Source organism: Lentilactobacillus sp., assembly GCF_040773105.1.
Classification (GTDB): domain Bacteria; phylum Bacillota; class Bacilli; order Lactobacillales; family Lactobacillaceae; genus Lentilactobacillus; species Lentilactobacillus parabuchneri.
This window is the reverse complement of the sequence record NZ_JAXGWW010000001.1, coordinates 1-48,936: the sequence shown is the minus strand read 5'-3', so window position 1 is coordinate 48,936 and position 48,936 is coordinate 1. Positions and strand designations below refer to the sequence as shown.

Below are 48,936 nucleotides of genomic sequence, written 5' to 3'. Positions count from 1 at the left end.
TGAAGATGATGACGAATTTCCCGAGTATCAACATCATAGATGCCAGGAATTTTATGTTGTTTTAAATAACGGTCTAACGATATGCGTTTAAAATGATCGGTCGCAAGATTTTCATATTCCCGGACAATGACCCCTTTTGCAGTCGGCAAAATGGACTCGTACGCATTTTGGTCGAGTCCGGTATTTCCTATAGATGACTGGGTGAAAACAATGATTTGGTTATGATAAATTTGATTGGAGATAATTTCTTGATACCCATTCATCGTTGAGTTGGCCACAATTTCACCCGTTGTGGTGGCAAGCGATCCAAATGCCTTTCCAGCATATGCGGATCCATCTTCTAAAATTAAATATCTTTCCGTCATGCTGACTCCTCGTTAATAAGCGCTATTTGATGAGTTCAACAGCATCCTTATCATCAATCTCTGATACGTACACTTTAATTTTTTCTTTTTGCGAACTTGGAATGTTTTTACCAACAAAGTCTGCCCGAATTGGTAATTCTCGGTGGCCACGATCAACCAACACAGCTAAATTGATACTCTTGGGTCTGCCAAGATCCATAACAGCTGACAAAGCAGCCCGAACCGTTCTTCCGGTATATAAAACATCGTCGACTAAAATAACCCGCTTTCCTTCAATGGAAAAGTTGATTTTGTTGTTCGACATTTTAACGTCGCTGCTCATCGCATCGTGTTCAATATCGTCACGATAGTTGGTAATATCCAACTCACCGACGGGAATTGAGACATTTTCCAACTGTTGAAGCCGATCAGCAATTCGATTTGCCAAGAAAATGCCGCGGGTTTTAATCCCGATCAAAACTAAATCTTCAACACCCTTATTTTTTTCAACGATTTCATACGTAATCCGTGTCAAGGCGCGTTGCATCGCCATATTGTCTAGTATTATCTTTCCCATTAGTAAAAGCTCCTTAATTGAGTCACATTTGTACTTTAACCCGTATAAAAATGTTACACCACTTCAGAATATGAAAACACCGCCGGATTGTCAAGATCCTAAAGCGTTGTTTACTCGTAAATTATTTAATGTATCTTCAAATATCTTTGGTAATGGTGTCGAAAAAATCATCAATTCATGTGTTTTGGGGTGCTCAAATCCCAGTTCTTGGGCATGCAGAAATTGTCCGTGCCCAGAAATGGTCTTGCGCGGACCATAGAGCGGGTCGCCTACAATTGGATGATGAATATATTTCATATGGACCCGGATTTGGTGTGTTCGGCCCGTTTCCAAGCGACAACTAACCAAGGTATAATCGGCAAATCGTTCGAGAACTTCAAAATGTGTGACCGCCGGACGCCCGTCAGCAACAATCGCTTGCTTCTTACGATCTTTTGGCGAACGGCCAATCGGTGCATTAATCACACCTGAATCTTCCCCAATTCTACCATGAACCAGTGCGACATACTTTCGTAAGCTTTTCTGTTCTTTGAGTTGCTGTGATAGAAATTGGTGGGCCGTATCATTTTTAGCCACCATCAATAGCCCGGATGTATCCTTATCGATCCGATGGACGATTCCAGGGCGAAATTCGCCATTAATCGTCGAAAGTGGGCTGTGAAATAGCAAGGCGTTGACAAGCGTGTGGTCAGGATGCCCCGGTGATGGGTGGACCACCATTCCCTGGGGTTTATTGACAACGATCACATCGTTGTCTTCATAAACGATATCCAACGGAATATCCTCAGGAGTTAAACTGATGGGCTGCGGCAAAACGTCGTCCACCACAATTTTATCTCCCGATTGAACATGGTACTTTGGCTTGGCAGGCTCGTCGTTTACACGAATCCGGCCATCATCAATTAAAGATTTGGCACGGGAGCGACTGATGGCGGTATCCAGCTCGGAAATCACTTTATCCAGCCGCCCGGTTTGATCGGTGACGGTATATTCTTTCACAAGTAATCGCCTCCTACTTTTCGCGAATGATCGCGATCGCCAAAATTAAAATGCCAAAGGTCAGGTACATATCGGCACAATTAAAGATTGGAAAATTAATAAAATCCAGTTGGAACATATCGACAACGTGATTGTTAAAGATCCGATCAATCACGTTGCCCAATGTTCCCGCCAACAGCAGGCCTAATCCAATTCGGTAAGGCACATTGGACCAGTACGTCACAATAAAGTACGTGACCAAAATTGCAGCCAGAATTGCAATAATCACGAAAACAAATTGATGGCCGGAAAGAATACTCCACGCTGCACCCGTATTGTTAATTCGTGTAATTGATAAGATCCCGTCAACGACTGAAAAGGATTGCCCCAAAGCAAGCGAGGCGACAACCCAATGTTTAACCAACTGATCCAGTCCGATCAGCAAAATGATTCCGATTACGTACAATACTGGCATTCAAATATCCCCTTTTAGAACAAGCCGGTAATTCGTCCTTGTTCGTCGATGTCCATGTCCAATGCAGCCGGATGAGTTGGCAGGCCGGGCATGGTTAGAATCTTTCCTGTAAGTGCGACGATAAAACCAGCACCTAATTTTAACTGTAAATCTGAAACGTGAATATTGAAGTCCTCAGGAGCACCGAGTTGCTTAGCATCGTCAGTGAATGAATATTGAGTCTTAGCCATGCAGACCGGCAAATTACCATAGCCCATCTTTTCAATCCGCTTCAGAGCATTCTTAGCCTTGTTAGACAGTTCAATATCATTGCCACCGTAGATTTGGGTGACAATCTTCTTCATTTTATCCGTTAATGAATCTTCATTTGAGTATAATGAATGAAATTCGCTAGGGTGATCACAAGCGGAAATCACTTCCTTGGCAAGTTCGATGGCCCCTTTACCGCCTTCAGCCCAACTATTGATAATGGTCCCCGTTACTTGAAGATCATTCGTAACGTAGTTTTGCAAATAAGTTAATTCGTCGTCGGTATCACTTGCAAATTTATTAATTGCAACAACCACTGGTTTACCATAACGTTGCATGCCTTCAACATGTCGTTTCAGGTTAACAACGCCCGCTTTGAGTGCAGCCAGGTTTTCTTCGTTCAGCGTTTTTTTGTCGGCACCGCCATTTAACTTCAGTGCCCGCACTGTCGCCACCACAACGACACAATCTGGAGACTGGTTCAAGCGTGGCGTCACGATGTCCATGAACTTTTCAGCACCGAGATCGGAACCAAATCCGGCCTCAGTAATCGCATAATCGCCAAAGTGAAGCGCTGCTTGGGTTGCCAAAATACTGTTACAGCCATGGGCAATATTGGCAAATGGGCCACCGTGGATAAAGGCCGGCGTATGTTCGATGGTTTGAACCAGATTCGGCTTAATGGCATCTTTAAGCAGCAGTGTTAAAGCACCCTCTACGTGCAGATCGGAAACCAGAACCGGCTTTCTATCGTAAGTATAGCCAATGAGCATTTTACCAATTCGTTTTTTGAGATCCTGTAAGCTGGTTGCCAGACACAAGATGGCCATCAGTTCACTGGCAACGGTAATATCAAAGCCATCCTGACGGGGAACGCCTGATGTTCGGCCACCCAAGCCAACGACCACTTGCCGTACTTCGCGGTCGTTAACATCCATTACCCGTTTCCAAGTAATTTGGCGTGGATCGATATTAAGTGAGTTACCATGTTGAATATGATTATCAATCAACGCAGCCAATGTGTTATTGGCCTCCGTCAGGGCATCAAAGTCACCGGTGAAATGCAGATTGATATCGTCCATCGGAACAACCTGAGCGTAGCCGCCGCCGGTCGCCCCACCTTTCATTCCCATAACAGGTCCGAGTGAAGGCTCACGAAGCGCCAACACCACTTTTTTATGTAATTCGTTTAATGCATCACCTAATCCAACCGTAACGGTGGTCTTCCCTTCACCGGCAGCCGTTGGGTTAATTGATGTCACTAAAATCAACTTTCCGTTTGGCTTTTCAGTCGTTGGATCAAAGTTGACTTTGGCCTTGTAATGCCCGTATTGTTCGATCTGATCTTCGCTAATTCCGAGTTTGCCGGCAATTTTGGTAATTGGTTCCATAACAGTTTCTTGAGAAATTTCAACATCGCTCTTCATAATGATTATGATCCTCCTAAAATAACAATCGACAGACAACAGGACAAAATTATTTGTTGGTAATCAATTCCTTTATTTCAATTACGGAATTTGCAGGTAAAATGAAACTATAGATCTTGGTGTTTGCAACAAATGCCAGTTGGTACTTTGCGGTGGTCACGTTTGAAATTTGGTCTAAATCAACGGTTAACCAATGAGGATTGGTAATCCGGCTGACGACTAATTGATGATCATGGACGATGATGCTTCGAAAATGAATCTCTGCCCAAGTGACGACCGCAAACAGCACGAAGAAAAATAACGTAATCCACTGAAAATGCGTAATCTCAAGCCAAATGATGACGCCGACAAAAAAGATGACCAGCGTCCAGCTCCAACAAATAATGCTACTTAACGGACTTGGCTGATAAAAAAAGTGACGTTTTTGAGTTACCATAATAAACTCCTTAAAGAAAGTGTGTTTGAATTGATTAAATTATACAGTGACGCAGCAGTAAATCAACATACCGGCCACACAGCAATCGGATTGTTAATTGTTCATGACGGAAAACAAATCCAATTAAAGAAAGTCATTGAACCGATGAACAACCATCGTGCCGAATTTAAAGCAGCGATTATTGGATTTCAACAACTCATCAAACTGCAGATCAATCCGGCCGAACTGATCTTTTTTTATACTGACAGTAAAATTGTCGTTGACAGTCTAAACAAGCAATACGCCAAACACTTCGAAGACGATGTTGACACGCTTTTGGCACTTCAATCGAAATTCACCACCGTTGTGAACACATGGATTCCCGATTCCCAAAACATGGGCGCTCACACTTTAGCATTGCAGGCCCTCCACGGAGCTAACTGATATAAGTGCCAATCGGTTTGGTGTAGTGATTCCAGTCAACCAAATGGCTGGAAAGAATCGATTGCGCTAAATGATAGCCAATCATTGGCCCAGTCGTTAACCCCGATGAGCCCAGCCCGCCGCCAACTAAAATCGATGGCATCGTGGGCAAAATACCAAAGAAGGGCGAAAAGTCGTCTGTGTAAGCCCTGGTACCAACACGCATATCGGTAATTCGGGCTTTTGATAACTGCTCAATAAAATATTGGGCGTTCTCAAACAACTGATTTTTGGCCGCTTCTTTAGGTGTTAAATCAAAGCCGCCGTCATTTTCATGGGTTGCCCCAACGACTAGTTTGCCATGACTAAATGGAATGATGTCGCTCATACTTTCAGGCATCATCACTGGCATATTGTCCCAGGATGCCGGCATATCGACCAGTAAATCAATTAGTTGACCCTTTTGTGGTCGGACCTTTAAGGAAAGCCCCAACGGTTTCAGCGTTTCGTGCATCCAGGCACCGGTCGCGACGATGATGCGATCAAACTGTCGAGGCCCTTGTTCGGTCAAAACTCGACCCGAACCGTCGAGGGAAACCCGCTGGTTAACAACTGCCAGATTTTCCTGCTGAGCGTTGGCTAATAGTTCAGCGACAAAATGCTGGCCATCAATCCGGGCGCCACCACTGACGAAGACCCCTTCCGGCGGATTTGTCAAAATTGGCATCCGTCGTTTGACTTCCGCTGAACTCAATAATTCAACGTTCCCCATTGCCGGCGTCTGGGCTGCTTTAATTTCTGCCTCATGATACAAGTCTAATAAATCAGCGTGGTCTTTTCGGGTGACAAACGTTCCGGTTAGACAATAGGCATTAGCGGACAGCTGAGAGTCGTTTACCAGTTGTTGGTATAATTCCGCACCCTGCTTTGCCAAAGCGTACCAGCGCTTGTTTCGTCGCTTTGAGAGCCACGGTGAAATGATACCTGAGGCTGCTTTGGTTGCTTGGCCGGTATCTTCGTCAAACAACGTGACTGCCACCGACTCATGTCCCTTTAAGTAACTCAAATAAAAAGCTGCAGTTGCACCAATGATGCCGCCACCTATGATTGCAACTTGTTTAACCATTCACTCACTTCTTTCTACCAAGTCGTTCTTATTTTACCATAGAATCGTGAATTATTTATCGTTATATTGGTTCAAACTGCGTAAATCTCGAACTTTTTTACCCCAAAATTGGAAATAGTCCGTTCTTATCGAACCGTTATAAAGTTTTCGTCGTTTAGTGGCCTTTTGACCATAGTATTTTTCAAAATCGAGATCAGAGGTTAAGAAGTACTTCGACCAGCTCGTGAGTGGGTTGAAGACTTTGCCCATTTGACGATAAAGCTCGTGCGCATGTTCGGCATCACTCATTCGCTGTCCATATGGTGGGTTGCCGACAATGATGCCGTTTACCTTGTTGGTCTTGAAATCAGCTACGGCCAATTGTTTAAACTGAATATCGTCAACCAGCCCGACTTCTTCAGCGTTGCGCTTGGAAATTTCGATCATGTTGCCGTCAATATCACTTGCTGAAATATCAAGTTCAACATCGTAATCAGCCTTTGAATCCGCTTCGTCGCGAACCCGTTGAACCATATCCCCGTCAATAAAAGGCCATTGTTCGCAAATAAAATCGCGATTAAAGCCAGGCGCAATGTTACGGCCAATCATGGCAGCTTCAATTGGAATCGTACCCGAACCACAGAATGGATCGACAAACGGCATATCAGGATACCAACTGGTCAATAAAACAAGTGCGGCGGCCATGTTTTCCTTTAATGGTGCCGTTCCTTTTTCGACCCGATAGCCCCGTTTGAATAGACTCGACCCGGTTGTGTCCATGGTCAGCATCACGTGGTCCTTGTTAATGGCGACTTCTAGTGGGAAAGTAGCGCCAGTTTCCGGTAACCGTGTGTGACGGTGATAAGCCGTGCTCAATTCATTCACAATCGCTTTTTTGACAATGGCTTGTGAATCAGGGACGCTGTGAAGTTTAGAGTTGCGTGAACGTCCTTCAACCGGAAAGGCCGCATCCATTGGCAACATCTTGTCCCAAGCAATCGCAGTCGTCTGTTCAAATAACTCGTCAAATGTGGTGGCATCAAATTCATCGACAATAATTTTGATTCTGTCAGCTGTTCTAAGCCACAGATTAGTTTTAATAATATCTTCTTCGGTACCGGTAAAACGAACCCGGCCGTTTTCGACTTCAACTTCATAATCTAAATCACGCATTTCTTTGCCAACAAGGGCTTCAATTCCGGCGGCACAAGTGGCCATTAAATTATATTTCATAAATTCCATCTCATTTCATATTTCTGGGTAACAAAAAAGTGGGAGCAAGCTCCCACCCAACCTGTTTGGTGTAAATCCCTGTAAGCCATGTTTTGTGCTTCTTACATCCCAGGACGATGTAACAAGTAGTAATCATCTATCTGAGAAATACCGAAGTATCTCTCCCCCACACTTGGTTCATTTACCGTGTGTGAAGCTCCCCTACCAAAAGTTTGGGTTTCCCGCTCGAGGGGTTTACCGCGTTCCATCAGTGAAGTTTCCCTCACTGTTCGTCACTGTGGCACCTTAGGGAATTAAAGCATAGCAAAGCCTTAGCCTTAATATCCGCCGTAACTCACAAAGAGTCCCCCGGCTTATTTTTTCACCGAGCACGATCACTACGGGCATCTCAGCCCGTGCGAGAATGGACTTTCCTCAGCCGTAAAAATACGACCGCAATTACTCAGAATTTACACCATTATTAGTTACGCAAGCCTAAAGCCTGTGTGAATCATTGGTATTGTTATCAAGCTGTGATCCGAATACCCGTCGCTCGAGATTTGACAAACGCTTTAAGATATCCATGTTGGTTGCACTGGACATTGGTTGGCTGGGAGCTGTTCGAGTTGGTGTAACACCAGCTGATGGCATCGGTTGGGAGCCGGATACAGCAATCTGCTTGTTCAATTCATCCACTTGGACTTTTAACCGTTCATTTTCATCACTGAGGGATTGGAGTTGCTTATTGAAGGTTTCATAATCCTTGATGATGTCATCCAAAAAACTGTCAACATCATTGGGATCATAGCCACGCATCTTTTGCTTGAACTCTTTTTGAAGAATATCCTTCGGAGTATAATTAATGTTTTCCATTTATTGGTTACACCTCATCATTAATTTGCAACAAACCAATTAGAATAATATCATATATTAATCATCTTGAAAACTATTATTCAAGTTTTCCTGATATTCATCCGCTGCACTCTGTAAATCATCAAACGTAATGAGCTTATAGGGATAGGGATGGGTCTCTGCAAATTTGTTTATTTTATCGTAATCGTATTGCGATTTTCCTGGATTATCTAAATCATATATCAATAATGCCTGATCCGTATGGTTTAGCATGAATTCTTGGTAATTTCTTAACTGTTGCGGTGATTGATACGGCTTCTCGGACACTGACGCAGAAAAGTCAACCTTGGCCTTCAATGTTTGCAACTTCGTTTGATTATTCTCGTTCCAGTTATTGCCGAACTCCGCAAATGGCAGCATCATTGCTGTTTGAAACTCACCCGGATAATTATCTTTTAGACTAAGTGCCACTTCGAGCGACCACTGTTCGATCCCCAACTGACCGCCAGAAATAATCCAGTCGGTTCCATCGACGATCGCTTGGACAAGTTCATTCTTTAAAACAGTATCAAGCACCTTGCGCTTTGGATCATCATCCTTAAAAATGCCGAGTTCATAGCTGCGATAGCCGGTTACCCACAAACGGCTCATGATATCACCCTAACGATTAATTATTTTCAATAGACACTCCACTTGCTATAATAACATTATTGTGGTTATTGTTTACTTAAATGAAGTACAATATAACTATTCACAAAAAAGGAAGCTTCCGTTCATGACGATTAGATACCCTAATGGAAATCAGTTTTACGAACAACCAGCCTCTTCAAATACGCACAACGATTCGATTGACTTCTCCAATCGGGGAATGACGTTGGAAGACGAGATCAATAAAAGCAATCAGTACTACTTAAAAAATGGGATTGCGGTGATCCATAAAAAGCCAACGCCAATTCAAATTGTCTCGGTCGATTATCCCAAACGAAGTGCGGCCAGAATTAAAGAGGCTTATTTTCGTAAGGCGTCGACGACAGATTACAATGGCGTCTATAAGGGAAAATATATCGACTTTGATGCAAAGGAAACCAAAAGCAAAACTTCTTTTCCTTTAAAAAACTTTCATAAACATCAGGTTGAACATATGAGACAATGTTTAAAGCAACAGGGAATCTGCTTTGCGATCATCAAGTTCATTTCCGACCAGTCAGTTTACCTTTTAAAAGCCACCGATCTGATTGACTACTGGGATAAACAGGAAACTGGCGGTCGCAAGTCAATCCCAAGAAAAGTCATTGAAAAAGACGGCTTTTTGATTGCGTATCGGATCAACCCACTGCTCCCCTATCTCACTGCGGTTGATTCATTCATTGAATAAGTTACGAAGGAGACCTCTATGTCACAGAACAGTCCTCAAAACTCACGTGCACAAGTTAGGCGTGGGCGACAATTCAGCAATACCAAGAAAAAAGGCCCATTCCGAAGAATTTTGAAGTATGGACTGATCCTTTTAGGTGCCCTGTTTATTTTTGGTGCCGGTTTATTTACGTATTATGCGGCCAGTGCACCGCAGATTACCCGTTCCGCGCTAACCAGTGATAATTCGACTAAGTTTTACGATACAAATGGCAAAGTCATTTCACGTTTGGGCAGTCAAAATCGGGATTATGTCAAATCAAAGAATATTCCACGAACCCTCAAACGAGCTGTCGTCTCCATCGAAGACCGCCGATTTTATAAACATCATGGTGTCGATCCGATCCGAATCATGGGTGCCGCAGTGTCTAACCTCACCGGATCGTCGCTTGGCCTTCAAGGTGGAAGTACGTTAACCCAACAACTGGTTAAATTGTCGGTATTCTCAACGGCAGCCAGTGATCGAACCCTTAAACGAAAGGCTCAGGAAGCTTGGCTGGCAATTAAAGTTGAAAACCGATATTCCAAGAGTCAAATCTTGGAATTTTATATTAACAAGGTCTACATGGGAAATGGCGTCTATGGGATGCAAACGGCAGCGGAATTTTATTACAACAAGACACTCAATCACTTGACGCTCCCCCAATTTGCATTATTGGCGGGAATGCCGCAGTCGCCGACGCTTTATAACCCTTATAAATATCCGCAGTACGCAACCAAGCGCCGTAATGAAGTGCTTGATGCGATGGTTAAAAATAAGGCCATTACTGAACAGCAGGCACAGTCCGCAAAGAATACCAGTGTTAAAGCGCACCTTTCAAAAACACACGCGAAGGCACGAACGTCTGAAAAAACATCGAAATACATTGACTCATATTTGAAACAGTCGATTGAAGAACTTGAAGAAAGGGGCTACAAAGCCAACAGTGGCTTGAAAGTCTACACCAATCTCGATATGTCGGCGCAAAAGAAGTTGTACAACGTCAGCAACAACGACCCCACGATTGCGTATCCGAATAACCGGTTCCAAGTCGGTGCAACTATCGTCAATGTGAATAACGGTAAAGTTATCGCAATGCAGGGAAGTCGAAAGACCAAGGTTGCGTTTGGCTTGAACCGAGCTGTACAAACCGGGCGATCATCAGGGTCAACGGCTAAGCCAATCATGGATTATGGCCCTGCCATTCAATATTTAAAATACCCAACTTATCAACCCGTCAAGGATACCCCTTACGTTTATCCCGGCACCGATAAGTCCGTTTATGATTTTGATAATAAATACCCAGGGACCATCACCATGCGAAAAGCACTGGTTGAGTCACGAAACATTCCGGCAATTCGAACGTTGGAAAACGTCGGTGTTCCAAAGGCAACAAGCTTCCTGAAGAACCTTGGGATGACTTTCAGTAAACCCTTGGAGATTCAAAACGGAATCGGCTTATATATTTCTTCCGAACAGCTGGCTGCTTCCTACGCTGCCTTCTCAAATGGCGGTACTTATTATAAGCCGTATCTGATTAATAAGATTGTTCAAAACAACGGCGTTACGCACACTTATAAATCCAAAGGCAGACGGGCAATGTCTCCTGCAACCGCGTTTATGATTACCAATATGCTTAAAGGGGTCATGAACAGCAGTAATGGTTCAGGAACTGCCGCAAAAATTTCAGGGCTCTACGAAGCTGGTAAGACCGGTACGACCCAGTACCCGGATGACTACTTAAATAAAGTCCCTGCAATGTCGACCATGGATTCGTGGTTCTCTGGTTACACCAGAAACTACTCACTGGCAGTTTGGACCGGCTACGATCATCAATTTAAGGCAAATTCTTACGTCACGTCTGCTCAAACAACGATTGCCCAGCAAATTTATAAAAACGTCATGAGTTACATTTCCCAAGACAAACCAAACCAAGACTGGGTTCAGCCAAGTGATGTTGTTTCAACGGAGCGCGGCGGCCAAACGGAATACTACGTTGCCGGCTATCCGGGAACTGTCACTGATAATAGCTCCAACCAAACAACCAGCGGTTATACCACTGATAGCAGTTCGAGTTCAGCAGTTGTCACTCAGCCTCGTGGAAGCGAAAGTTCAAGTAGTGCTGAAAGCTCTAGCGAATCTTCAGCATCTACTCCTTCAGAGCAAAAGCCAAGTGGTGATGGTGGCAATAACGGATCTGACGATAACTCGTCAAGTGCCAGTTCAACGGATAACGGTGGCAATGATAATAATAATGCGACCGATAATGGCGGCAACACAACTAACGGTGGTAACGACAATAATGGCGGAACGACTGATGAAACTCAATAAATGATTGACTAGAAAGCGAGATGTCGGGGCAAAATTAACTATTTTGCTCCGGCATCTTTTTGTTATATAAAAATCAGCCAAGCTGGGATGTTTGGAAAATTGACTTATACCTTAGAGGCAAATCACAAATGGTTCCAGACCCCCTTTCCATCATCAATTAATAGATACGAAAAAAGGTCGACTGATTTTTCAGCCGACCTTTAAATATTAATGGTCCTCACCCGATAAATTGATAAATGGGATATCCGGTCCGTGGTACTCACCCGCACCATCGTCCGCTTTCCCAGTGTTTCGGTTCTTGTTGTAGGCTTCAATTTGATGAGCAGATTGGAGATTTTTCTTCTTCCAGTTAATCAAAATTCGGTCCATGTATTTCAAACTATAAACTTGATTTAAGACGGTTTCCTTTAAAGCCAATCGAATCATTTCCGCTGAGTAGTGATCAATATCCAGCCACTGGCTAATCATTTCCATTTCCAACGGTGACAGTGTCCTGCCAAACTCTTTTTCGATACTCTCAAAGACGGCTTGGCGTTGGGTGCTGTCAACTGGTTGATTGGTGTTGGAGAGCTCCGGACGCGTCTCTGCTTGGGTATCCTTGACCAGAGACAGCTTTTCGTACAGCGACGTAAAGTCATATGCGTCTACCGGCTGACCCTCAATGGTGACCCGCGTAATTTTCGCGAGCTTTTTTTCAATTAACTGATGAAATAACGTGAATAACTGTTGTTGATTGTAGCCGGTCTGGTGCGCCAGTTCAGCCATTTCCGGCATGGGAACGACCAGATCATGATCTTTTTTGATCAGCAGGTAAATAAACAATTCTTGATTACTGATCCCAATTTCGCGGTAATGTTTCAGCAAATAGTTACTGATTGTCGTCTGTCCCTGATCCAAGATCTTGTGGGCATAATCATCCAATTCAATCACCTCTGATCCTTACAAATGATTGACACGAAAACAGCTTGATTTATGGGTAAATTCGGTTAAGCAATCTTGGGAATGGAATCGCCTCACGAACATGGTCCTCGCCTGTGAGCCAAGTTAAAGCCCGTTCGAGTCCAAGTCCAAACCCTGAATGAGGCACACTGCCGTATTTACGAAGGTCCAAATACCAGGAATATTCTTTTGGATCCAGGCCCGCCTTGACAATCTGGTCATACAAATAATCATAATCAGTTGCCCGCTCAGAGCCACCAATAATTTCCCCATATCCTTCAGGTGCCAACAAGTCGGCACAAATTACCACGTCATCACGAGTTGGATGTGGCTTCATGTAAAATGGCTTGATAGCTTTTGGATAGTTAATCACGAACACCGGTTGATTAAATTGGTCAGCTAAGAAGGTTTCCTCAGGAGAGCCAAAGTCAACGCCCCACTCGAGATCAAAGCCACCCTTTTTGAGCATTTCGATCGCTTCATCATAGCTGATTCGAGGATAAGGTAAAACGGTGTACTTCTTCAAAATCTCAGGATCACGTCCAAGGGTCTTTAATTCCATTTCACAATTATCCAATACCCGCTGAACCAAGTAAGCAATGTAGCGTTCCTGAATTTCCAAGCTTTCCTCTTGGTGCATGAAGGCCATTTCAGGCTCAATCATCCAAAATTCGATCAGATGACGACGCGTCTTTGATTTTTCAGCTCTAAAGGTCGGTCCAAATGAAAAGACCTTGCCAAATGCCTCCGCACCTGCTTCTTCGTAGAGTTGCCCACTTTGTGACAAGTAGGCATCCCGGTCAAAATACTCGGTATGAAACAGCGTTGTGGTACCTTCAGGAGCGCTACCCGTTAGAATTGGTGAGTCAATTTTGATAAAGCCTTCGTCATTAAAGAAATCATACGTTGCTTTGATGACTTCATTTCGAATGCGCATCACAGCGTGTGGTCGACTGGAACGTAACCACAAGTGACGGTGGTCCATCAAGAAATCGACACCGTGCTCCTTAGGCGTAATGGGATAATCATGGGTTTCAGAAATGACCTCAATGGTTTCAACTTCAATTTCATAACCAAATTTAGACCGGGCATCCTCATGAATAATCCCAGTGACCCACATACTTGTTTCCTGCTTAACCTCTTTTGCTAACTCAAACGTTTCAGGGGTTACGTTATTTTTAACAACAACGCCTTGAAAGAAAGCTGTTCCATCACGTAGTTGCAAAAAGGCGATTTTACCACTGGATCGTTTGTTGGTAAGCCATACGCCGATTTTAACTTTTTCATTGACGTATTTGGGTGCATCGACCATGTTAATCTGTTTCAATTCCAATTCCTCCAGATACTTGTTTTTCTAAAAATTGATTCATAAAAGCGGTGATTCGTTCAACTGCAGTGGTCAAGTCTTCCAAACTCGTTGCATAACTCATCCGCAAATAACCAGGCATCCCAAACGCAGCGCCATCCACGACAGCTACGTGGGCCTCCTGTAGTAGACGGTCAACGAGTTCGCCCGATGACTGAACGCCGGCGAGTTGAATGGCGGCACTCACATCTGGGAACAAATAAAAGGCTCCCTCAGGCTTGGCACGCATCTTAAAGCCGGGAATTTTTTCAACCAGCGGGTAAATCGTATTTAACCGTTGTTCAAATGCCTGCCGCATCGTTTCCACTTCTGATTGGTCCGATTCAAGAGCGGCAATTGCTGCATACTGACTGACGGTTGCTGGATTGCCAGTCGTATGAGACAAAATCGAATTGACTTTGCTGATCAGCTCCGGCGCTCCGGCAACGTAACCGATTCGCCAACCGGTCATTGAGTACGCTTTGGAGACGCCGTTAACCAAAATCGTTGAGGCCGCAATCCTGTCATTGATTTGGACAAGTGAATAAAACTGGTTTTGATTGTAAACCAACTTGCCGTAAATATCGTCGGCAATTAAGATAACGTTGTGCAAAACCGCCCAATTACCAATTGCTTCCAGCTCTTCTTTTGAGTAGATGGTCCCAGTTGGGTTTTGTGGTGAGTTGATCACAAGCACCTTGGTGTTGTGGTTGACAGCATCGTCCAGCCCATCGGTGGTGATCTTAAAATCATCCCCGGTTTCGACAATCACCGGCTTGCCACCCGCCAACAAAACCTGCTGCTTGTAGCTGACCCAACTTGGCCGTGGCAGCAACACTTCGACCCCTGGATCAACCAATGCCTGCATCAGCACATAAAGGGCCATTTTTGCCCCGTTCGTGACACTAATTTGATCGATTGGGTAAATGACCCCGTAATCTTTTTTAATCCGCTCAGCGATGGCCTCTTTAAGTTGCGGCAAGCCACTGGCTGGCGTGTAAAAACTTGTTTTACCACTTTCAATTGCTTTAATCGCTGCATCGGCAACCAATTGAGGCGTCGTAAAATCCGGTTCGCCAATTCCTAAATTGATCACATCGATTCCTTTACGAATCATGGCCTTGGCGGTATTAGAGACTTTGACGGTCGCGGATGGTTCAACATTCATTGCCCTGTCAGAAAATTTCATCAAGCTATCCTTTCATGTCTATATATTTTCAATCGATTGATAAATGGTGCCGTTTTTAAAGCTAATGGTTGCAAAACACAGATTATTCTTGGCGTTCATGTAGCTCACAACCCAATAAGGCTTCGACTTAATCAGCGTCAAGCCAATGCCGTTAATTTTTTTCGGCTTTTTTCTTTGCGTCACAACGTTTTTGGCCTGCTGCTCACTGATCCCACTACTACTGTTGATAATAGTGACCGTTCCGCCCTTCTTGGCAACGATGACGTACACGCTTTTATTTTTGTTATCGACGCCGGAAACGGAATAGTAGGTCTTACCCAAATTCGAGGTGTAAAAGGAATTCACATCCTTTATGCCGGCATACTTCTTGGCAATTGTTTCCGTTTGCCCGCGCGCAATTGTCATTGGCCGTTCCGCAGTATGCAAAATGATAAACGCCGTAAAAGCAATAATCAGGATAATCGAAATCAAGATCCATGAGATTTTAACGTTTGACTGCTTTTTGATTCTTCGTTGCCGTTGCATGTAATTTTCCTCTCAAATTTCGTTATTTCTCATTATAGCAAATAAACGCCTGTCCTGAAGCACATTAATTCCTGCTTTCAAAAAACTTAACCATGTCAAGAATACAGTCGCTAATATTGCCCTTAATGATTGGAATTTCGTTGCGCAGATTTGCCAGAATTGTGCTGCCATAGCGTTTAGTCAGCAAACGGGGATCCAAAATAAAAATCGTGCCATAATCATCTTTGGTCCTCAAAAGCCGTCCCATCCCCTGACGCAATCTGAGCGTCGCTTTGGGCAGTGTAATGCTGTAAAAGGGATTCTTACCTTTGCTGCGTTCAATGGAGTACAGCGCGTGATTATAAGGGTCTGACGGCGTGTCAAACGGCAGCTGGGCCACAATCAGGTTTTCCAAGAGGCTGTGTGGAAAATCAACGCCCTGCCAAAACGTATTGGCGCCCAACAAAATCGCCGGCTCATGATGAATAAACTGCTTGCTGATTTTTGAAGCCGTGCCATGGACGCCCTGCGCCAAGACGAAATGAGTGGCGGTAAATCCACTTTCCTGAAGCATTTGATAAATCCGTTCGATGGCATTCAGGGAGTTAAACAGGACCAACGTCTGTCTTGGCTCATTCTTGTAAATGGCCTGAATGTCTTCAGCAACTCGTTTTAAGTAGGCATCCGAATTGGTCGTGAACTTTTGATCGTCCTTGTCGGTCACCAAATAAAGGCGCGCCTGGTCCTGTGGACTAAAGTCGCTTTTCAGTCGCTTAATTGAGGACTGGTCACGGTCAATCCCCAGCAGGTTATAAATAAATTGCGAGCGGCGGGATGAAAAGATGGTCGCTCCGGTAAAGGTAACGGGTTCAAAGACCGAATACAGATGCTCGCGCAGATAATCTTCTGTCTTCAAAATTCCGCGGTTCAAACTTAAACTGTTAACGTCTTTTACGTGGTTAATCGTCACCCAGGTCACGTGTTGTTCGATGGCTTGGTCATCCACGTCAACTATCGAAAGCAATAGGCGCAGGAGGTGATTGAATTCGTTATAATTTTCGAAAAACGAATAGATACTCATGAAGTCGTGATTCGTATAAACATCGGTATTATGATCAATTTGCGTATTCAACGTGACCAACAGCGAATCCAGCTGGTCGTGAATGGCACCGATTTGTTGAATGATTGGTTGATCAGCGGCCACCATCGTCTTCATTTCGGTAATCGGGATTAACCGCTCGAAAAACGCACTGTTGCGGTGTAATTTCTTCCCCTTAACCACCTGCTCAAAAATGGTTTGAATCAGTTCTGAAACCAAGTCTTTAACCTGCTTTAATTGGGTGTCCATTTCGTTAACCGCATTGGCCAAAATGGCATCATCGCCAACAATTTCTCGAATGTTGGCCTCGTGGGTTTGATTGATATTGCCCAAAAGCTTGTTGATGGTGGTAATCAATCCCAAGGGATTAATTTTTTCCTGATTATTTCGAATGGCAGTCTCTGCAAACTGCTGGGTTTCATCAATCAGCAGGTAGGGCTTAACCGAAAGCGCCTTGAAGTATTGCCAGTTCTTAATTAGATAACTGTGATTGACAATGATGAAATCGGCATTTTCCGCCTTCTTCAAATTGTATCGTAAAAAATCATCGTCATAAAATGGCTCATTGGGATCCAGCCATTTAACGCCGGTGTGCTGAATTTTCCAAACAAACGGGGTTTGGTCGACATTTAAATGCAATTCGTCCAAATCTCCGGTGGTCGTGACGGTCAGCCAAACCAGAATCTGGGCCTTGATAAAGGCTGTTTGACTGGAATTGTCCGGGACAAACAACAGATTGCGGAACTTGTACAAATCGATGTAATGACTGGCACCTTTAAAGATGACACTGTGAATTTTGAAGGGCAACCCCTGATTGAGCATTGGCAGCGTTTGATTTTGGAGCTGAAACTGAAGATAAGTCGTTGACGTACTGATTACAGCGGGCTTTTTTGATGAAACCAAATAACTTAACGGCAGACAGTACCCGAGGCTTTTTCCAATTCCAGTTGGTGCTTCAATCAGCAACGTTTTGGCCTCGTGATGGCTGGGGTCGGCATAATTGTTATAAATGAGATTCATCATCTTATTTTGTTCCAGCCTGGATTCCAAATTATCGGGCAAAATCCGTTGTTTGGCTTTTTTTGTCTTGGGATAATGAAACTGCTGTTTGTCAACTGGAGGCAGGTTCTTCAAATCATCGTGTTTGCGCAATACTAAGCCAGACGACACCCGCAGCTGATCAGCTAATTTCGGGGTGTGGGCTTGGTGTCGATTGCGTTCATCCGCATCCAAAAATACCTGCATCGTATCTTGTGGCAGCGATGGATTGACGCTGATAATTTGTTCAAGGGTCGTTCTTGGCAACGTTTGAATCTGACGAAGCAAAATCAACAGTAATTTGGCGGTCGCCTTGGCGTCGCTGTCTGCGGTGTGCGGATGATCGTGTTCAATGTTAAAATAAGCACTTAAATCCTGAAGCCGATAACTGGCGAGTGTTGGTAGTAAAATCTGGCTCAAAGTAACCGTGTCAATGGCCTCGATCTGAAGTTCGGGATAACCGACCCGCTGAAATTCCGCATTGATGAACGGAAAGTCAAAATTAACATTATGAGCGACAAATACAGTATTATTTAACAGTTGATACAGTTCCGGTGCAACCTGATCGAACGTCTTCGCTTTTTTAAGCCGTTCATTGGAAATCCCGGTTAACTGAACGATGCGGTTGGGAACTTCACGCTGCGGATTGATATCCGTTACGTATGTTTTAATAATTTGATTGTTGGAAACAAGGCAGCAGCTGAACTGGATGGTCCGATTATCTGCGGAAAGATCCGTTCCGGTGGTTTCGATATCAACCACTGCGAAGGTAGTTTTTGAATTCATCTGTCATTCACCAATCTGTTTATGAGCTGACTTTTTTCTTAATAATTCACTAACTTTAATCATACTACAAGCAAGATATGATAATCTACCATGGAAAGTAAAGTCGAAATCTTGAAGAATCTCTAAAAATATCTTTAAAACGTTCTGGATACAAGGAACTATGATAAAATTGGAATGTTTGAAAGTGAGCGGATAAAGTTGAAAGAAAAAGCAACTGGAAAAAGTTATGCAAAAATTATTTGGTTTGGCGAGCACAGCGTCGTTTACGGCAAGCCGGCCATTGCCATCCCAATCTACTCGGTTGACGTTACAGCGATAATCCGACGCATCAATGCGGGCCAAAATATCCATTGTCGCTACTTTGACGGCCCGGTTGATCAAATGGCCGAAAACCTGCGGGGAATTAAGACCCTGATTGATCATTTAACCAACTTATTGGGCGCAAAAGACGTTGCCTTTGACCTGACGATTGAAAGCAAATTACCCTCAGAACGGGGAATGGGCTCGTCTGCGGCAACGGCCATTGCTGTCATCAGAGCCTTTTTTGCCTTTTTTGAAGTGAGTTTAACGCGCGACATGCTGCTAAAGCTCGCAGAAATTGAGGAAAAAATTACCCACGGCAATCCAAGCGGCTTGGATTCGGCAACCGCCAGCTCGAGTATGCCGATCTGGTTTATCAAAAATGAAATCAACGAACAGATTGATTTTAATTTGCCAACCTCATCGCTGGTGATTGCCGATAGCGGCATTAAGGGTAAGACGTCCGAGGCTGTTTCGTTGGTTCATAGTAATTTAGTCGACCAACCGGAAATGGCTGACCCCCTAATCCAACAATTGGGCACCATTGCAGAAACTGCCCGCCAAGCGCTGGCGGAAGCTGACGACGAGACTTTAGGTAAATTAATGACCCAATCCCAGCAAAATCTCGCACAGTTAGGTGTCAGCAATCACACCCTCGATACGTTTTGCCAAGTCGCCTGCCAAAATCACGCTTTGGGCGCCAAATTGACGGGAAGCGGCTTAGGCGGCTGTGTCATCGCACTAGCCAAGAACCAGGCGGACGCCCAACAAATTTCAACGGCACTTCGAAAAGCTGGCGCCACTCAAACTTGGATTCAATCATTCAAGAATTATCAATTTTCGACAGGAGAAGCACATGACAACCTCGTCCAATAACTCAGCTACGGCCTTGGCCCACACCAATATTGCCCTGATTAAATACTGGGGAAAGAAAAATGCGGATTTAATTATCCCCTACACTGGAAGCCTGTCACTTACCCTGGATCAATTTTATACCAAGACTCAGGTGTCGTTTGATCGGCAACTTGAACAAGATACCCTCTTAATTAACGAACAAGCAGTCACGGATAAGAGCTGGCAGCGGGTCCACGATTTTTTGAATTTGGTTCGGCAGCAGTCCGGGATCACCGAAAACGCTCGGGTCATTTCTGACAATCACGTTCCAACCGCAGCAGGACTGGCTTCATCGGCTTCCGCCTTTGCTGCATTGGCGGCTGCGGCCAGCAAAGCTTCCGGAATGGATTTAAATGAGCGGGACTTATCCCGACTTGCCCGCCGTGGTTCGGGATCCGCTTGTCGTTCAATATACGGTGGCTTTGTCGAGTGGCAGCGAGGATCCGATGATACGGATTCCTATGCGGTTCCAATTGAAAATCCAAACTTAAAGGACATTCGAATTGTTGCTTTGACCATCGAGACCCACCAAAAACCAATTTCCAGTCGTCAGGGGATGGAACGTTCAGTGACCACATCGCCTTATTACCCGACTTGGGTGAAAGTGGTCGAGTCGGATCTAAAAGAAATCAAATCAGCCATCAGCCAAAATGATTTCACCAAGTTCGGTGCAATTAGTGAATTTAACGCCATGCGGATGCACGCGTTAACGCTTAGCGCCAATCCCGACTTCCTGTATTTTAACGGAATGACGTTGGATGCCATGAACGAAGTCAAGCGGCTTCGGCATGCTGGCGTTGAGTGTTACTATACAGTTGACGCGGGACCAAATGTCAAAGTCATCTGCCAAACCAAGAACGTTGACACAATTGCCAACACATTTTCAAAAATATTGGGTCCGGAAAAAGTGACGGTAGCAAAGCCGGGCCCCGGAATTAAGTATCTTTAATCAGGAAAGGAAATGATCCGTTGATTACGGTTAAAGCGCCTGGAAAACTTTATATCGCCGGAGAATATGCGGTAGTCGAGACCGGCTACCCCTCTATTATTGTTGCATTAAATCAGTTTGTGACCGTCCAGATTTCCCGGAGCGAATCTTATGGCAGTATCGTTTCCAAACAATACCGTGAGGATTCCGTGTACTGGCGGCGCCGCGGGGATCAAATGATTCTGGACAATCGGGATAATACTTTTAATTACATAATTTCAGCCATTCAGCTGACTGAAGAATATGCCCAATCCCTCGGCCGCCAAATGGAAGTCTATGATTTGCGGATTAATAGTGATCTGGACAGTCCAAACGGGAAGAAGTATGGTTTGGGATCCTCTGCAGCAGTGACCGTCGCGACGGTTAAGGCACTCTGCCAGTTTTACAAATTGCCGTTAACCAAGAGTAAACTCTTCAAACTTTCGGCGATTGCCCACCTCGATGTTCAAGGAAACGGGTCTTTGGGAGATATCGCCGCCAGCGTATACGGCGGCTGGATCGCCTACCGTTCATTTGACCGAAACTGGTTAATGGCTGCCCGCAGACAGGAAAATTTGACCGAGCTCGTCAATAAGACTTGGCCGCATCTTATGATTACCCAACTGACGCCGCCTAAAGAGTTGAAATTGATTATTGGCTGGACCGGGTCGCCTGCTTCAACCTCTCATTTGGTTGATAAAGTGGCGGTCCAAAAAAGCCATCAACACGCCACCTACACGCAATTTTTAAAGGACAGTAAAGATTGCCTCGATGAATTAATTGACGGCTTTAAAACTGGCAGCCTTTCGGTTATCAAGCGCGGCATCTTGCGAAACCGGGAAATTCTTCAACACCTGGCTGAATTTACCAAAGTCCCGATCGAGACACCGATTTTAAAACAAATGTGTGATATTGCGGTGGCACATTCCGCAGCAGCCAAGTCATCAGGCGCTGGCGGCGGCGATTGCGGAATTGTTGTCGCGGATGAAAACACCGATATTGAGTCAATGATTGAAGGCTGGAAACAAAACGGTATCAAGCAATTGTCACTTCAAGTCCATCCCGTGATTGACCTTGATAAGGAGTAACTATGATTTCAAACCATTCACACCGAAAAGACGAGCACGTTTCACTAGCCGAAAAATTTTATCAACCCAACTCATTTTTTGACGCCGTTCGCTTTATACCAAACGGTCTGCCAAAAACGTCGCTGAATCAAATTGACATTTCAATGACGGCTGGCCGGCTTCAATTTGAGACCCCTTTTTATATTGAGGCAATGTCAGGCGGCAGCCCGCGAACGAAGGACATTAATCGGCGACTGGCTGAAATTGCCAAAGAAACCGGCTTAGCTATGGCCGTTGGCTCGCAGAGTGTTGGCCTAAGTGATCCATCAGTGAGTGATTCGTTTACGATTGTCAGAGAAGTTAATCCGAGTGGCCTGATTTTTGCCAACATTGGCGCCAATCACAATGCCGACGATGCCAAACGGGTCGTTGACCAATTGGAAGCCAACGCGTTGGAACTCCATATCAACGCTGCTCAGGAACTGGTCATGCCGGAGGGTGACCGGACATTTTCGTTCATTAAGCACATTGAATCGATTGTTAAGGCCGTTAACGTCCCAGTGATCGTTAAAGAAGTGGGATTTGGGATGAGTCAAGACATCATCAAGGAGCTCCAGGAGTTGGGCGTTGAATACATCAACGTCTCTGGGCGTGGCGGGACAAATTTTGCGACAATTGAGAATTTCCGCCGGCCCGATAAAGAGATGACCTATTTGAAAGATTGGGGATTGACGACTGTTGAATCGCTACTGGAAAGCCGCCCATTCCAAAAGCATATGACCGTCTTTGCGTCCGGTGGGATTCAGTCCCCCATGGCCGTTGCCAAAAGCTTGGCACTTGGAGCTTCTGCGGTGGGCGTTGCCGGCTATTTTCTTCACGCCTTGATTCACCAAAAAGATGAGGCCGTGATTTCCGACATTAACAACTGGAAATACGGGTTAAAGGCCATCATGGTGATGTTAAACTGTCAGACGATTGCGGATTTACAGAAACAAAAATTGATTTTGAAACCCGAACTCAGAGATTATTTAAAACAGCGACAGATTGACTATTAGGATATGAACCAAACAAGGCTGAGAAACGAGCAAATACTCGTGTCTCAGCCTTATTTGTGTATTCGTACGTAACGCGCCCCGTATTAATCTAAACGATAAATCGCAACCCTTTTGGAAAGAAGTTTTTCGCTGTGCCATTAACCACTTTGGCAAAGCCGACGGGTTGGTTGGCGCAAACTAACAAATACCAGCCTTTGGATAAACTCGGTTCAACCATAAACGTATCCCCGTGAACATACTTGGCCCACTGAAGTTGGTCAATGACGACTTGGCGTTTAACTTGATCAGCATGAAGTGCCAGTGCTAACGCGTAGCTGGGCTCAAAGCGGTTCTTTTTAAAGGTGCCAATTTCCAACCCCAAGCGAACAATTTTGATGCCCGATAAATTAGGTGTTTCTTCGGGAACCGAATACAAGTGATCTTTAAAGACCACCAGTTTTTTGAAATTAACATCAGTTAGGGTGTCATCTTTAAATTGATTTAATAACACATTTTCATCTTTGGTGGGCATCTCAATATTGCGCCCGATTCCACGGAACCGTTTTGGCTTTGGATCAGGTTCGCCGGTTTCCGGCTTCTTGAGTTTGGCAATGAAGTGGCCCTCACCGTCAAAATGATGGGGGAAAATTCTCACACAGTTTTTCAAATCCGGATTGCCGTTCGCCCATTCTGGGATGCCCGAATCCATTCCCGGGTACTTTTTGACCGGTAAAATTTCAAATCCAAACGTCTCCACCAACCAGGCAATAATCTGCTCATCCTCTTCCGGCGCAAAGGTACAGGTTGAATAGATCAACTCGCCGCCGGGCTTTAAATTTTTGACAGCTTGCGTGAGAATGGTTCGCTGACGGGTGCTGCATTCTTCCGGGTAGGCTAGATTCCAATATTGCATGGCATCTGGATCCTTTCGAAACATCCCTTCTCCTGAACATGGCGCGTCCACCAACACCCGATCAAAAAATGCCGGAAGTTGAGCGGCCATTCTGTCTGGATCGGTATTGGTGACAATTGTGTTGGTCAGCCCAAACCGCTCGACATTTTCAACCAAAACTTTGGCCCGTTTACTGTCGATTTCATTTGCGATTAGTAGCCCGGAATTACCCAGGTAACTCCCCAAATGCGTGGTTTTACCACCCGGAGCCGCGCATAAGTCCAGGACTTTCTCGTTTCGTTTGGGTGCAGCAACCTCCCCAACGTACATGGCGCTGGGTTCTTGACTGTACACCGCGCCACTTTGGTGATCAACGGTTTTACCGCTAACCTGGCCATGATAGCCAAACTGACAGTGAGCTGTGGGATGCGTCAAGTCAAGGTCCTCAGGCTGACTGGCCTTCAGCGGGTTCACTCGAAAGCCTGGCGTGCTGGGTTGGGAAAAACTGGCAATAAAAGCCGCTGCCTGCTCTTCGCCCATTAATTTTTGATATTTGGTGATGAAATCGGTTGGTAGGTTCATTCTAATCTCCCTTGTTATGATGAATAATTGACGTTTTGACCGTTTTCAGATACTATAAATGGATATGTTGGTAAGGAGTGATTACAATTACAAGAAAACTCATCGCACTCGACCTGGATGGGACGACGTTAAACAACGATAGCAAAATCAGCAGCCAAACTGCCGCAACCATTCGGGCTGCAGTGAAACAAGGCTACTTGGTCAGTATTGTGACCGGTCGTCCGAACAGACTTTCTGAAAACTTTTATGATGATTTACATTTAAATACACCCATGATTAATTTTAATGGCAACCTTGGCATTTTACCACATCAAGCGTGGAATCGTGAATACCAGTACACAATTGATAAGGAAATCGTGGCGGAACTGCTGGCAAAAAGCAAGTCACTGGGCTTATCTCTGATCGCCGTTGAAGGCCGGGATATGTTTCTCGCCAACCATGGCGTCAAAAATAACGCCGGCTTTGGCTTTTTCCCCAGTACGTTAGAAACCGATCAAGTTCTCAGTCAACAAAGCCTGCGGGACAACCCCATCAGTATTACGGTACAGGTGGAACCGGAACTCAAAGCCGGCTTAATCGACTTCCTTCAAAACCAATTTGGCGATCAAGTCGAAGTGTCCCCTTGGGGCGGCCCTCATTCGATTGTCGAAATAGCGACCAAGGGCGTCCATAAGTCCACTGGCTTGAAATTCTTGGCGGACTATTATGGCATTCTTCAAAAAGACATTATTGCCTTCGGCGACGAAGGAAACGATGTCACCATGATGCAATACGCTGGCACCGGCGTCGCAATGAAAAACGCCATTGACAAAATCAAAGAATTTGCCAATGACGTGACGGACTTTTCCAACGACGATGATGGCGTGGCCCGATACTTACAAGACCGAATGGATATCGCGGTTGGAGAATAATAATGACCAAATGACACCTCAGTGTTGTTTGGTTTTTTTGTTGGCAAGCATTTCATGACGGAAAATCAATGGCATCCCTCATCGCCTTGAATCCCAACCAAAAACGCACCTGGTAAAGCAAACAATGATCGTCAGCCACAGGTACGTTCGAAAACAGAGTTGCGTTCAATTAGTCATTTGGATGATATTGAATGGTTGCCTTAACGGCGCGTTGCCAGCCTGCATACAGCGTCGTTCTGGTAGTCGCATCCATCTCAGGCTTGAACTCATCCCTTGATTTAACCGTCTTTTTGATATCTTCAATAGAATCCCAGAAACCAACCGCCAGGCCTGCCAGGTAAGCAGCTCCCAACGCGGTTGTTTCAGCAATCGAGGCCCGTTGAATTGGGGTTCCCAAAATATCCGCTTGAAATTGCATTAAATAGTTATTGTTGGCAGCCCCACCATCAACCGCAAGCGATTTAAGATCGATCCCGGTTTCGGCGGCCATTGTGTCAACAACGTCTCTTGTCTGGTAAGCCAGCGACTCAAGTGTCGCCCGAACAAATTGATTTTTGGTTGTCCCACGGGTCAATCCAAAGACCGCGCCTCTGGCATCCTGATCCCAGTAAGGCGCACCCAGCCCGGTAAATGCCGGTACGACGTAAACGCCGTCACTGCTTTTGGCGTCAATGGCCATCTGTTCGGAATCGGGTGATGATTTGACCATTTCCATCCCATCTCGCAGCCACTGAATGGCCGAACCCGCCACGAAGATACTCCCTTCCAGCGCGTAGTTGACTTTGCCATTGATGCCGTATGCGATCGTGGTCAACAGTCCGCGTTTAGACAACGTTGGCTCTTCGCCGGTATTCATCACGATAAAGGCACCTGTTCCGTAAGTATTTTTAATCATTCCCCGTTGAAGCGCCATTTGGCCGAACAAAGCTGCCTGTTGGTCACCGGCAATTCCGGCAATTGGCACTTGAACCCCAGAGAAAGAGTAACCTGAGGTATAGCCGTAAATCTCTGAAGAGGAATGAACTTCAGGCAACATGCTTTCTGGAATATTAAGCACCTTTAAGATATCTTGATCCCACTTCAGCGTATGAATGTTAAATAACATCGTTCGACTGGCGTTGGTGTAATCAGTCGCATGGACCTTGCCGCCTGTCAGCTTCCAAAGAACCCAAGTATCAATGGTGCCAAATAACAAATCACCGTTATCCGCCTTTTGACGGGCGCCTTCAACATTATCCAAAATCCATTTGATCTTGGTCGCCGAGAAGTAAGAATCAATAATTAAGCCAGTCTTTTCGTGAATCATGTCGTTATAGCCGTCACGCTTCAATTGGTCCGCCAAGTCGGCAGTCTGCTTGGACTGCCACACGATTGCGTGGTAAATCGGCTCGCCTGTGTTCTTATCCCAAATCACGGTTGTTTCCCGTTGATTGGTGACACCAATCCCCCGGACTTTGTATGGCGGAACATCTGCATTAATTAAGGCTTCTGAGATAACAGATTGAACGGCATTCCAAATCTCGTTGGCATCGTGCTCAACCCAACCGGATTTTGGAAAATACTGGTGGAACTCCCGTTGCGCCTTTCCAACGATATTGCCATCATTATTAAACAATATTGCCCGGGTACTGGTCGTGCCCTCATCAATGGACATTATGTATTGCTGATCATTCATGTAAAGGTCTCCATTCCTGTTGTTAATACGTTTAACGCGTCTTTTCTCTTTGTTTAGTATACAATAATATCCAGTTGACGACCAATTTGTCCGTAAACTTTAGAAAATAATAGACGCTATCGAAAGAAAAAGCCCGCAACCCTGAGATTGTGAGCTTAACATGACTAAAAGTCTACTTTTCGTCACTCTTTAAAACGCCGCCAACGCTGTAACGGTTTGTTTGCATTTCACTTAAAATAACGTGAACGTGTTCTGCGGGTGCGCCAGTGTTTTTAACAACGGCTGCGGTGACGTCTTCAACGAGTCCCTTCAATTGATCCTGTGAACGACCGGCAATTAAATGAATATCTACGATTGGCATAAACTAATTCCTCCATTTTTTTGAATGCAAAAAGTATACCCTAAAAGTTTTTCGCCTGCAATCACATTTGAACGCCCGCCAACCGTTTTGGGGCAAAAAATGATACAATGTTGCAAGCAACGTTTACGATAGGAGATTGTTAAACATGATACCAACTAAAAACTTTTCAGCCTGCACCAGTATGATTGTGGGAAAGAACGCCAGTATCGATGGGTCGATCATGATCGCTCGAAACGAAGACAGCAAGGCATCCTGGCCTAAGAATTACGTGATCCATCCTCACGAAGAATTTGACCAGCCCCAGGAATTTTCTTCCAACGATAATGGCTTTAAGATCAGTCTGCCAACCATTCGTGCCAAGTATTCAGCGACTCCCGAATGGACGGATAAATTCGGCTTGTTTGAAGAAGACGGCTTTAATGAATACGGCGTTGCCATGAGCGCCACGGAAAGTACCTACACCAACAAGCTGGCTTTGGGTGCCGATCCGCTCGTAGAAGACGGCATTGGTGAAGAAGCCATGATTACCGTCGTTTTACCCTACGTCAAAACCGCCCGTGAAGGCGTCCAGCGTTTGGGACAAATTGTTGAGTACTACGGCACGTCAGAATCAAACGGGATTTTGTTTGCCGACCAAAATGAAGCTTGGTATATGGAAACCGGTGGCGGTCACAACTGGGTGGCGCAACGAATTCCTGACGACAGCTATGCCGTCATTGCAAACCAAAGTGCCATTCAAGAAATTGATTTTGATGATCCAAAGCACTTCATGTGGTCAACAAACATTCGCAAATTTGTCGCCGACAACCACTTAAATCCCGATCATTCCGGCAATTCATTTAACTTCCGGCAGATTTTCGGTACCGCCGACTTATCGGATACCTATTACAATACGCCGCGGGTTTGGTATGGCCTGCGGATGTTCTCGCCCGACCTCGAATTTGACCCAACCAGCCAAAATATGCCGTTTATTAATCAGGCCAACCGAAAATTGAGTCTCTTTGATGTCCAGGATTTTCTTGGATCACATTATCAGGGGACTGCGTATGACCCCATTGGCGAGGGCTCTGAGCACGACAAGCACCACTTCCGACCAATTAGTCTCGCCAAAACACAAGAGGCCCATATCCTCCAAATACGGCCAAATATGCCCACTCCTGCCGCAGGGATCCAGTGGTTGGCAATGGGGGTGGCCGCACAAAGCAGCTTTGTGCCATTTTACGCTGGGGCAACCGACACTCCGGCCGAATACCAACATGCCAGTGGTACTTACGCACCAAATCAAGCTTATTGGACGTACAAATTAGCCGGCGTCCTGGTAGATCCCCACTACGTTTCGTTTGGACCAAAGTTAAACGATACCAGGGAAGATCTGCGGGTTGCCTTTCAACAAGCTGTTAAGAAGGCCGATGCGGCCGTCGGTGGCTTATCAAATGTCGAATTAGCGGATTTTCTCACCAAAGTTAATTTCGAAAATGCTAAAACCGGGCTGACCGCTTACAACAAGCTTATCTCCGACCTGATTACCCATTCAACTGATTTTTCACCAATTAATTTTAAACAAGACGTTAACCTGTAGCACTAAAAAATGAGCAACCTGCCGTCCTGGTAGATTGCTCATTTTTGATTACCATATTTTAATAATGTTCTCTGGTAAACGAACCTGGAACATCCTGACTGGCTTTAACAACCAGCTTGGTCAACAGGTCTTCAGTGGCTTTCATCATGTGATCGGCAGTCCTGGCATTGGCTTGGCCAAGTGCTCGGACAATGTGTGAACCAGCCGCTTCTTTTTCGGAAATCCGCTTATCAACCTGGGCAATTCGTTCATGGGCATAACCCATTTCTTTTAATTGATAATCTTCAATATCAGCCATTAATGCCTGATAATGGTCGGCAGCAATCAGTGAAATCAACCGATTTGCCCAATAGGCGTTATGACTATCCAAAGTTTCCGTCGTATCCCGGTAGCAATCCGGTGTGTTGATGACGTTGGTGTAAAACGGCGTTAAGACATTAAACGGATTGGACGCAAACGTGATCCACTGAATCGCTGAATAAGCCGACGGCATGTTAGGCCGCAACTGCAAGATGGATAATTGCTGGTTACGGTTAATCCCAATTGGCCGATAAGGCACTGTTTTGTAATCTGCTCCTGGCGCAAACGGATCATAGGGCGTGTCTTCGTAATGAGAGCTCAAGACAAATTTGATATCCTCAATGGTGATTTTTCGATTGGCGTGACAAATAAACGGCAGGTCGTTGCTCATCGGTGACTTATCCTTAACGGATTCAGGATCAAAGTAACGTTGGCCATACCATGCCCGTGGTGTGTTGTAATGGCGATCCAACTGGGTGTCCGAACCAAAGATCTTTCTAAAATTAAAATGATTGGTTAAATTCAAGTGATTGTCACGGGCAAATTTACGTAAATCCTTGGAATACATAAAGCTGTCCGGATCATCGAAGTCGATTTCTTGAATGCCGGTCTGGTTTGGCGCAATGACATAGGCGTCATCCGGAATCCGTTGGGCAACCCAGTGATGGCCGCCGGCAGTCTCCATATACCAAATTTCGTTAACGTCAGAAAAGATAATTCCGTTTGATTCGTAGGTCCCATACTTCTCAAGCAGTTCACCCACTCGTTGAACGCCTTGCTTGGCAGAATCAATATATGGCAGCGTGATTGTCAGTAAATCTTCTTCACCCAGTCCATTGGGCTCAAATGGATCAGCACCCATCACCCTGGAATTGGTCGTAATCGTCTCTGTGGCGCTCATCGCCACGTTATGGGCATTTATACCAGCTTCTCCCCAAACGCCCTTTCCAGGGACAGCATCGGGCACTGAGGTATATCTCAGTGGATTGTCTGGCAATTTAACAGCAAATTTCGTTAATTGTGCGTGATAGTCCCTTGGTTGGTCTTCAGGTTCGACGACCACAAACTTCTTAGGGTTAACGGCATCACCCGCGTCTTCGTTTCTGGCAATGAGCGTTGACCCGTCGTAACTGGCCTTCTTACCAACTAAAATCGTCGTACAACTACTGTGTTTTGATGAAAACATTTTAAAGCCTCCCCTTTATCTTCTTATCACCTTGATTTTACACCCTTTTGACTGGAGTGGAAGAAAAGAGCGTGAAATCGGTCACATATGAAGGCATCACTGCAAACAAGCGCTTTTGACAAAACAAAAACCGATTGGAAAACAAGTTGCGTTTTCCAATCGGTCATTTTCGTTCAGTGACAAAGCCACTTAACGGTTAATCATTATTTTTGTGCCGGTTCTTCATAATCACCATTTGGACAGACCACTTGGGTGCCGCCCTTTACCCGTTTTTCAACCAAGAAGTGGCCATCCTTTGGACAGTCACGGCCGATTGGTTTATCCCATGAAACAAAGTCACAGTCGGGAAATCTCGAGCAACCATAGAAGATTCGGTTCTTTCTTGATTTTCGTTCAATGACTTGGCCCTCATGACACTTCGGACAAATAACGCCAATTTCTTTAACAATTGGTTTGGTGTTTCGACAGTCAGGGAACCGCGAACAAGCGTTGAACTTGCCGTAGCGTCCCATTTTAATGACCATCGGTGCCCCGCAGATATCACAGTTAAATCCGGCTGGTTCGTCTTTGATTTGGACCTTTTCCATGTTCTTGGTGGCCGACTCGACCTCGTCTGAGAATGGCTTGTAGAAAGTATCAACCAACTTGATCCAGTTTTCCTTACCCTCTTCAACTTGATCAAGCTTGCCTTCTAAATTAGCCGTAAAGTCAATGTTAACCACATCCGGGAAGTATTCGACGATGATCTTGTTAACAATTTCGCCTAATTCAGTCGGTTCAAATCGACGACCAACTTCCTTGACGTAATAGCGCCGTTGGATGGTGTCAATGGTCGGTGAGTAAGTTGACGGACGTCCAACACCCTTTTCTTCCAGCGCCTTAATCAAGGTTGCTTCACTGTAACGGGATGGTGGCTGGGTGAAATGTTGATCAGGGTTGTTCTTAACCAGTGAAACCACGTCGCCGGTTTCAAGATCAGGAAGTAAATTATCCTTTTCTTTGGTATCACCGTATACCTTCAAGAACCCATCAAATTTCATCTTTGACCCGTTGGCTTTAAAAATCACGTTATTTTGTTCAATCGTGACCGCCATGGTATCCATAATTGCCGGTGTCATTTGACTGGCAAGAAATCTTGACCAAACCATTTGGTACAAGCGGAACTGGTCACGGGTCAAATATTTCTTGAGACTTGCCGGTGTTCGAAAGACTGATGTTGGCCGAATCGCCTCATGGGCATCCTGGGCGCCTTCAGGCAATTTACCTTTGATTGGCTTGGTGGCCGCATATTCTTCCCCGTATTCTTCGTGTAAGAACTTGGAAGCTTCATGCTTGGCAATAACGGAAATTCGGGTTGAATCCGTCCGCATATAAGTGATTAAGCCTTGGCTGCCCTCTTTACCAATGTTGATTCCTTCATACAACTGTTGAGCGGCCATCATTGTTTTTCGAGTCCGGAAATTCAACTTCCGGTTGGCTTCCTGTTGCATCGTACTGGTCGTAAATGGTGGCTGTGGCTGGCGCTTACGTTCACGTCGGGTCACTTTGGTAATGTCAAAATCACCCTTCGGATCAAGCTGTTTTAAAATAGCTTGAACGGCTTCATTGTTAGGCAGGTCTTTTTTCTTGCCGTTCACACCATAAAACGCCGCTTTGAATTTACTGCGACCCTTTTTAAATTCAGAATCAATGGACCAGTATTCTTCAGGAGTGAAATTCTTAATTGCTTTTTCACGCTCAATAATCAGCCAAAGTGCAATTGACTGCACCCGACCGGCACTAAGACCTTTTTTGACTTTTTGCCATAATAGCGGTGAAATCGAATACCCTACAAGGCGGTCAAGAATTCGCCGTGCCTGTTGGGCATCTACCAGGTTCATGTCAATGTTTCGGGGATGCTTAAAAGATTCTTTAACCGCATCCTTTGTAATTTCGTTGAAGACAACCCGATTATCATCGTTTGGATCAAGGTCTAAAATGTGTTGCAGGTGCCAAGCAATTGATTCGCCTTCACGGTCCGGATCGGCTGCGAGATAAACTTTTTTAGCTTTTTTAGCTGCAGAACGTAATTCCTTGATTGTATCGCCTTTGCCACGAATCGAAATGTAATGCGGTTCGTAGTCATGGTCGATATCAACGCCCATCTTACTCTTTGGCAAATCACGGACGTGACCTTTACTGGCGACAACCTTGTACGATCGGCCAAGATATTTTTCAATTGTTTTGGCCTTAGCTGGAGACTCTACAATCACGAGCGTCTTTTTAGGTGATTTCCGTTTTGTCTTCGCTTTTGGTTTAGATTTGGCTTTTGGTTTTGGTTTAGTAGAAGTTGCCATTATTTCTCCCTTCGAAAGTGCTACTTTTGTATTCATATTACTGTAGGAATTTTTATTACAAATCTACCACATCATATTGCAGGAATTTTGAAGTGTCAACTCATGCACTTTCAAATTCAGATTTGATAGAACTCTTCGACGATATCATCGGCTTGCAAAATCGGCTTGGCGCCAGCCGCAATTAATTCATTCGTACCAACTGATAGCGGGCTGTTGATCGGACCGGGAACTGCTAAGACATTCCGATTGTTTTGAAGCGCCAAGTTTGCAGTAATTAAACTTCCGGAGTGCTGCTTCGCCTCAGTCACTAAGATGCTTTGAACAAGACCGGCAATGATGCGATTTCGTTCCGGAAAATGGCTGCGATAGCCCTTGGTATGATTGGGATATTCAGAAATCAACAGTTGTGTTTGGCCAATTTGTTGCTGCAGGGGTCTGTTGGCCGCTGGATATTCGATGTCCAATCCAGTCCCAATGACCGCAATAGTCGAGCCGCCGCTGGCAATTGCGCATTGGTGAGCAAGAGTGTCGACGCCTTTAGCAAGTCCGGATACAATAGCCATTGTATTGGAAACTGTGCCAGGAATCAACTTTTTCATAACCTCAAACGAATAATTTGTGCAGTCACGGGCACCGACGACGCCAAGTAGCGGCCTTGATAAAAGTGGCAGCCGGCCCCGATAAAACAAAATCAACGGCGGCGCGAATGCTTCCCTCAAGGCGACCGGATAGTCCGGATCACAGATCGAAAGCCACTTTTCACCGGCCACTAATTTTTCAACTAACCGTGTATCTTGAAGCAGTTGATGATAGCTTTTAGAAAAGGCGGCAAAGTTGTGCTGATTGATTCCGGCGACGTTCGCCAACAGTTCGACCGGTGGTAATTGGGTGTTTGACCACTCAGATTGTTTTAGCCAAGCATATACCTTCGCCTTGCCAATTATTCCAATTCCGTTACATAAATGAATCCGCAATAAAAAATCTCTTAAAAGCATTTTTATCCATCCTTTTAAGAGTATATACGTCATTAAATTTAATTTTTGCGAAATTTTTCAACCGGCGAAAAAGTCATCCGGTGAATTGGGGTTGGCCCGTACGCCTTTAGGGCAGCCAAATGCTTTGCCGTCCCGTACCCGGCGTTATGAGTAAAATCGTAAGCCGGATATTGCTTGGCATATTCATCCATTAAGTGATCACGATACACCTTGGCGATGATGCTTGCAGCAGAAACACTGATGCTCTTGGCGTCCCCCTTGATCAACCGCGTTTGTTTGATTGGCACGGGAATCTGCATGGCATCGACAATAATTTCTTCTGGCTGCGGATCCAATTTCTCAACGGCTTGTTTCATGGCAACTCGAGTTGCTTGATAAATATTAAGTTCGTCAATCCCCTGATTATCAACCAATCCGATACCGATACTAATGGCAACTTGTTGAATCTTCGGCGCCAATTCAGCGCGGACAGCCGGTGTTAATTGTTTAGAGTCATTGACCTGAACCAAATCAAAGTCCTTCGGCAAAATGACGGCAGCTGAAACGACCGGACCGGCCAACGGTCCTCGACCAACCTCGTCAACCCCGGCAACATAGTTAATCCCCTGTTGCCAGAAGTGACGTTCATATTCAAATCGGTGTTCAAATGCGACGACCGCGGCCTGCTGTTTATGAATGCGAGCGGCTGCAGCATGAAGGGCTGTTTGGACACCCTTTCTGGGATCGTTTTTAAGCTGGGTAAATAGCGGGTCGCTGACGGCTGTCACATCCCTTAACAATTGTTTAATCTCACTAATTGTTTGTTTGCGCATCATCTTCCACCATTTCTGGATTGTCTAACGTAAAGCGGCCAATTTTTCCTGACCGGAAGTCCTGAATAATCCGGTTGGACCCCCGTTCATAATCGTCTCTCATCCCAACTTTTTTGGTAATTTCGAGTAGTAAATCAACATCGGATAAATCAAAGTCGGCATCCGTCAAATGATAGCGTTCTTTTAACCCGTTTGGATTAAGCAGGCGTAATCGCCCGAGTCCAAACAAGGCAACGTCATCGCTGGCAAAGACGCTTTCCTTAATGGCACCAGTCAAAGCCAGCTTGTCAGCAACCTCCTGACTTGAAAACTTGGGCCAGAGGATTCCTGGCGTGTCCAGCAATTCAAGCTTATCGTCTGACTTTAACCACTGCTGTCCTTTGGTTACCCCTGGTCGGTTACCAACCTGGGCAGCCCGTCTGTTCACCAGGCGGTTAAGCACCGTCGACTTACCAACGTTTGGTACACCGACACTAATCGCGCGAATGGGACGTTTTTTCATTCCTTTATCCTGTTCGCGTTGCAATTTTTCGCGCAAAATTGGCGAAATAACGGAAATGACGTTGTTGATCCCAAATTTCGTCTTTGCATCGATCGCGATTGCCGGTTGATGATGTTCGGCAAAATAGTTTAACCATTGGTTGGTGAGCTTGGGATCTGCCAAGTCACGTTTGGTCATAATATATAAATGCGGTTTTTGAGCGCTAATCCGCCGTATTTCCGGATTTTGAGAGGTCAACGGAATTCTTGCATCAATCACCTCAAAAACAATGTCAACCAAGGATAAATTTTCCTCGAATTGTCGAATGGCCTTGGCCATATGTCCTGGGAACCACTGAATTGTTACTGCCATTTTTTCACTTCCTAAAAGCTTTCTTGATATTCTGTCCAGACTGAATCAAAGATTTCCATTGTTGGCAGATATGTCGCGTTTTCTTCCAAGTATTTGGAAAGCGCGTCAAACTCATCTTCCTGCTTGGGAAATGACTGATCGTAAAATGCGTTGTTGGCAAACTCTGCCACCGGATCGGTGCTGCCGGGGTTTCGTTTGGTCATTAAAAATTGGTAGAACGTTTTATGCATGGTTAGTTCACCTCGGTTGCTGGCGGTAAAATGATCTCAAAGGCAAACTTGCCCTTGCCATTCATATCAATGGTTTTGGCCCGATAATTGATCCCATGCTTACCATTCATGTGAATAATATCAAGTTTGATGAGTTTATTCTTGGGATCGAGCTGAACCCATTTTGGCAACTTATAATTTTGTTTAACGTAAAGTAGAACAAAACTGATTGGTACCGGAAACTTGCCTAATGCAAGCTTGTTGGCATGAAGCGTCACATTCCCATTGGCCATCACCTTTGGGTCAAAGGTAAGCGAATAGTCCACGTTTGACCCCAGTAACTTCAACGTCCCGTAGACAATGCCTTCGTCGCCAATCTCAAAGTGATACTTGTTTTGGCTGTCTTTTTGCAGGCGCCCCAGGTAATAGCTCGATAGTTGATTCAGTTGTGCCTTGTTAATTGAAACTGAAACCGGCTGCGAGGAAGACGTGACCTGATTATCGGCAGATTTGGTCAACGAAGATGACGATTGAACGGCTGCCCACATTCCCAAAATTGCCACGACCAAAAGTCCAATCAACGAAATAAAGGCCAACTTCCAGGGATTGCGCCGCTTTACTGATTGCTTGTCTTGTCTCATCTTCAAATCACTCCTTTGCCCAAGTTGTATGCTTCACCATCTGCTGATACAAATGATCGGTCATAATCTTGTACCCGGTTAAATTGGGGTGAAAATGATCATCGTTTGATAAATATTGATTGGACTGCGCGGATTGGCCGTTTAGGATCCGTTCAATATCAGCCGGTGAACTTTGGTTGCCGCTAAAATCGCTGGCGCCAGCCTTCTTTTCAAGACTTTTTCGTTGTTTAGCGGTCTTAAACTGTCCGTCCGTCAATTGCTTGTTGATCGCCACAAAGTAAATCCCGTGTTGTTGCTGGCTGACCTTCTTGGTTATCTGGTTGGTTTGAGCAACCGTGTCGTTAATGTATGAAACCTGCGGAAAGTAGACGTAAACCGGGTTGTAGATCCCAAAGACAAAGATTGGCGCGCTGGAATTAAGCCGGCGAATGTTTCGAAATAGTCGAGCCACTCGCTGCTGATAAATCAGGCAGTATTGATTTAACTTGGTATCCAAAATCTTTTGGTTGGACGCCACCACGTTGGCCTTTAAAAATTTGAGCAGGTCATTGCCACCCGTGGTCACGGTGATCACATCCGCATGCCGTAAACTCGTTTGAAGGCGCTTTGAAGAAACCACCCGATGATTAATCTGATCGGTGGTTTCCCCCGAAATACCGTAATTTGCCGTCGACATTCGGACATTGGGATTCTTGGCGTTCACCTTTTTACGAATTAAATTGGTGTAACCGCCTTTATTGGTGGGATCCCCCACTCCTTGGGTCAAAGAATCGCCAACAGCGGTCAAGCGGATTTCTCGTGGCCGTTGCGTTGATCCCTGGTGAAAATACCGGAAACCGGTAAACCCCAAGGCAACAAGAATGACCAACCCAATCAGCCAACCGCCCCAGCGAAACGAATGCTGATGACTTTTGACATGCTTATTTTTGCTCAAACAAAAAACTCCTCAAATATTGAAATCTAAAAGGGGTTACGACAAACAAACGTTGTCTCGCCCCTTCATACAAATCTCTGTGTTGATTTAATCAGGATCACTGAAGTAAATTAACGCGAAAGCACCCTTTCCGGTATGGGTAGAAATCGTCGGTGATGTGACGCGCTCAAGAAGCGATGCGTTCGGAAAATCATCTTTGAGCTTTTGGACCGTTTCTTTTAAAATTTCGGTCTCAGTCACATATGAAATACCAATTGACTTGATTGAAGGTGTTTGCTTCATTTCGTCAATGATACCATTGAAAAATTTTCGAAGCGACTTATCGCCACGACCTTTAGAAATAATTTTAAGTTTACCATCCGTCACCTGAAGGCCTAATTTAATATTCAAAAAATTAGTAATTGCCCCGGCAAATGCGGGAAGCCGCCCGCCTTTGACGATATTGTCCAGTGTCATCACACAAAGATATAACTTTGTGTTGCTGCGGACTTTATCAACCCGCTTTAAGATGGTTTGTAAATCAGCACCTTGTTGCGCGAGCTTGGCAGCCTCCAAAACTTGGAAGCCCAGACCCCGGTCAGTGCTTTGACTATCCACAACGGTCACATTGCTCTTACTGATCGTCGCTGCCTGTTCAGCTGCATGAACAGTCCCACTAATTGCTTCAAGCATATTGAGGCACAGAATTTCGCTGCCGTCCTCACCCAGTTGATCAAACGCTTCGACAAACTTGCCAACAGGCGGTTGACTCGTCTTTGGCAGATCATGAGCTGCCAACATTTTGGGAACAAACGTTTCGTTGGTGATTGTATCATGGTCAACATAGACTGTGTTATCAATCATCACCGTTAGTGGAACCATTGTAATGTCATATTGTTCAAGTTCTTCATCGGTTAATTGAGCAGATGAATCCGTCACAATTTTTACTTTTGCCATTTCCGCCACTCGTTTCTTTACAAAATTATTAAATAATTGATAGTCCATCTATAATTATATCAAAATTTAGATGAACGGACACCATTTATGAATGGAATTGCCTTCTTTCATAAACTTCAAATGTATGGGGATACTTGTTTTTTTCATCGACAATGCCTGGGATTGATTTAACCAAAGCAAACTGAGAATAATCAATTGGCGGCATATAGGTATCGCCCACAAACGTCCCCTCAATTTTAGTTCGATAGAGCCGATCAACCCGCGTTAACAGTTGTGAGAACAAGTTGGCCCCACCGGTCACAATATATTCTTTGGTGGGATTTTCTGCCACCAGTTCACAAAGTCGGTCAATCGAGGGCACAACTTGAACGCCAGCCGGGAAGTCACTTTGACTGGAAATCACAATGTTTTCTCTTCCGGGAAGCGGCTTGTTGTAACTTCGAAAAGTCCGCGATCCTGAGATAATTGTATTGCCCATCGTTGTTTTCTTAAAATAGTGCATGTCATCTGGAAGATGCCAGGGAAGCGTGCCATTTTGGCCAATCAAGCCGTGTGAATCTTCAGCCCAAATAAAAGCTAACATGACTGCCCTCCTAAACCGCAACCGGTGCTTTGATAACGGGATAAGGATCGTAGTTTTTCACTTTAATATCCGCCATCGAAAAGTCATCCAGATTCTGCTTGTCGGGATTTAACCACAATTCTGGTGCCTGACGTGGCTTTCGGGTAAGTTGCTCTTTTACCTGCTCAATATGATTTAAGTAAATATGAGCATCGCCAAGCGTGTGTACAAAATCGCCGACCTCAAGCCCACATTCATGGGCAATCATTGACGTTAACAATGAATAGCTGGCAATGTTATACGGCACGCCCAAGAAAATGTCGCCGGACCGCTGATATAACTGACAGCTGAGCTTTCCATCGTTCACATAAAATTGAAACATTGTGTGACATGGTGGCAGCGCCATTGAAGGCACATCTTCCGGATTCCAAGCAGAAACAATCATCCGTCTTGAATCAGGGTGCGTCTTTATCGTTTCAATTACATTTTGAATTTGGTCAATCGTTTGGCCATTAGACGTCTTCCAGGCGCGCCATTGACTGCCATATACCAACCCAAGATCGCCATATTGTTGCGCAAACGCATCGTCTTCCAAAATTCGTTGACAGAACAATTTCTTTTGTTCCTGGTAGATTTTGTTGAACTCGGGGTCTCTTTCAGCACGGTGAGCAAAATCTGTCATGTCAGGACCAGTGTAGTCTTTGGATTCAGTAAACCGTTTAAATGGCCACTCATCCCAGATATGATTCTTGTGTTCAAGCAAAAATCGGATATTGGTATCACCTTTTAAGAACCACAAAAGTTCACTTTTAATCAGCCCAAACGGGACTTTCTTGGTGGTCAGAAGTGGAAATCCCTTTGATAGATCAAAGCGCATCTGATAGCCAAACGTACTCAAAGTACCGGTATGCGTGCGGTCGGTCTTTTTATGGCCATTTTCTAAAACGTATCGTTCAAGGTTTAAGTAAGCGTCTTCTAACATGGCAATTTCTCCTTTAATGATCGTGCATTATTCAGCATATTCACTCAAATATTCCCAGCGTTGCATCTTCTTGTCGGCTTCGGCTGACAACTTGTCCTTTTGTGCCTGCAGATCGGCCAGTTTATCATAGTCCGAGCCGTTGGTTTGCATCTGTTGATCAATCTCTTCAACTTGAGACTCAAGGGATTCAATTTCGTCTTCGATGTGGGCGTATTCAATCTTTTCAGAATACGTCAGCTTCTTTTTCACCTGTGACTGGTCATTATCGACTTCACGCTTATCACTTGAATCCGCGGCTACCGCAGTATCCGCCGAATCTTGCTTGGTCGATTTTTGGCTTTGCTTGGGCTGATCTTTTAATGATGCCAGATAGTCCGTGAACCGGCCACGATGTTCTTCAATCACGCCGTTTCCTTGGAAAATCAAGAGGCGATCGGCCACTTTATCCAAGAAGTACCGGTCATGAGAGACCGTTATAACCGTTCCTTGAAACTTGGAAATGTAGTCTTCCAGAACCGTTAACGTGGCGATATCCAAATCGTTGGTCGGCTCATCCAGCAATAACACATTTGGTTGTTGCATGAGCAGTTTCAGCAAATATAACCGTCGCTTTTCACCACCTGAAAGTTTGCGAATCAGCGTCCCGTGCATAAACCGCGGAAAAAGAAATTCTTCAAGCAATTCAGTGACACTAATCTTGTTTCCGGTGTTATCGGTCACCTGCTGGCCGACTTCACTCAAGTAGCTGATCACCCGTTTATCTTCGGGAATCGGTTCGGTTAACTGGGTATAATACGCTAATTTAACCGTTTCGCCAATCTTAATGATGCCTGAATCGAGTTTCAATCTGCCGGCAATGACGTTTAAGAGGCTGGTTTTTCCGGCCCCATTTTCGCCGCTGATGCCAATTCTTTCATTCGGCTGAATCAAGATATTGAAATCCTTCAAAATAGTCTTGCCGTCAATTGTTAAATTAGCATCCTTCATTTTGAGCACTTCTTTGCCCAACCGGGTTTGACCCAGTGAGATGTTGACGTCCTGATCAACTTGAAGGGTCCCAACGTTTTGTTTCAAATCATTAAATCGGTTGATTCTGGCTTGCTGCTTCGTGGATCGCGCCTTGGCTCCGGTTTTCATCCACGCCAACTCCTGTTTATACAGCTGTTGGGTCTTATGTTCTGCTTGAATTTCACCCTCAACGCGGGTCGCCTTTTGTTGGACGTAATCCTGGTAATTACCGTCGTATTGGTACAGCTTTCCAAACGACAACTCCCAAATCTTGTTGGCAACGTGATCCAAGAAGTAACGATCATGAGTCACAACAATTAAGGATCCCTTATAAGCGGCCAAGTAGTTTTCCAACCAGCCAATTGAGTCAAAATCCAAGTGGTTGGTCGGCTCGTCTAAAAGCAGTAAACTTGGTGCTTGAATCAACACTTGAGCCAAGCCGACCCGGCGCCTTTGGCCACCTGACAGGTCAGCGACTTTTTGGTTGTAATCAGTTATTTTTAACTGATTTAAGATGGTCTTGACATCATTTTGGGCATTCCAAGCGTCTTCTTCGTTCATCCTGGCTTCAGCTTTGGTGTAACGTTTAGTGGCCTGCTCATCTTCAGGATGGGCAGAAAACTCTTTTAAAGCAGCCTCATAATTTCGAATCGTTTGATAAACGTCTTGGGACCCCGAAAAAACGGCATCCATAATGGATAATTGGTCGTCAAGTTCCGGGTCCTGCTTCAAATAGCCGATCGAGTATGTTTTTGACGTAATAATGTCTCCGGTAGAGTCTTGATCAATTCCTGCCAATGCATTCAGCAGAGAAGTCTTTCCGGTTCCATTCGTGCCAATTAATCCGATTCGATCATGTTCATTTATGATAAAATTCAGCTTATCAAACAGCGTCTTTTCACCGTACGTCTTTGCTAAGTTTTCAACTCGCATTGTTTCCATTCAGTTATCAGTCCTCATTTAGAAAATTTACAGCAGCCGCTTTTAAATCATCAAAATTGTTTGAAATTTGGCCGTCAACAACTGCCCGTTCAAGATAATCCAAAATCTTGCCAAGTTCGGGTCCGGGTTGTAATACCCCCTGTTGGATCAATTGCCCACCGGTAATTTGTAGCTGCTTCTTAGTTTTAATTGGAAGTTCGGCATATCTGGACATCAGTGTCTGTGTTTCAGACAGATGACCAAACACGTCAATTGCATTCGTGATGTTGGCTGCTCCCGTTTGATACAACAGCCAATTTGTGACCTGCTGTTTTTTAATCGCAAAAAGTAATTCAGTGGTAAGTATAACATCATTAATTATTTTATTGGCCGTCTTCCACTTTTTTAAAAATGAGGAAATCTGACCGCGCGAAAAACCAAACTTGAAGGCTAGAAGCGACCATACCTGAACCTCATTTTGCAAGCTTAACGGGCTGTTTGCCAACTGTTTAAGCGCTTGTTCGTGTTCACCCAGGACCGGAACGTGTCGGTCCAATCCGGTATCCAGCATCACATTCAAGCCATTTTGGGCAGCAACGCCCAGCATCATTTTAACGAATTCTGAATGACAGCGCTCAACGGCGATTTTTTCAAGTAACCGGCTGTGCCTGGCAATTCCCTGCAGCGTCTCAGATTCAATTTGAAAATCTAATTGACTTGCAAACCGAACTGCCCGCATCATTCGCAACGCATCTTCGTTAAAGCGCTCGTTGGGATCGCCCACCGCTTTGATAATGTGGTGTTGCATATCGGCCAAGCCGCCAAATAGATCAAAAACCTGGCCGCTTTCAGAAAGGGCCAGCGCATTAATTGTAAAATCACGTCGTTTAAGATCTTCTTTAAGTGAGCGAACAAACGTGACTTTGTCCGGCCGTCGGTAATCCTGATAACCGGATTCGGTTCGAAAAGTTGTCACTTCATAACCGGTCCCATGGTCCAAAATCATCACGGTTCCGTGCTCAATTCCAGTGTCAACAGTCTTCTTGAACAGTTCTTTAACTTCACTTGGATACGCACTGGTCGCAATGTCCACGTCATGAATCGGCCGCTTTAAGATGGTATCTCGAACAGACCCGCCAACGAAATAAGCTTCGTAGCCGGCTGCTTCAATCTTTTGTAAAATTGGTAATGCTTCCTTGAATTCTGTGGGAATTTCTACTATTCGCACAATCATCGCCATCCATTTTTAGTTTATCCTCTGATAATTCTAACAGAATTTGCATTGAAAGAAAAAGATCACCACAATCATTGCCAATCCTGAAGTACAATTGATATGATAAGTTGTCAGATAAACGCAGGAGGTAACACGATGGAGAAAAAACAAAGCCGCTTCAACCTTGATATTTCAATCGTTGATCTGCTGGTCATTGCGGCCGGGACGGCAATTTATTCATTTGGAATCGTCTTTTTTAACATTTATAATCACTTGGCCGATGGTGGCGTTACGGGTATTACGTTGATCCTGCGCGCGTTATTTCACATTGACCCGGCTTATTCAACCATCCTGGTCAATATTCCCTTGTTTGCGATTGGCTACCGATTTTTAGGGAAAAAAGATATGTTTTATACTTTGTACGGAACCATTGTGTTGGCGGTTTTTCTTTGGATCTGGGAGCGGGTCCCCATCGTCATTAATCTTGATCATGACCTGTTGCTTTCAGCGATCGGTGCCGGCTTGTTTGGCGGCTTTGGCTGTGGCATTATTTACCGGTTCGGCGGTACCACTGGTGGTGTTGACATTGTTGCCCGGCTGTTTGAACGTTTCAAAGGCGTTCAAATGGGACAGACCCTGTTAACGATCGATGTCTTGGTACTGTTGTCGTCACTCATTTATCTAAACGTCCGCCAAATGGCCTACACCTTAATTTATGTTTGGATTTTTTCAATGATTGTCAACTTTACCCAACGTGGTGCCTACACAGCCCGCGGAATCTTGATTATCAGTAATGAATCGGAGCGAATTTCAACCGCCATTCAAGACGAACTCAGCCGCGGCGTGACGTTTCTGAATGCTGAAGGCGGCTATTCACACAAATCAAAGCAGGTCGTTTACTGTGTGGTTTCCCCAAGCGAACTGCATACCCTCAAAAAATTAGTCGAGTCCATCGATGAAGAAGCCTTTATTTCAATTATCGAGGTCAACGAAGCGATTGGTGAAGGATTCACGTATAAACGACCAAAACGCTTTAAATTATTATAGACGTTGAAAAAGGATCTGATTCACGCGCTTGCCGTGGAATCAGATCCTTTGTTTTATCTTTTAAGTTAGTCAGAGTGTGGGCCACGATGATTTCCATGTCCAATCGTCGTTTCCCCGTTCTGTTTTCATCTTTACAAGTCTTGGTCTTCTTCGTACATTGAAGCCATTTCAATATCGCCTGGAACCAGGTCCAAATACTTCTTCAGGTATTTTCGTTCGGGTTCTAATTGCCCCGCTTCACGATAAAACAGCGCGGCGTGCTTTAAAAAGTCAGGATTGTCGCTTAATTCATGAGCCGCTAGTTCATAGTTTTGGTCGGCTTTTTTGATGTTTCCGGCATCTTGATATGATTGTGCCAGGTTGTATGCAAGATGGGCATCGACGACGTGTTCATCGGAAACTGCTTCTAACAGCGCTAAATTGTCGCTGTAGCGTTCGTGAGCGATATACCAGTCAGATAGTAAGGTTAGCAGTTCAACGTCCTCAGGCGCGATTTCATGGCCTTTTTTGAAATACGTCAAAGCCAGTTCGTCCTCATTGTCCATCAGTGCAATTTGACCCGCTTTCTGCCAAATTTTTTCGTTGAACTGATCAATTGAAATCCCTTCTTGAATTGCCTTTAAAGCTTCGTCAACTCGTTTTAAGTTGACATAGGCGTCCGCAAGGTAGGGATAAAGTGAACTGTATTGCGGATCTGAGTCCCGTAAATCCTGGAAGGCCTTGATCGCTTTTTGATACTCTTTGAGGTTGAAATAAGTAAATGCTAATTCAAATTTGACATCGCTATTCATGTGAATTGGCTTGATCTGTTCAAGGTACCCCAAAGCCTGCTCGAACTTGCCGATTTCAGCGTATGAAACGCCAAGCCGCTCAACTAAATTCACGGCAGACATTTCCAAAGTGCCGGATTTGATGAGATCCAGATACAAATTAATTGCTTTACGATAGTTTCGGGTCGTGAAATAAAATTCTGCCAGAGCAAATTTAATGACATCCTCGTCAGGCGCCAATTTTTGGGCCGCCAAGAGCTTTTGTTCGCTAATCTCAAACATTCCCTGGGTCTGGTACAAATCGGCCGCCACCATCAAAGAACGGACATATTCGTCCGAATCCGGGGCTACTTGAGATAAATAGTTGAGTGCTTGATCATCGTGATCATCATCGATTGCCAATTCAGCCAAGTTAATCTTTAAGCCATCGTCTTCAGGATATTTTTGAGCCAGGTGTTCATAGATGGTACTGGCATCTTTTGAAAATCCCAGTGAATACACTTCTTCAGCTAACGAGTACAACATATCATCGGAGTCATTTGCCAAAGCTTTTTCCAATGATTCTTTGTAATCATCGATTTGGCCAGCCTCAAGTTGATCTAACGCGGTTTTTGAATAGCTCATATTTGTCCTCCAAAGTAAATAAAAAAGCCAGCCCGACAAATGCCGTTCTGGCTTAACAGATGAATACTATTTAACAGCATCCTTGAGCGCCTTACCAGGTTTGAAAGCTGGTACTTTGCTTGCAGGAATTTGAATTTCTTGACCTGTTTGTGGGTTACGGCCCTTACGAGCGGCACGTTGACGTACTTCGAAGTTACCGAAACCGATTAATTGAACCTTGTCACCTTTTGCTAAACTAGCTTGGATTGATTCAAATACTGCATCCACAGCTGATGTAGCGTCTTTTTTAGTTAAACCAGTTGCAGCTGCAACATCGGTTACTAATTCTGCTTTGTTTGCCATGAGTGTATTCACCTCCCTCAAAGATAGGTATGTAAAACATTGCAAATCAAATTCTCACAAATTCAAAATGCTAAAACAACGCCTTTTTGAAGCATCATTTCTTTTTCAAAGATAGCATAAGAACGTTGTCATTGCAATGCTTTTGCCAAATTTAGTGCCGATAAACCCCGAAAAATCAAGATTTTGTTAAGAATCGGTCAAAATCGGCTTATTTTCGGCTTCGCTTGATGATTTTGATTGGCGTTCCAGTAAAGTCAAAGTTATCCCGAATTTGGTTCTCCAGGAACCGAACATAAGAAAAATGCATCAAGTCTGGATTATTGACAAACACCACAAAGGTTGGTGGCCCGGATTTCACCTGAGTGGCGTAATAAATCCGCAGTCGTTTTCCATTCACGGTTGGTGTTGGATGAACCGACACGGCGTCCATGATCACGTCGTTCAACGCAGAAGACTGAACCCGCTTTTCGTGATTATCATAAACTTGTTTGATTAAGGCCGGCAGCTTTTCAATTCGCTGTTTGGTGACGGCCGAAACAAAGATAATTGGCGAATAGGCCATATATTGAAATTCGTTTCGAATCAGCGTTTCAAAATCCTGTTGGGTATGGTTGGTCTTTTTCAAGGTATCCCATTTGTTCACAACGGTAATAATCGCTTTACCAGCTTCATGGGCATACCCGGCAACTTTTTTGTCCTGTTCACGAATACCTTCTTCAGCATTCATCACAAATAAAATCACGTCGCTTTGATCAATTGCCTTCATCGCCCGCATAACACTATAACGTTCTGTATTCTCGTAAACCTTGCCCCGCTTACGAATTCCGGCAGTATCGACCATGGTAAACTTCATGCCGTCGGCTTCAAAACGCGTATCGATCGCATCTCGGGTAGTTCCGGCAATGTTTGACACAATTACCCGGTCTTCTCCGAGAATCGCATTCACCAACGATGATTTGCCGACGTTTGGCCGACCGATAATACTGAAGCGAATATCGTCATTTTCTGGTGTGCCTTCATTTTTAGGAAACTTCTCAACAACTTTATCGAGCAAATCCCCCAATCCCAGACCATGAACACCGGAAATGGGCATTGGATCACCAAAACCTAATGAGTAAAATTCATAGATATCTTCTCGGCTTTCAGGGTTGTCGACTTTATTGACTGCTAGAACAACCGGTTTATCGCTCCGATATAAAATCTTGGCAACCTGTTCATCATCGGCTGTTAAGCCTTCTTTGCCACTGACGATAAAGACAATGACGTCTGCTTCGTCAATTGCAATCTCCGCCTGGTTTTTAATTTGTGTACTAAATGGGGCATCACTAATTTGAATTCCCCCTGTGTCGATCATTGCAAATTTAGTTGCGAGCCATTCACCGTGTGAATAAATTCGGTCACGCGTCACACCCGGGGTATCTTCAACAATTGAGATCCGGTCGCCGGCAATTCGATTAAAAATGGTCGATTTTCCGACATTTGGGCGCCCAATAAATGCAACTGTAGGCAGTGCCATAAAAATCCCTCCTTTGCTTAAGTAATTCAGAAAGAAAGGAGCTGGGACAAAACTTACGTTTTGTTTCCAGCCCCTTTTCAAAATTTAAAGTCTCAATTATTTGTTATCGTCATCATTGCTGCCGGATTTTTTCAATTCGTCACCAATGAGATCACCTAAAGTAAAGCCAGTTTCTTCTTCAGGTGCATTGCTGATTGAACGGTCGTTAGACTTACGTGATGGCCGCTTGTTAGAAGACTTCTTTGGTTTGGATTCTTCTTCAGGTGCATCAGTCAAAGCCTTGATTGATAATGCCAAACGCTTTCTGTCGGTATCAACATCAAGAACCTTAACTTGAATCTTTTCGCCAACCTTCAAAACATCTGCAGGTGTGTCAATGTGTTCATGAGCAATCTGAGAAATATGAACTAAACCTTCAACACCAGGGAATACTTCAACGAAGGCACCAAAGTCAACGAGGCGCTTAACAGTTCCCTCAAGAACGCTGCCAACAGGAGCTTTTTCTTCGATTCCGTCCCAAGGTTCTGGAAGAGTTTGTTTGATTGAAAGTGAAATTCGGTTACGGTCGAAGTCAACAGACAAGACCTTAACCTTAACTTGTTGGCCAACTTTGAGGACATCTGACGGCTTGTCAACTCGTTCGTAGGCGATTTGAGAAACGTGAACCAATCCGTCCATGCCACCAAGGTCCACAAAGGCACCAAAGTTGGTCAAACGGGCAACAGTTCCTTCAACAACATCACCTTCGTGAAGCGTCTCCATCAATTTCTCACGTTCTTCAGCCTTTTCAGCCTGAACGATTGACTTGTGAGAAAGAATTAATCGGTTTTCAACTGGATCAATTTCAATAATCTTAAGCTCAAGTTCTTGACCTTTAAATTGATTCAAATCATCAACATAATGGTCGGAAATCATTGAAGCTGGGATGAAGCCACGAACGCCGGCGTCAACAACCAAGCCGCCTTTAACAGCTTGGCTGACTTTGGCAGTAATGGTTTCGTCGTTCTTTGACTTTTCAGCCAATTCGTCCCAAACTTTACGGGTTTCCAAACGACGTGATGAAAGCAGGAAGCTTCCGCCTTCTTTGTCGCTTCCGATACGGGAAGTTACAACCAGCTTCAACTTGTCGCCCTGCTTAATATCATCAACATTTTGTGAGGATGACAGTTCGCGTGGTGGCACAACGCCTTCAACGCCTGAACCTTCAATACCCACAATTAATTGTTGGTTGTCGTCCTTGGCCAATACTTCACCAGTTACAACGTCACCAACTTTTACTTCATTAACGCTGTTTAAAGCGTTCAATAGATCGTTCTTATCGTTATTTGCATTTTCACTCATCAAACAATTCCTCCTTGAAACAACTCTAATCATAATTTTATCTTAATTCGACCAATATTACCAGTCAATTGACCAATTAGTTGCTATTTCAATGTTTTATTTATAACTTCAGCGATTTTTTCGACAACTTGATTGATAGAAAGTGAGGTTGTATCAATCTCCACAGCATCATCGGCTTTTGTCAATGGTGAAATTTTTCTGTGAGAATCTTTATAATCTCTTGCTTCTATCTCTAATTGTAATTCATTAAGGGGTGTATTGATCCCTTTTTGAATGTTTTCTTTATATCGTCGTTGAGCGCGCTCTTCAACACTGGCAATCAAAAAGATCTTCACTTCGGCATTTGGTAAAACAGACGTGCCGATATCCCGGCCATCCATTACAATCCCACCGTCCTTGGCGATTGCTTGTTGTTGTGCGCTCAGTTCCTCTCGAACGGCAGCAATTGCAGCGACCGCCGATACC

Annotated in this window: 46 protein-coding genes and 1 other RNA gene; 10 read left to right on the top strand and 37 right to left on the bottom strand. The window is 44.6% G+C overall.

Annotated elements, in window-relative coordinates; all coding sequences use genetic code 11:
• The 6 genes from AB3112_RS00235 to AB3112_RS00210 form a co-directional block, all read right to left on the bottom strand.
• Positions 1 to 365: carbamoyl-phosphate synthase domain-containing protein (locus tag AB3112_RS00235; RefSeq protein WP_367333796.1), on the bottom strand; the 365-nt coding region annotated here is incomplete at its 3' end.
• Positions 366 to 387: 22 nt separating this feature from the next.
• The gene (pyrR, locus tag AB3112_RS00230; protein WP_084975421.1) at positions 388 to 921 is read right to left on the bottom strand and encodes a bifunctional pyr operon transcriptional regulator/uracil phosphoribosyltransferase PyrR; all 534 of its coding nucleotides are present in this window, start codon (positions 919 to 921) and stop codon (positions 388 to 390) included.
• 90 nt (positions 922 to 1,011) lie between these two features.
• Positions 1,012 to 1,920, bottom strand: coding sequence for an RluA family pseudouridine synthase (locus tag AB3112_RS00225; protein ID WP_084975423.1), 909 nt, complete (start codon positions 1,918 to 1,920; stop codon positions 1,012 to 1,014).
• Between the two features lie 13 nt (positions 1,921 to 1,933).
• A complete protein-coding gene (gene lspA / locus AB3112_RS00220) occupies positions 1,934 to 2,374 on the bottom strand; it encodes a signal peptidase II (protein WP_057909135.1) in 441 nt (146 codons plus the stop codon).
• Positions 2,375 to 2,388: 14 nt separating this feature from the next.
• Entirely contained in the window at positions 2,389 to 4,050 is a 1,662-nt protein-coding gene (locus AB3112_RS00215) for a formate--tetrahydrofolate ligase (RefSeq protein WP_367333795.1), read from the bottom strand.
• Between the two features lie 49 nt (positions 4,051 to 4,099).
• On the bottom strand, positions 4,100 to 4,486 hold the full coding sequence (locus tag AB3112_RS00210; RefSeq protein ID WP_057909137.1) for an EbsA family protein: 387 nt from the start codon (positions 4,484 to 4,486) through the stop codon (positions 4,100 to 4,102).
• A 30-nt stretch (positions 4,487 to 4,516) separates the two neighbouring features.
• Between AB3112_RS00210 and AB3112_RS00205 the strand changes: the two genes are divergently transcribed.
• Positions 4,517 to 4,909, top strand: coding sequence for a ribonuclease HI family protein (locus AB3112_RS00205; RefSeq protein ID WP_057909370.1), 393 nt, complete (start codon positions 4,517 to 4,519; stop codon positions 4,907 to 4,909).
• Here the strand turns inward: AB3112_RS00205 and AB3112_RS00200 are convergent.
• The 5 genes from AB3112_RS00200 to AB3112_RS00180 all read right to left on the bottom strand — a co-directional run bounded on the left by AB3112_RS00200 (position 4,902) and on the right by AB3112_RS00180 (position 8,708).
• Complete coding sequence (locus tag AB3112_RS00200; protein WP_367333794.1) at positions 4,902 to 6,014, bottom strand: NAD(P)/FAD-dependent oxidoreductase; 1,113 nt, start codon at positions 6,012 to 6,014, stop codon at positions 4,902 to 4,904. The genes AB3112_RS00205 and AB3112_RS00200 overlap by 8 nt on opposite strands.
• Before the next feature lie 51 nt (positions 6,015 to 6,065).
• Positions 6,066 to 7,226: a class I SAM-dependent RNA methyltransferase gene (locus AB3112_RS00195; RefSeq protein WP_084998656.1), complete on the bottom strand. Its 1,161-nt coding sequence runs from the start codon at positions 7,224 to 7,226 to the stop codon at positions 6,066 to 6,068.
• A gap of 76 nt (positions 7,227 to 7,302) precedes the next feature.
• Positions 7,303 to 7,676, bottom strand: an RNA gene (gene rnpB / locus AB3112_RS00190) — RNase P RNA component class B.
• A gap of 24 nt (positions 7,677 to 7,700) precedes the next feature.
• Entirely contained in the window at positions 7,701 to 8,078 is a 378-nt protein-coding gene (gene gpsB / locus AB3112_RS00185; protein ID WP_084975431.1) for a cell division regulator GpsB, read from the bottom strand.
• A 57-nt stretch (positions 8,079 to 8,135) separates the two neighbouring features.
• The gene (locus AB3112_RS00180) at positions 8,136 to 8,708 is read right to left on the bottom strand and encodes a DUF1273 domain-containing protein (protein ID WP_057909141.1); all 573 of its coding nucleotides are present in this window, start codon (positions 8,706 to 8,708) and stop codon (positions 8,136 to 8,138) included.
• 124 nt (positions 8,709 to 8,832) lie between these two features.
• On the opposite strand from AB3112_RS00180, the gene recU reads away from it, so the two are divergent.
• Both recU and AB3112_RS00170 read left to right on the top strand, forming a co-directional pair.
• Complete coding sequence (recU, locus tag AB3112_RS00175) at positions 8,833 to 9,432, top strand: Holliday junction resolvase RecU (RefSeq protein WP_084975433.1); 600 nt, start codon at positions 8,833 to 8,835, stop codon at positions 9,430 to 9,432.
• A gap of 18 nt (positions 9,433 to 9,450) precedes the next feature.
• Positions 9,451 to 11,781 (top strand): PBP1A family penicillin-binding protein, encoded by a 2,331-nt coding sequence (locus AB3112_RS00170; protein ID WP_367333793.1) that lies wholly within the window; start codon positions 9,451 to 9,453, stop codon positions 11,779 to 11,781.
• 207 nt (positions 11,782 to 11,988) lie between these two features.
• Here the strand turns inward: AB3112_RS00170 and AB3112_RS00165 are convergent, their stop codons facing one another.
• The 5 genes from AB3112_RS00165 to AB3112_RS00145 form a co-directional block, all read right to left on the bottom strand.
• Complete coding sequence (locus AB3112_RS00165; RefSeq protein WP_314322052.1) at positions 11,989 to 12,711, bottom strand: DnaD domain protein; 723 nt, start codon at positions 12,709 to 12,711, stop codon at positions 11,989 to 11,991.
• A 40-nt stretch (positions 12,712 to 12,751) separates the two neighbouring features.
• Positions 12,752 to 14,047 carry an asparagine--tRNA ligase gene (gene asnS, locus AB3112_RS00160; RefSeq protein WP_057909145.1) on the bottom strand — a complete coding sequence of 432 codons (1,296 nt, stop codon included), beginning with the start codon at positions 14,045 to 14,047 and terminating at the stop codon, positions 12,752 to 12,754.
• A complete protein-coding gene (locus tag AB3112_RS00155) occupies positions 14,034 to 15,254 on the bottom strand; it encodes a pyridoxal phosphate-dependent aminotransferase (protein WP_084975438.1) in 1,221 nt (406 codons plus the stop codon). Before AB3112_RS00155 ends, asnS begins: the two co-directional genes overlap by 14 nt.
• Before the next feature lie 18 nt (positions 15,255 to 15,272).
• Positions 15,273 to 15,779: a DUF5590 domain-containing protein gene (locus AB3112_RS00150; RefSeq protein ID WP_057909147.1), complete on the bottom strand. Its 507-nt coding sequence runs from the start codon at positions 15,777 to 15,779 to the stop codon at positions 15,273 to 15,275.
• Between the two features lie 64 nt (positions 15,780 to 15,843).
• A complete protein-coding gene (locus tag AB3112_RS00145) occupies positions 15,844 to 18,681 on the bottom strand; it encodes a helicase C-terminal domain-containing protein (RefSeq protein ID WP_367333792.1) in 2,838 nt (945 codons plus the stop codon).
• Between the two features lie 198 nt (positions 18,682 to 18,879).
• On the opposite strand from AB3112_RS00145, the gene mvk reads away from it, so the two are divergent.
• Genes mvk through fni form a run of 4 tightly spaced genes read left to right on the top strand, consistent with a single transcriptional unit; the run spans position 18,880 to position 22,964 of the window.
• Positions 18,880 to 19,857: a mevalonate kinase gene (gene mvk, locus AB3112_RS00140; RefSeq protein WP_084975552.1), complete on the top strand. Its 978-nt coding sequence runs from the start codon at positions 18,880 to 18,882 to the stop codon at positions 19,855 to 19,857.
• Positions 19,838 to 20,824, top strand: a complete 987-nt coding sequence (gene mvaD, locus AB3112_RS00135; RefSeq protein WP_084975442.1) for a diphosphomevalonate decarboxylase — start codon at positions 19,838 to 19,840, stop codon at positions 20,822 to 20,824. Before mvk ends, mvaD begins: the two co-directional genes overlap by 20 nt.
• A 20-nt stretch (positions 20,825 to 20,844) precedes the next feature.
• The gene (locus tag AB3112_RS00130) at positions 20,845 to 21,930 is read left to right on the top strand and encodes a phosphomevalonate kinase (RefSeq protein ID WP_084975444.1); all 1,086 of its coding nucleotides are present in this window, start codon (positions 20,845 to 20,847) and stop codon (positions 21,928 to 21,930) included.
• 2 nt (positions 21,931 to 21,932) lie between these two features.
• On the top strand, positions 21,933 to 22,964 hold the full coding sequence (fni, locus tag AB3112_RS00125) for a type 2 isopentenyl-diphosphate Delta-isomerase (RefSeq protein WP_084998659.1): 1,032 nt from the start codon (positions 21,933 to 21,935) through the stop codon (positions 22,962 to 22,964).
• Between the two features lie 88 nt (positions 22,965 to 23,052).
• Here fni and AB3112_RS00120 read toward each other — a convergent pair whose 3' ends face one another.
• Positions 23,053 to 24,417 (bottom strand): RsmB/NOP family class I SAM-dependent RNA methyltransferase, encoded by a 1,365-nt coding sequence (locus AB3112_RS00120; RefSeq protein ID WP_084975448.1) that lies wholly within the window; start codon positions 24,415 to 24,417, stop codon positions 23,053 to 23,055.
• Between the two features lie 77 nt (positions 24,418 to 24,494).
• Between AB3112_RS00120 and AB3112_RS00115 the strand changes: the two genes are divergently transcribed.
• Positions 24,495 to 25,328, top strand: a complete 834-nt coding sequence (locus AB3112_RS00115; protein ID WP_057911131.1) for a Cof-type HAD-IIB family hydrolase — start codon at positions 24,495 to 24,497, stop codon at positions 25,326 to 25,328.
• A gap of 169 nt (positions 25,329 to 25,497) precedes the next feature.
• Here the strand turns inward: AB3112_RS00115 and glpK are convergent, their stop codons facing one another.
• A complete protein-coding gene (gene glpK, locus AB3112_RS00110; protein ID WP_057909154.1) occupies positions 25,498 to 27,003 on the bottom strand; it encodes a glycerol kinase GlpK in 1,506 nt (501 codons plus the stop codon).
• Between the two features lie 172 nt (positions 27,004 to 27,175).
• Complete coding sequence (locus tag AB3112_RS00105; protein WP_057865671.1) at positions 27,176 to 27,364, bottom strand: 2-hydroxymuconate tautomerase; 189 nt, start codon at positions 27,362 to 27,364, stop codon at positions 27,176 to 27,178.
• Positions 27,365 to 27,509: 145 nt separating this feature from the next.
• On the opposite strand from AB3112_RS00105, the gene AB3112_RS00100 reads away from it, so the two are divergent.
• The gene (locus AB3112_RS00100; protein ID WP_084975450.1) at positions 27,510 to 28,943 is read left to right on the top strand and encodes a C69 family dipeptidase; all 1,434 of its coding nucleotides are present in this window, start codon (positions 27,510 to 27,512) and stop codon (positions 28,941 to 28,943) included.
• Positions 28,944 to 29,001: 58 nt separating this feature from the next.
• Here the strand turns inward: AB3112_RS00100 and AB3112_RS00095 are convergent, their stop codons facing one another.
• From AB3112_RS00095 to AB3112_RS00035, 13 genes are all read right to left on the bottom strand, one after another.
• Positions 29,002 to 30,429: a C69 family dipeptidase gene (locus AB3112_RS00095; RefSeq protein WP_075141340.1), complete on the bottom strand. Its 1,428-nt coding sequence runs from the start codon at positions 30,427 to 30,429 to the stop codon at positions 29,002 to 29,004.
• Positions 30,430 to 30,632: 203 nt separating this feature from the next.
• Positions 30,633 to 32,765, bottom strand: a complete 2,133-nt coding sequence (gene topA / locus AB3112_RS00090) for a type I DNA topoisomerase (RefSeq protein ID WP_084998661.1) — start codon at positions 32,763 to 32,765, stop codon at positions 30,633 to 30,635.
• 116 nt (positions 32,766 to 32,881) lie between these two features.
• A complete protein-coding gene (gene dprA, locus AB3112_RS00085) occupies positions 32,882 to 33,760 on the bottom strand; it encodes a DNA-processing protein DprA (protein WP_057909158.1) in 879 nt (292 codons plus the stop codon).
• Positions 33,761 to 33,798: 38 nt separating this feature from the next.
• A complete protein-coding gene (locus AB3112_RS00080; protein WP_367333791.1) occupies positions 33,799 to 34,572 on the bottom strand; it encodes a ribonuclease HII in 774 nt (257 codons plus the stop codon).
• Positions 34,553 to 35,425 carry a ribosome biogenesis GTPase YlqF gene (gene ylqF, locus AB3112_RS00075; RefSeq protein ID WP_057911130.1) on the bottom strand — a complete coding sequence of 291 codons (873 nt, stop codon included), beginning with the start codon at positions 35,423 to 35,425 and terminating at the stop codon, positions 34,553 to 34,555. The genes AB3112_RS00080 and ylqF overlap by 20 nt, the downstream gene beginning before the upstream one ends.
• An 11-nt stretch (positions 35,426 to 35,436) precedes the next feature.
• Positions 35,437 to 35,655 carry a YozE family protein gene (locus AB3112_RS00070; protein WP_057909161.1) on the bottom strand — a complete coding sequence of 73 codons (219 nt, stop codon included), beginning with the start codon at positions 35,653 to 35,655 and terminating at the stop codon, positions 35,437 to 35,439.
• 2 nt (positions 35,656 to 35,657) lie between these two features.
• On the bottom strand, positions 35,658 to 36,275 hold the full coding sequence (locus AB3112_RS00065) for a YpmS family protein (RefSeq protein ID WP_084975458.1): 618 nt from the start codon (positions 36,273 to 36,275) through the stop codon (positions 35,658 to 35,660).
• Between the two features lie 7 nt (positions 36,276 to 36,282).
• Positions 36,283 to 37,209, bottom strand: coding sequence for a GDSL-type esterase/lipase family protein (locus AB3112_RS00060; RefSeq protein WP_084975460.1), 927 nt, complete (start codon positions 37,207 to 37,209; stop codon positions 36,283 to 36,285).
• 87 nt (positions 37,210 to 37,296) lie between these two features.
• Complete coding sequence (locus AB3112_RS00055; protein ID WP_367333790.1) at positions 37,297 to 38,145, bottom strand: DegV family protein; 849 nt, start codon at positions 38,143 to 38,145, stop codon at positions 37,297 to 37,299.
• An 85-nt stretch (positions 38,146 to 38,230) separates the two neighbouring features.
• The gene (locus tag AB3112_RS00050) at positions 38,231 to 38,728 is read right to left on the bottom strand and encodes a dihydrofolate reductase (protein ID WP_084975464.1); all 498 of its coding nucleotides are present in this window, start codon (positions 38,726 to 38,728) and stop codon (positions 38,231 to 38,233) included.
• Positions 38,729 to 38,738: 10 nt separating this feature from the next.
• Positions 38,739 to 39,689, bottom strand: a complete 951-nt coding sequence (locus tag AB3112_RS00045; protein ID WP_057909165.1) for a thymidylate synthase — start codon at positions 39,687 to 39,689, stop codon at positions 38,739 to 38,741.
• 27 nt (positions 39,690 to 39,716) lie between these two features.
• Complete coding sequence (locus AB3112_RS00040; RefSeq protein ID WP_084975468.1) at positions 39,717 to 41,639, bottom strand: ABC-F family ATP-binding cassette domain-containing protein; 1,923 nt, start codon at positions 41,637 to 41,639, stop codon at positions 39,717 to 39,719.
• 7 nt (positions 41,640 to 41,646) lie between these two features.
• Positions 41,647 to 42,852, bottom strand: a complete 1,206-nt coding sequence (locus AB3112_RS00035) for a CCA tRNA nucleotidyltransferase (protein WP_367333797.1) — start codon at positions 42,850 to 42,852, stop codon at positions 41,647 to 41,649.
• A 135-nt stretch (positions 42,853 to 42,987) separates the two neighbouring features.
• On the opposite strand from AB3112_RS00035, the gene AB3112_RS00030 reads away from it, so the two are divergent.
• Positions 42,988 to 43,878 (top strand): YitT family protein, encoded by an 891-nt coding sequence (locus AB3112_RS00030; protein WP_367333789.1) that lies wholly within the window; start codon positions 42,988 to 42,990, stop codon positions 43,876 to 43,878.
• A gap of 131 nt (positions 43,879 to 44,009) precedes the next feature.
• Here AB3112_RS00030 and AB3112_RS00025 read toward each other — a convergent pair whose 3' ends face one another.
• The 5 genes from AB3112_RS00025 to cmk form a co-directional block, all read right to left on the bottom strand.
• A complete protein-coding gene (locus AB3112_RS00025) occupies positions 44,010 to 45,272 on the bottom strand; it encodes a lipopolysaccharide assembly protein LapB (protein WP_265170862.1) in 1,263 nt (420 codons plus the stop codon).
• Positions 45,273 to 45,338: 66 nt separating this feature from the next.
• A complete protein-coding gene (locus AB3112_RS00020) occupies positions 45,339 to 45,614 on the bottom strand; it encodes an HU family DNA-binding protein (RefSeq protein WP_057909170.1) in 276 nt (91 codons plus the stop codon).
• 208 nt (positions 45,615 to 45,822) lie between these two features.
• Positions 45,823 to 47,130, bottom strand: a complete 1,308-nt coding sequence (gene der / locus AB3112_RS00015; protein ID WP_057909171.1) for a ribosome biogenesis GTPase Der — start codon at positions 47,128 to 47,130, stop codon at positions 45,823 to 45,825.
• A 96-nt stretch (positions 47,131 to 47,226) separates the two neighbouring features.
• The gene (rpsA, locus tag AB3112_RS00010) at positions 47,227 to 48,471 is read right to left on the bottom strand and encodes a 30S ribosomal protein S1 (protein WP_057909172.1); all 1,245 of its coding nucleotides are present in this window, start codon (positions 48,469 to 48,471) and stop codon (positions 47,227 to 47,229) included.
• Between the two features lie 83 nt (positions 48,472 to 48,554).
• Positions 48,555 to 48,936: (d)CMP kinase (gene cmk / locus AB3112_RS00005; protein ID WP_367333788.1), on the bottom strand; the 382-nt coding region annotated here is incomplete at its 5' end.

Excerpts from the sequence above, each read along its gene's own strand:
- AB3112_RS00040 (WP_084975468.1), bottom strand. The coding sequence starts at position 41,639 with ATGGAAACAATGCGAGTTGAAAACTTAGCAAAGACGTACGGTGAAAAG.
- lspA (WP_057909135.1), bottom strand. The coding sequence starts at position 2,374 with ATGCCAGTATTGTACGTAATCGGAATCATTTTGCTGATCGGACTGGAT.
- AB3112_RS00050 (WP_084975464.1), bottom strand. The coding sequence starts at position 38,728 with ATGTTAGCTTTTATTTGGGCTGAAGATTCACACGGCTTGATTGGCCAA.
- AB3112_RS00210 (WP_057909137.1), bottom strand. The coding sequence starts at position 4,486 with ATGGTAACTCAAAAACGTCACTTTTTTTATCAGCCAAGTCCGTTAAGT.
- AB3112_RS00150 (WP_057909147.1), bottom strand. The coding sequence starts at position 15,779 with ATGCAACGGCAACGAAGAATCAAAAAGCAGTCAAACGTTAAAATCTCA.
- AB3112_RS00155 (WP_084975438.1), bottom strand. The coding sequence starts at position 15,254 with ATGAAATTTTCTGACAGGGCAATGAATGTTGAACCATCCGCGACCGTC.
- AB3112_RS00145 (WP_367333792.1), bottom strand. The coding sequence starts at position 18,681 with ATGAATTCAAAAACTACCTTCGCAGTGGTTGATATCGAAACCACCGGA.
- AB3112_RS00215 (WP_367333795.1), bottom strand. The coding sequence starts at position 4,050 with ATGAAGAGCGATGTTGAAATTTCTCAAGAAACTGTTATGGAACCAATT.
- AB3112_RS00035 (WP_367333797.1), bottom strand. The coding sequence starts at position 42,852 with ATGATTGTGCGAATAGTAGAAATTCCCACAGAATTCAAGGAAGCATTA.
- AB3112_RS00200 (WP_367333794.1), bottom strand. The coding sequence starts at position 6,014 with ATGGTTAAACAAGTTGCAATCATAGGTGGCGGCATCATTGGTGCAACT.
- AB3112_RS00030 (WP_367333789.1), top strand. The coding sequence starts at position 42,988 with ATGGAGAAAAAACAAAGCCGCTTCAACCTTGATATTTCAATCGTTGAT.
- der (WP_057909171.1), bottom strand. The coding sequence starts at position 47,130 with ATGGCACTGCCTACAGTTGCATTTATTGGGCGCCCAAATGTCGGAAAA.
- AB3112_RS00055 (WP_367333790.1), bottom strand. The coding sequence starts at position 38,145 with ATGGCAAAAGTAAAAATTGTGACGGATTCATCTGCTCAATTAACCGAT.
- mvaD (WP_084975442.1), top strand. The coding sequence starts at position 19,838 with ATGACAACCTCGTCCAATAACTCAGCTACGGCCTTGGCCCACACCAAT.
- AB3112_RS00120 (WP_084975448.1), bottom strand. The coding sequence starts at position 24,417 with ATGAACCTACCAACCGATTTCATCACCAAATATCAAAAATTAATGGGC.
- dprA (WP_057909158.1), bottom strand. The coding sequence starts at position 33,760 with ATGCTTTTAAGAGATTTTTTATTGCGGATTCATTTATGTAACGGAATT.
- AB3112_RS00025 (WP_265170862.1), bottom strand. The coding sequence starts at position 45,272 with ATGAGCTATTCAAAAACCGCGTTAGATCAACTTGAGGCTGGCCAAATC.
- AB3112_RS00180 (WP_057909141.1), bottom strand. The coding sequence starts at position 8,708 with ATGAGCCGTTTGTGGGTAACCGGCTATCGCAGCTATGAACTCGGCATT.
- ylqF (WP_057911130.1), bottom strand. The coding sequence starts at position 35,425 with ATGGCAGTAACAATTCAGTGGTTCCCAGGACATATGGCCAAGGCCATT.
- AB3112_RS00020 (WP_057909170.1), bottom strand. The coding sequence starts at position 45,614 with ATGGCAAACAAAGCAGAATTAGTAACCGATGTTGCAGCTGCAACTGGT.
- recU (WP_084975433.1), top strand. The coding sequence starts at position 8,833 with ATGACGATTAGATACCCTAATGGAAATCAGTTTTACGAACAACCAGCC.
- AB3112_RS00105 (WP_057865671.1), bottom strand. The coding sequence starts at position 27,364 with ATGCCAATCGTAGATATTCATTTAATTGCCGGTCGTTCACAGGATCAA.
- rpsA (WP_057909172.1), bottom strand. The coding sequence starts at position 48,471 with ATGAGTGAAAATGCAAATAACGATAAGAACGATCTATTGAACGCTTTA.
- topA (WP_084998661.1), bottom strand. The coding sequence starts at position 32,765 with ATGGCAACTTCTACTAAACCAAAACCAAAAGCCAAATCTAAACCAAAA.
- AB3112_RS00065 (WP_084975458.1), bottom strand. The coding sequence starts at position 36,275 with ATGAGACAAGACAAGCAATCAGTAAAGCGGCGCAATCCCTGGAAGTTG.
- pyrR (WP_084975421.1), bottom strand. The coding sequence starts at position 921 with ATGGGAAAGATAATACTAGACAATATGGCGATGCAACGCGCCTTGACA.
- glpK (WP_057909154.1), bottom strand. The coding sequence starts at position 27,003 with ATGAATGATCAGCAATACATAATGTCCATTGATGAGGGCACGACCAGT.
- AB3112_RS00100 (WP_084975450.1), top strand. The coding sequence starts at position 27,510 with ATGATACCAACTAAAAACTTTTCAGCCTGCACCAGTATGATTGTGGGA.
- AB3112_RS00070 (WP_057909161.1), bottom strand. The coding sequence starts at position 35,655 with ATGCATAAAACGTTCTACCAATTTTTAATGACCAAACGAAACCCCGGC.
- AB3112_RS00195 (WP_084998656.1), bottom strand. The coding sequence starts at position 7,226 with ATGAAATATAATTTAATGGCCACTTGTGCCGCCGGAATTGAAGCCCTT.
- AB3112_RS00095 (WP_075141340.1), bottom strand. The coding sequence starts at position 30,429 with ATGTTTTCATCAAAACACAGTAGTTGTACGACGATTTTAGTTGGTAAG.
- gpsB (WP_084975431.1), bottom strand. The coding sequence starts at position 8,078 with ATGGAAAACATTAATTATACTCCGAAGGATATTCTTCAAAAAGAGTTC.
- AB3112_RS00080 (WP_367333791.1), bottom strand. The coding sequence starts at position 34,572 with ATGCGCAAACAAACAATTAGTGAGATTAAACAATTGTTAAGGGATGTG.
- AB3112_RS00170 (WP_367333793.1), top strand. The coding sequence starts at position 9,451 with ATGTCACAGAACAGTCCTCAAAACTCACGTGCACAAGTTAGGCGTGGG.
- AB3112_RS00045 (WP_057909165.1), bottom strand. The coding sequence starts at position 39,689 with ATGTTAGAAGACGCTTACTTAAACCTTGAACGATACGTTTTAGAAAAT.
- fni (WP_084998659.1), top strand. The coding sequence starts at position 21,933 with ATGATTTCAAACCATTCACACCGAAAAGACGAGCACGTTTCACTAGCC.